Here is a 56,962-nt window from a genome sequence, read left to right on the forward strand (position 1 = left end):
GCCTTCGGCGCGCAGCTGGCCGCAGCGTTGCACGACGGCGGCGCTGCCGCAAGGCAGGCCGCATGATGCTGCCAGCGGCTCCTGCCTCCTTGCTCGACGCGAATGGCGTTCCATGCTTTGGCCGCTACACGGGCCAGCTGGACGCGTTTGACTGGGCCGCGCTGGCGCCGCCGTACGCGCGCGGCGCCCTCTGGCGCCTGTTCCACCACAAGCGCTGGCATTACGTGGCCCTGTCCACGCCCACCCTGTTCTGCGGCGTGGCCATCGTCGACCTGGGCTGGACCAGCACGGCGTTCGCGTATGCCTTCGACCGTCACAAGGGCAAGCTCGTGGCCAGCTTTTCGCAGGATGGCATCCCCGGCCTGTGCGCATCGGTGGCGCCGCACGCGGGCGCCAGCAGCCGTTTTCGCTTCCTCTCGCAAGTGATCTCCATCGAGGCCCTGCCGCAGCAGCGCTACCGTTTGCAGCTCGATTGCGGCCATTTCGGCATTGATGCGGAATGCGGCCCGCCCGTGGCGCCGACCCTGCTGGCGATCGGGCCGGTGGCCGAGGGCGGCAGCGTGCATGCCACGCAAAAGTCGGGCGGCTTGCCCTTGTGGGGCAGCGTGCGCTGCGGCGCCATGGGCTACAGCTTGGACGACGGCGTGGCCAGCTTCGATTACTCGAACGGTTTGCTGGCGCGCGAGACGGAATGGCGCTGGGCCTCGGCGCACAGCCTGGACCTGGGTTTCAACCTGCAGGCCGGCTATTTCGGCGCGCATGAAAATGCGCTGTGGCTCGATGGCCAGCTGTATGCGCTGGGCCGCGCGCATTTCGACTTCAATCCCGACAACCCGCTGGCGCCATGGCACGTATGGACGGACGACGATCTGCTGGACCTGCACTTCAAGCCGGAAGGGGCGCGGCGCGAAGATAAAAACCTGGGGATCGCCGCCAGCCGCTACATTCAGCCCATCGGCACTTTCAGCGGCTGGGTACGCACCAGCGCGCAATCTCCCAAGCGCATCGTGGCGCAGCTGGCGGGCGTGACGGAAAGCCACCGCTCGCGCTGGTAGGCGGGCGCAGTTTTTTTGCGAAACGCGCCACAAGGTCAAGTTTTTTTGACGGCGCATCCTATACACTGGCGCAGCCACTCCGGCAATCCCGCTCCGGCAATCCATGAGGCCAGAACATGAGTATCCGTAATCTCGACAAGTTGTTCAAGCCGGCCTCGGTGGCCCTGATCGGCGCCACGGCGCGCGACCACAAGCTGGGCGCCATCGCCCTGGCCAACCTGCTGGGGGGCGGCTATCAAGGAAGCATTTGGCCCGTCAATCCCAAGTACGACGAGCTGATGGGCCTGAAATGCTACCGCAAGCTGGCGCACTTGCCCAAGGCGCCGGACCTGGCCATCATCTGCACGCCGCCTGCCACCATCACGGCGCTGATCCGCGACCTGGGCGCGCTGGGCACGCGCGCGGCCATCGTCATGACGTCCGGCCTCGATCCCGTGCGCGAGCAGTCGCTGCGCCTGGCCATGCTGAAAGCGGCCAAGCCGCATCTGCTGCGCATCCTCGGTCCCAACAGCATGGGGCTGCTGGTGCCGAAACTGGGCTTGAACGCCAGCTTCGCCCACCTGGGCGCGACGAGCGGCAAGATCGCCTTCGTGTCGCAGTCGGGCGCGCTGGTGTCGGGCGTGCTCGATTGGGCCAATGCGCACGGCGTGGGTTTTTCCAAGTTCATTTCGCTCGGTGGCAGCTATGACATCGATTTCGGCGACCTGCTCGACTACCTGGCCGGCGACATCGACACGGCCGCCATCCTGCTGTACATGGAAGACATCCAGGCGGCGCGCAAATTCATGTCGGCGGCGCGCGCCGCTGCGCGCAGCAAGCCCGTCATCGTCCTGAAGGCGGGACGCGAGGCCGAAGGCGCCGCCGTGGCAGCCTGGCACACGGGCGCGCTGGCCGGTTCCGACGCCGTGTACGACGCGGCCATCCGCCGCGCCGGCATGCTGCGCGTGTATTCGGCCGAAGAACTGTTCGACGCGGTGGAAACGCTCACGCATATCCGCTCGCAGCGCGGCGAGCGCCTGGCGATTCTGTGCAACGGCGGCGGCCTGGGCGTGATGGCCACCGATGCGCTGGTGGGCAGCGGCGGCAAGCTGGCCGAACTCTCGCCCGATACCGTCATCGCGCTGGAAAAGGCGCTGCCACGGGGCTGGTCGCACGACAACCCCGTCGGCTTGCCCGGCGACGCGCCCGTGCAGCGCTATGTCGACGCCATCAAGCCGCTGCTCGACGAGCCGCAGGCGGACGCCTTGCTGCTGCTGCACGCGCCCACGGCCATGGTCTCGTCGATCGACATCGCCGAAGCCGTCACGCCGCTGATCAAGGCCACCTCGCGCACGGTGCTGTCGTGCCTGCTGGGCGGCACCACCGTGGCGCCCGCGCGCCAGGTCTTCAACCGGGCCGGCATTCCCACCTACGACACGCCGGAAAAAGCCGTGCATGGCTTCATGCAGATCGTGCAGTACCGGCGCAACCAGGAAACCCTGATGCAGGTGCCGGCGCAGCTTCCCATGTCGGCCACGCCGCGCCGCGCGCGCGTGCGCGAAATCGTCGCCGCCGCGCTGGCCGCCGGCCAGACGGTGCTCGGTGAGTGCCGCTCGAAAGAGATCCTGGCCGCCTACGGCATCCCGGTGGCCATCACGCGCATGGCGGCCGACGTGGAAGAGGCGCTGGCCGTGGCGGCGGACATCGGCTACCCGGTGGCGCTGAAAATCCATTCGCCCGACATCGCCCACAAATCCGACGTGGGCGGCGTCGCGCTCGACCTCGACACGCCCGACATCCTGCGCGCGGCCGCTGCCGCCATGCTCAAACGCGTGCGCCGCATGCGCCCAGATGCGCTGATCGACGGCTTTACGGTGCAGCAAATGGCGCGCCGGCCGCAATCGCATGAACTGATCGTCGGCGTCACCACGGACGCCGCCTTTGGTCCCGTCATCCTGGTGGGGCAGGGCGGCATCGCCGTGGAAGTGACGGCCGACCATTCCATCGGCCTGCCGCCGCTGAACATGGTGCTGGCGCGCGACATGCTGGCGCGCACGCGCGTGTCGAAACTGCTGGCCGGCTACCGCAACCAGCCGCCGGCCGACATCGACGCCATCTGCTACACCCTGATCCAGGTGGCTGAACTGGTGGCCGACATCGGCGAGCTGGCAGAACTCGACATCAACCCGCTGGTGGCCGACGCGGACGGCGTGATCGCGCTCGACGCGCGCATCCGTTTGCAACCGGGCCAGCAGCGCGACCGTCTGGCCATCCGCCCGTATCCGCAAGAACTGGAAGAGCGCGTGACGTGGATGGGGCAATCCATCTTGCTGCGCCCCATCCGGCCCGAGGACGCGCCGCAGCATATGGACCTGTTCCACGCGCTGGACCCGGACGACGTGCGCCTGCGCTTTTTCACGTCCATGCGCGAGCTGCCCGTGTCGCAGCTGGCGCGTCTGACGCAGATCGATTACGACCGCGCCATGGCCTTCATCGCCACGCACACGGGCCCGGACGGCAAGCCGGAAACCCTGGGCGTGGTGCGCGCCGTGGCCGACCCGGACAATATCCACGCCGATTTCGCCATCGCCGTGCGCTCGGCCCTGAAAGCCAAGGGCCTGGGCCACATCCTGTTTGAAAAACTGGTCGACTACTTCCGCAGCCGCGGCACGGAAGCGCTGGTGGGCGAGGCAATGGCGCGCAACAAGGGCATGCAGCGGCTGGTGAAAAGTTTTGGCGGCGAAGTCACGCCATCGGAAGAGCCGGGCGTCGTCAACCTGCATATCGGCCTGCGCGCGCCCTGAAAAAAGCGCAGGGGTCTTGCCTCGGGTTTGTGCCGGATCAAACTCACCACTGTCGGTAGTCTTTACACTCTCACTTCCAGAATCAGACATCCAGCGCATTTTCGGGAGTGAGTGCATGCTTACGGCAACATATATATTGGTTTCCCTGTCGGTAGAACAGGCAAGTATCCGCATGAGTTTGTTGGCATTTCAAAAATACATGCAGGTGCAACTGCGCCAGCAGAGCAGGCTGAGCCTGGCACAACTGCAGTACACGGGCGACTGGCTGAACCGGCTCTACCAGGGCGGCTACTGGCGCAAGGTGGAGCTGTATCTGGTGCCCGCCATCCGCCAGGCCACGCCGCATGCGGATGGCTTGCTCAATGAGCTCAATGGCTTGAACCATGCAGCGCTGGAAAGCATCAATGTGGTGCAGCAGCGCGCGGGCGCCGCCATCGACCATTCCGAATTACAGGCCGAGCAGCTGTGCGCGGCCATCGACGCTTTTTGCGCAGCCTTGCTGCAACGCCTGGAAAAAGAAGAGCGCGAACTGTTCGCGCTGGCGCGCAAGGTCATCGTGGGCGAAGCGTGGTTTGCCATCGCCTACCAGTTCCTCGCCCACGATGCGCGCGCGCAGGAAGCGCGCCGTGGCAAGGCGCAAGTGCTGCCCTTTGTTTTGCCCGTGCCTTTGCCAGCGCCGGGCACGCCTGCTGGCGCCGCTGACACGGCTGACACCGCCAGCATCGCCGGCACCGCGGCCGACGATGCCTTGCCTGCCATCCAGCAACCGTTGCGCGCGCAGGCTTGAGCGGGTAGCGAGCGCCCACCGCGTAGGCCCGTTTGTACCGGCTGCGCGCCCCTGATTTTGCGCTGGCGCCAGCAAGGAAGACATCTTGCGTTAGTCATTTGGTAACTTGTACAGACCTGTCCGATGCAATACCCCGGGCTTTGTTATGATGGTGGTTTTGATCCACGCGAAACCCGTCATGTTCGAATTTCTCTTCAAGCGTTCTGCCAGCAAGACTGCCGCCCCCGATCCTGTCGTGGCAGAACAGGCCGCCGCCTCGGCGCAGAGCGCATCGCGCCGCGCTGAACAGGTTGCGCGCGCCCATGCCGTGGCCGGCGACGAAGCCGCAGCTGCCGATTTCATCATGTCCAGCGAATTTGCCGATGCCCGTCTGATCGCGGCCGAACACGTCCATGCCTTGCCGCTGCTGGAAAAAGTCCACCACGCCATGCGCAACACGGACCGCCGCGTGGCCAAGCTGATGCAGGGCCGCATCGACCTGATCCGCCACCAGGCGGCCGAGACGCAACGCGCCCAGGCCAGCATCGACACGGCCCAGCGCCTGCTGAGCGATGAAAAACTGAGCCCGAACCAGGTAGCCGAGCTGGACCGCCAATGGCAAGTCATCAAGGCCACGCCGGAGCTGGCGACGGCCTTTGCCGCCGCGCGCGCCGCGCTGGCCGCGCGCCTGGAAGCGCAAGTGCTGCTGCAGCGCGCCGTGATCGACGCCGTCGCCGCCGCGCGCGCGCTGGCCAGCAATGGCCAGTCCGCCGATGAGCTGGCGCAGGCGCTGGCCCGCCTCGATGCGGACCATGCGCAGCATGCGCAATCGCCCGAGCGCGCTTCCTTGCCGAAACACCTGGAAAACGATTTCACGCAGGCGCGCGAGCAGGCGCAGTCCGCCTTGCAAGCGCTGCAGCAGCACCAGGCCGTGTTCGACGCGCGTCAGGCTGCGCTGACCGAATGGCAGGCGCAGGACGCCGCCACGCTCGACGCAGAGACCCTGAAGCGCGCATGGCAAGCCCTGCCGCGCTTGCCCGAATCCAGTTTGTCCGACAGCCTGCAGCAGCAATTTGCGGCCCTGCTGGCCAGCGCGCCGGCGCCCGTGCAGACGGCGGCGCCAGCCGCTGCCGCGCCTGGCGTGGTGGAATCCGCGCCGCGCAAGCCGCGCCAGGAGCACGCCCCGGTATCGAAGGAAGCGACGGAACAGTTCTTCAAGACGCTCGACGCCATGGAAGCGGCGCTGCAGGATGGCTTGCTGCATGTCGCTTCCGAGCACGACAAGACCTTGCGCGATAGCAAGCACGGCCGATTGACGCCGGCGCAAGCGGACCGCCTGGCCCATGTGCGGGCAGAATTCAAACGCCTGGCTGACTGGGCGCGCTGGGGCGGCAACGTGTCGCGCGAGGAACTGGTCAAGGCGGGCGAGGAATTGCCGGCGCAAGAACTCCCGATGGCCGAGCTGGCCAAGAAAGTGGGCAGCCTGCGCGAGCGCTGGAAGTCGCTCGATACCTTGTCCGGCCCGGCACCGAAATCGCTGTGGGAGCGTTTCGACGCGGCCTGCAGCGTGGCCTATGCGCCGGCGGCCCAGCATTTCAAGCAATTGGCAGAAGAGCGCCACGGCAACGCGGCCAAGGCCCAGGAACTGATCGCGGAAACGGCGGCCCTGGCCGCCGAAGAAAGCACCGACTGGAAACACGTCGCCTCCGCGTCGCAGCGCTTGCGCCAGGCGTGGACGCGCCTGGGCACCATCGACCGCAAGGAAAAGAAACGCCTGGATGCAGAGTTCGGCGCCGCGCTGGACGCCTTGTCGAAGCCGCTCGATACGCAGCGCCAGATCGAGACGGCGCGTCGCGAACAGCTGATCGTCGAAGTGGGCTTGCTCAAGCCATCGGAGCGCAACACGGTCGACATGCTCAAAGCCCTGCAAGATAAATGGCAGGAACTGGCGAAAGCCCTGCCGCTGGAGCGCCGCGCGGAACAGGCGCTGTGGCAGCGCTTCCGCGCCGCCTGCGATGATATTTTCTCCAGGCGCAAGGAAACGGCCCACGCGGCCGACCACGAACGCCGCGAACACCTGCATGCGCGCGAAGCGCTGTGCGCCGCGCTGGAAACGGCCGTCGTGCCCGAGGGCGACGACAAGGCGCGCAGCGCCTTCATCGACCACTTGCTGCGCGACACGCGCGCCGCCTGGAATGCCACCGGTCCCGTGCCGCGCGCCAGCGAAGCGAAGATCGAGCAGCGCTACCAGGCGGCCGTCGCCGGCGTGCAAGCGCAGGCGGACGCCATCGCCGAACGGGCCGGTGCGGCCCAGGCCAATGCTCTGCGCGACAAGCTGCGCCTGGTGCAATCGCTGGAAGTTGCACTGGCTGCTGGCGGCGCCGACGACGCGCAAGCGTGGAGCGAGCGCTGGAGTGCCTTGCCGCCGCTCGACACGCAGTACGAACGCAGCCTGCAGCAGCGCTTTGCCGCCGCCCAGGCCGCGCTGGGCGAAGGCAGCGCCGCCTACGTGCAGCAATTGCAATCGAACCAGGAGCGCTTGCTCGCTGAAGTCTTACGCCTGGAAATCGTCGCCGGCGTCGACAGCGGCGCCGAATTTGCCCGCGACCGCCTGAAAATGCAGGTGGAAGTGCTGCAATCGTCGCTCAAATCAGGCCAGAAGCCGCTCACGCAAGCGTCGCAGCTGATGCAGCTGTGCGCGATTGCCGCCGTCACCGATGCGCGCACGGCCAGCCGCATCGAAACCTTGCTGCGCCGTATCGGAGGCAACGTCAAATGAGTACCACCGTCCGTGTTCAGCACGCCGATTTTGACCTGAGTCAAGAAATCGCACAATTGCGTGCAGGCAACCCCAAGGTGGGCGCCGTCGTCGGCTTCGTCGGCACGGTGCGCGACATGAACGAGGGACTGGACGTGGCCGCCATGGAGCTTGAGCACTATCCGGGCATGACGGAAAAGTCCATCGAAGCGATCGTCGAGCAGGCGCGCGGTCGCTGGCCCCTGTCCGGCGCGCTGGTGATCCACCGCGTGGGGCCATTGCTGCCGCAGGAGCAGATCGTGCTGGTGGCCGTCTCGTCCGCCCACCGGGGCGAAGCGTTCGCCGCCTGCGAATTCATCATCGACTACCTGAAGACGGAAGCGCCGTTCTGGAAGAAGGAAGACACGCCGGAAGGGGCGCGCTGGGTCGATGCGCGCGACAGCGACGAGACGGCGCTGGACAAATGGACGGCAAAAGCAAGCGCCATTTGAATCGTACGGGCCCCACACCGTAGCTTTTGCCCAAATGCATCGGTTTTCTGCTTTGTGTATGCTTGAAAAGTACTTCCTCACCCCAATTTGGTTAACAACTAATTAACCGGGAGCGCTTTTCATGCGACAAGACAAACTCACTACCAAATTACAGGAAGCCCTGGCCGATGCGCAAAGCCTCGCCGTGGGCAACGACAACCCCTATATCGAACCAGTCCATCTGCTGACGGCCCTGTTGAACCAGGACGACGGCGGCGCCCGTTCGCTGCTGCAGCGGGCCGGCGTCAACGTGGGCGGCCTGTCCAAGGCTTTGGGCGCCTCGATCGAACGCTTGCCGAAGGTATCGGGCACGGGCGGCGACGTGCAGGTCAGCCGCGAATTCGTGGCCTTGCTGAACCTGGCCGACAAGGAGTCGCAAAAGGCGGGCGACCAGTTCGTGTCCAGCGAAATGGTCTTGCTGGCCATGACGGACGACAAGTCCGACTGCGGCAAGCTGGCGCGCGAAAACGGTCTGACCCGCAAGGCCCTGGAAGCGGCCATCGACGCCGTGCGCGGCGGTAACAAGGTCGACTCGCAGGAAGCCGAAGGCCAGCGCGAAGCCTTGAAAAAATACACCCTGGATCTGACGGAGCGGGCACGCAAGGGCAAGCTCGACCCTGTGATCGGCCGCGACGACGAAATCCGCCGCACCATCCAGATCCTGCAGCGCCGCAGCAAGAACAATCCCGTGCTGATCGGTGAACCGGGCGTGGGCAAGACGGCCATCGTCGAAGGCCTGGCGCAGCGCATCGTCAACGGCGAAGTGCCCGAGTCGCTGAAAGGCAAGCGCGTGCTGGCGCTGGACATGGCTGCCCTGGTTGCCGGTGCCAAGTTCCGCGGTGAATTCGAAGAGCGCCTGAAATCCGTGCTCAAGGAACTGGCCATGGATGAAGGGCAAACCATCGTCTTCATCGACGAGATGCACACCATGGTGGGCGCGGGCAAGGCCGACGGCGCGATGGATGCGGGCAATATGCTCAAACCGGCACTGGCGCGCGGCGAACTCCATTGCGTGGGCGCCACCACGCTCGACGAGTACCGCAAGTACATCGAGAAGGATGCCGCGCTGGAGCGCCGCTTCCAGAAAGTGCTCGTCGACGAGCCGACCGTGGAAGCGACGATCGCCATCCTGCGCGGCTTGCAGGACAAGTATGCGCTGCACCACAAGGTGGAAATCACGGACGCGGCCATCATCGCCGCCGCCGAGCTGTCGCATCGCTACATCACGGACCGTTTCTTGCCCGATAAGGCGATCGACCTGATCGATGAAGCGGCGGCGAAGATCAAGATCGAGATCGACTCGAAGCCGGAAGTGATGGACAAGCTGGAGCGCCGCTTGATCCAGCTGAAAATCGAGCGCGAAGCCGTCAAGAAGGAAAAAGACGAAGCATCGTTGCGCCGTCTGGGCCTGATCGAGGAAGAGATCGTCAAGCTGCAGCGCGAATACAATGACTTCGAGGAAATCCTGAAGGCGGAAAAAGCCGTGGTGCAAGGCAGCACGCACATCAAGGAAGAGATCGAGAACGTCAAGCTGCAGATGGAGCAGGCGACGCGCGAGAGCAACTGGCAGAAAGTGTCGGAGCTGCAGTATGGCAAGCTGCCGCAACTGGAAGCCCAGCTCAAGCAGGCTGACAGCGGCATCCCGAAGGTCGATCCCGACCAGCCGAAACTGCTGCGCACGGAAGTGGGCGCCGAGGAAATCGCCGAAGTGGTGTCGCGCGCGACGGGCATCCCCGTGTCGCGCATGATGCAGGGCGAGCGCGACAAGCTGCTGCACATCGAAGAGAAGCTGCATGAGCGCGTCGTGGGCCAGGATGAAGCGATCACGGCCGTGGCTGACGCCATCCGCCGCTCGCGCGCCGGCCTCTCCGATCCGAATCGCCCATATGGTTCCTTCATGTTCCTGGGACCGACGGGTGTCGGTAAAACCGAGCTGAGCAAGGCGCTGGCGACCTTCCTGTTCGATACGGAAGAATCGATGATCCGCATCGACATGAGCGAGTTCATGGAGAAGCATTCCGTGGCCCGCCTGATCGGCGCGCCACCGGGCTACGTGGGCTACGACGAGGGCGGCTACCTGACGGAAGCCGTGCGCCGCAAGCCCTACAGCGTGATCTTGCTCGACGAAGTGGAAAAGGCGCATGCCGACGTCTTCAACGTGCTGCTGCAAGTGCTCGACGACGGACGCATGACGGATGGCCAGGGCCGTACGGTGGACTTCAAGAATACCGTCATCATCATGACCTCGAACCTGGGTTCGCATAAGATCCAGGCCATGGAAAGCGATGATCCCGGTGTCGTGAAGCTGGCCGTGATGGCCGAGGTACGCTCGCACTTCCGTCCCGAGTTCGTCAACCGCATCGACGAAATCGTCGTGTTCCACGGCCTCGACGAGAAAAACATCGGCGCGATCGCGAAGATCCAGCTGAAAATTCTCGAAGAACGCCTGGCGCGCATGGACATGCAGCTGAGCCTGACCGACGCGGCCTTGCAGCAAATCGCCGAAGCGGGCTACGACCCGGTATATGGCGCCCGTCCGCTGAAGCGGGCGATCCAGCAGCAGATCGAAAATCCGCTGTCGAAGCTGATCCTGGAAGGCCGTTTTGGCCCGAAAGACGAGATCCGCATCGACGCCCAGAACGGCAACCTGGTGTTTACGGGCGCGCAGGTGGGGCTGGATAAGGTGTAATGTCGCAAAGGCTGGGGTCAGACCCCCGTCATTGTCAGCGCTGAATTTTGCGTTGGCGGTGTTGGGGGTCTGACCCCAGCGGTGAAAGCAGGGCGGTATCAGGCTGGACCTGATGCCGCCCTTCTTGCTATCATCGTCACTATTTTCTGACTAATTCCGGAGGCGGTACGATGGCAAACACATGGCAAGCAGGGCGGCGCATTGGAGTGGGACTGGCCCTGGCGGCGGCCGTACTGGCCTTGTCTGCGCACGCTCAGGCTCAGGAAGAGAAAGTCCTGAACATCTATAACTGGTCGGACTATATCGGCGACGATACGATCAAGAATTTTGAGAAGGAAACGGGCATCAAGGTACGCTACGATGTTTTCGACAATAACGAAATCCTCAATGCGAAACTGGTGGCGGGCAAGTCAGGCTACGACATCGTCGTGCCGACGGCCCAGTGGGCGCGCTTGCAGATCGATGCGGGCCTGCTGCGCAAACTCGACAAGAGCAAGCTGACGAACCTGGGCAACCTGGACCAGAACCTGCAGGCCAAGCTGTCGAAGATCGACCCGAACAACGATTACCTGGTCGACTGGCTGTGGGGCTACACGACGGTGGGCATCAACGTCAACAAGGTCAAGGCCGCGCTGGGCGGCATGGCCATGCCCGACAACGCCTGGGACCTGATCTTCGACCCGAAATACGCGGCCAAGCTGAAATCGTGCGGCGTGTCCTTCCTCGACTCGCCGTCGGAAGTGCTGCCGGCCGCGCTGCAATACCTGGGCAAGCCTGCGTACTCGAAAACGGCCGCCGACTACCAGGAAGCGGGCAAGGTGCTGCAAGCGATCCGCCCCTACGTAACCCTGTTCAGTTCCTCAGGCTACATCAACGACATGGCCAACGGTTCCGTCTGCGTGGCGCTGGGCTGGTCGGGCGACATCAATATCGCGCGCCAGCGCGCCATCGATGCGAAGAACGGCAATGTGATCCAGGTGCTGGTGCCGAAGACGGCCGCGCTGATGTTCGATACCATGGCCATTCCCGCCGACGCGCCCCATCCGACCAATGCGCACCTGTTCATCAACTACATTTTGCGTCCGCAAGTGCATGCCAGCCTGAGCAACAAAGTGTTTTACGCGAATCCAAATCCGGCCAGCATTAAATATGTACGCAAGGATATCGGCGAGAACAAGGCCATCTTCCTGTCGGATGCCGACAAGCAGCGCATGGCCGCGCCGGAAGCGACCACGGCCGATATCCGCCGCTTGATGACGCGCATCTATACGAAGTTCAAAACGGGAGTGTAAGACGGGAGTATAAAAACGAGGATGGCGCGAGGGACGGGCCTGTTTGGCCGTCGCTGGCGCCATGCGATAGTGCCGAGGTGAGCGCTACTCGTGATAGCGGTCAATCAGCTTATGGTGGCTGCCGCGCATTTCTTCGATCAGTTCAAAGGCGACGAAGCCGATGATGGCGGCGAAGATGGCGATGAAGAGAAAAACGAGGAAGGTTAACATGGTCTTTCAGCCGCCGTTGGACGGCTGTCCGCTGGGTTGCTCAATGTGCCGGAGCAGGACTCTTGCACGTAGTTGATGCAATTAAACTCTAGCAGATCGGCAGCGCTTTACAAGGCTGCTGAGTTGCGAACACTACGAGTATTTGTCCCAGCGCACTTTTTGCGCATTTCCCTTATTTCACAACCAGATCATGCGCCATCACGGCCTTCAAATAGACGCTGACGGGGTCGCCTAATTCTCGCTGCGAGAACCACCACGCGCTGGCCTTGCGCATCTCCCAATCCTGCTCCTCGCCCGTCAGCAGCAGGGCGGCCGCCTGGCCCAAGGTCGGCTGGTGGCCGACGATGAGCACGCTTTCCTTGCCGCCGGGCCAGTTGGCCGCCTTGAGAATGTCTTCCGCCTCGGCGCCGGGCGCCAGTTCCGGCATCAGCTTGAACTTGCGCCCCAGCGCTTCGGCCGTTTGCAAGGTGCGCAGGGCGGGGCTGACGAGGATGCGGCAGTTTTCCGGTAGTTGCGAGGCCAGCCATTCGCCCATGCGGCGCGCCTGTTTCTGGCCTTTGACGGTCAGGGCGCGTTCGAGGTCGGGCAAGCCCGGCTCGGCTTCTGCGTGTCGCCACAAGATGAGATCCATGCTGTGCTCCTGTGTGTAAAGTTGCCTATTCGCCGACCTCCGCGCCCGGCGTGCCCAGTGTGTGCATCAAATACTGCTGGGCGCTGAACGGCGTTTGCTTGCCGCGCGGCTTGCGGCGCGCGTAATGGCCCGTCGGCTCCAGTTCCCATGCATTCGTATTATCCTTCAAATACGGATTGAGGCCCTCGGCGATCACGCGCCGCTTCAGCGCCCGGTCCAGCACGGGGAAAGCCACTTCCACCCTGCGGAACAGATTGCGGCTCATCCAGTCGGCGCTGGCCAGGTAGACATCGTGCGCCAGATCGTTGCGGAAGTAATAGATGCGGCTGTGTTCAAGGAAACGGCCGATCACGGAACGCACCTTGATGTTTTCCGACAGGCCAGGCACGCCCGGCTTCAGGGTGCAGGCGCCGCGCACGATCAGGTCGATCTTCACGCCATCGGTCGAGGCCGCATACAGGGCGCGGATCACGGATTCGTCGACCAGCGCGTTGACTTTCACGATGATGCGTCCGCGCCGTCCCGAGCGGGCGATCTTCGCCTCGTTGCGGATGGCCTTGATGATCTCGCTTTGCAGGCCGAACGGCGCCAGCCACAAATGGTTCAGGTTGTGCGGCTTGGTCAGGCTGGTCAGGTGGATGAACACTTCATTGACTTCCACGGCCAGATCCTGGTTCGCCGTCAGCAAGCCGAAGTCCGTGTACAGCTTGGTGGTCGTGGGGTGGTAGTTGCCGGTGCCCAAGTGGGCGTAGAAGCGCAGCGCGCCTTCCTCGCGGCGGATGACGAGCGCCACCTTGGCATGGGTCTTCAGTCCCACGACGCCGTACACGACCTGTGCGCCCGCTTGTTCCAGCTTGTCGGCCCAGTTGATATTGGCTTCTTCGTCGAAGCGCGCCATCAATTCCACGATAACGGTCACTTCCTTGCCCATCTTCGCGGCCGTGATCAACGATTCCATCAGGTCCGAGTTCATGCCCGTGCGGTAGATCGTCTGCTTGATGGCGACGACGGACGGATCGTAGGCGGCGCTGCGGATGAAGTCGATCACCGTCTGGAACGACTGGTAGGGGTGGTGCAGCAGGATGTCGTGCTTGTTCAGCGCGGCAAAGATATCGTTGCCGATGGCTTTATGGGCGAGGCCGGGGAAGAAGGGCGGGAAGCGCAGCTCCGGCTGCTTCACGTGGTCGATCATTTCCGACAGGCGCACCAGATTGACGGGGCCGTTGACACGGTACAGCCGGCTTTGATCCAGGCTGAACTGGTCGAGCAGGAACTGCGACAGTTCCGGCGGACAATTGCGCGCCACTTCCAGGCGCACCGAGGTGCCGAACTGGCGCCCGACCAGCTCGCCTTTCAGGGCCTGGCGCAGGTTCTTGACTTCATCCTCGTCCACCCACAGGTCGCTGTCGCGCGTGACGCGAAATTGCGAATAGGCAATCACCTCGCGCCCGGCGAACAGGTCCGAGATGTGCGCATGGATGACGGAGGACAATAAACAGAAGGACACGCCGTCGCCGGAAATGTCGTCCGGCAGCTTGATGACGCGCGGCAAGACGCGGGGCGCCTTGACGATGGCGATGGCCGTGCCGCGCCCGAACGCATCCTTGCCGCTCAGCGACACGATGAAATTGAGGCTTTTATTGACCACTTGCGGGAACGGGTGGGCCGGGTCGAGGCCAATCGGTGTCAGCAGGGGGCGCACTTCGCGGTCAAAGTATTGCTTGACCCACGCGCGCTGCGCCTCGTTGCGGTCGCTGTCGCGCAGCAAATGCACGCCCGCTTCGCGCAGGGCCGGCAAGACGTCGCTATTTAATATCTCGTACTGGCGTTCCACCAGCGCATGGCATTCCTTGCCGATGCGCTCCAGGTTGGCCGCCAGGGCAGGGTGGCCCGCCAGCGTACCGCCGATGCTGCCGGCCGCCAGCAGGCTGGCCACGCGCACCTCGAAGAACTCATCCATGTTACTGCTGACGATGCACAAGTAGCGCAGGCGCTCGAGCAGCGGAATGTTCGGGTCTTCCGCCTGGGCCATCACGCGCCGGTTGAAAGTCAGTTGCGACAGTTCGCGGTCAAGCAGGATGCCCGATTTGGTCACTTCCATGTGCAGTTCAGGTTTCATATTCTTTTGTCTTTGCAGATAGTTAATTCTAGCCGTATTTCATCCGTATTTCATCGCATATGACGCGCTGTGAGTGTAATCATGAAATATGACGTAAGCGTGACATAAGCTGTCATAAAGCGTCGCCCGTCCTGTCATTTTTCATGCCAAAAAGGGCCATCCTCGGGGCGTAGCCAATTATTTCAGGATTTTTTACCCATGTCATAAAGCTGTCATATTCGCTTGCTAGACTGCGCAGCATTCAACCGGGACTTTGAGCCCTAACAACCCTGAGGACTTGATATGCAAATGAAGCAAATGTTCAAATTTATCGTCGTGGGTGCTTCGGCAGCGATGGCATTTTCTTCCGCTTCCGTCATGGCGGCAGATATGACAGGTGCTGGTGCTACCTTCCCGTACCCGATCTACGCGAAATGGGCCGAGACGTACAAAGCCAACACGGGCAACGGCCTGAACTACCAGTCCGTCGGTTCCGGCGCTGGCATCAAGCAAATCAAGGCCAAGACTGTTGAATTCGGTGCCTCGGACATGCCTTTGAAAGCGGAAGAGCTGGAAGAAGCGGGCCTGATGCAATTCCCGGCCATCATGGGCGGCGTGGTCACCATCGTCAACCTGGACGGCGTAACCCCAGGCCAGCTGAAAATGACCGGTAAAGTCGTTGGCGACATCTACCTGGGCAAGATCACCAAGTGGAGCGCGCCTGAAATCGCCGCCCTGAACAGTGGCGTCAAGCTGCCGGACACGGAAATCACCGTGGTGCACCGCGCCGACGGTTCGGGCACGTCCTTCCTGTTCACCGACTTCCTGTCGAAAACCAACCCGGAATTCAAATCGAAAATCGGCGCTGGCTCGGCTGTGAAATGGGCCGTGGGCGTGGGCGGCAAGGGTAACGAAGGCGTCGCCGCCAACGTGCAGCGTATCAAGGGTTCGATCGGCTACGTCGAGTGGGCTTACGCCAAGAAAAACAAGATGTCGCACACCCAGCTGCAAAACAAGGACGGCAACTTCCTGCAGCCTGACGACGAAAACTTCAAGGCAGCCGCCGCTTCGGCACCTTGGACGCAAACCCCAGGCTTCGGCGTGGTCCTGACCGACCAGGCTGGCAAGAACAGCTGGCCTATCACGGGCGTGTCGTTCATCCTGATGCACAAAGTCCAGGCTGACGCAGCCAAGGCTAAAGAAGTCCTGAAATTCTTCGACTGGGCCTACAAGAACGGCGGCGCCGCTGCTGTTGAACTGGATTACGTGCCGATGCCAGCATCGGTCGTGAAACTGGTGCAGGAATCGTGGAAAGCTAATCTGAAAGATGCTTCCGGCAAGTCGATCTACTAATAAACCTACTGCGCGGCGCTATTTGCGGCCTGCGATGCTCACTGTGCTAAAGCACAGCTCCGCTTCTCAGCCACAACTAGTTGCCGCTCGCTACGGTTTATTCAAGCAAGAATGTCCTTGTCCCCGCCAGCAGCACGGCGGGGCAGGGAGTTAGCCAGGACCGCCCGCAAGCCCTTGCAGACGGTCCTGGCTAAAAAAGCAAGATAAAACAAGAGTTCAAAACAGCAATACCGGCAGTACCACCCACATCTGGCACAATATGAGCGCACAATCTACCTCCTCCACGATCCCCATGCCAGGCGGCACCATGACCGATTCCATCAGTCACGCGCAAATGCTTTCCACCATGCGCAAGCAGCGCATCCAGGATTTTTTGTTCCACAAGGTGACGATGCTGTTCGCCCTGTCGGTGCTGATCGTCCTGGTGGGCATCATCATTTCGCTGATCATGGAATCGATACCGGCCTTCAAGACCTTCGGCCTGCATTTCATCGTGTCCGCGGAATGGGACCCCGTCAATGACCAGTACGGCGCCCTGATCCCCATCATCGGCACCCTGGTGACGTCCGTCATCGCTCTGCTGATCGCTTTTCCCGTCAGCTTCGGCATTGCCCTGTTCCTCACGGAAATCTGCCCGGCCTGGTTGCGCCGCCCGCTGGGCACGGCTGTCGAACTGCTGGCCGGCGTACCTTCGATCATCTACGGCATCTGGGGCCTGTTTGTCTTCGCGCCCCTGTTTGCCGACCACGTCCAGCCCATCTTGAAAGCCACCCTCGGCAACGTGCCCGTCATCGGCCAGTTGTTCAGCGGCCCCATGATGGGCATCGGCTTGCTGACGGCCGGCCTGGTACTGGCCATCATGATCATCCCTTTCATCGCTTCCGTGATGCGCGACGTGTTTGAAATCGTTCCTGCCGTGCTGAAAGAATCCGCATACGGCCTGGGCTGCACGCGCTGGGAAGTGGTGCGCAAGATCGTCTTGCCTTACACCAAGACCGGCGTCGTCGGTGGCGTCATGCTGGGCCTGGGCCGCGCGCTGGGCGAAACCATGGCCGTGACCTTTGTCATCGGTAACGCGAACAAGCTGTCGTGGTCGCTGTTTGCCGCCGGTAACAGCATCACCTCGCTGCTGGCCAATGAATTCGGCGAAGCGCAATCCGAGCTGCACGTCGCGTCGCTGTTCTCGCTGGCACTGATCCTGTTTGTCATCACCTTTATCGTCTTATCCGCCGCCAAGCTGATGCTGGCTGGCATGTCCCGCAAGGAAGGCACGAAATGAGCCAACTCAGCCAAGTTAGCACCCACGACGTTCCGGCCAAGCCGGCCATGAACCCTGTCTACCGCAAGCGTTTGCTGATGCACCGCATCGGCATCGCCCTGTCGGTGGCGGCCATGGCCCTGGGCCTGGCCGTGCTGGTGTGGATCTTGTTCACGCTGGTGATCAAGGGTTTCGGCGCACTGTCCATCGACCTGTTCACGCAAACCACGCCGGCTCCCGGCAGCGAAGGCGGCGGACTGATCAATGCCATCGTCGGCAGTGCCCTGATGGTGGGCCTGGCGACTGTCGTCAGCACCCCGATCGGTATCCTGGCCGGCATCTACCTGGCCGAATACGGCGAAGAAAACAAGTTTGCCCAAGTCACGCGCTTCGTCACCGACATCATGCTGTCGGCGCCATCGATCGTCATCGGCCTGTTCGTGTATGCGCTGTACGTGGCGCACGTGAAGCACTTTTCCGGTTACGCCGGCGCCATCGCGCTGTCGCTGATCGCCGTGCCGGTGGTGGTGCGCACGACGGACAATATGCTGCGCCTGGTACCGAACAGCCTGCTCGAAGCCGCGTTTGCCCTCGGTGCGCCGCGCTGGAAAGTCGCCACCCTGGTGCGCTTGCGCGCCGTCAAGGCTGGCGTCATCACCGGTGTGCTGCTGGCATTGGCCCGCATCGCCGGCGAAACGGCGCCGCTGCTGTTCACGGCCTTGAATAACCAGTTCCAGAGCTTCAACATGAATGCGCCGATGGCCAACTTGCCGTCCGTCATCGCCTCGTTTGCCATGAGCCCGTACGACAACTGGCGCTCGCTGGCCTGGGGCGGCGCACTGCTGATCACCTTCAGCGTGCTGGCCTTGAATATCCTGTCGCGCACCGTGTTCAGCCAAAAAGTCCCTAATTAAACAGATACCGAGCGAAGCGAACCCCTATGAATACGCAAATGAATCCAGCCCAAGACCTGGCACCAAAGAAAAAAACCATCGAGATTTCGGGCCTGAACTTTTTTTACGGCAAAACGCAAAGCCTGCATAACGTCAACCTCGACATCCACGAAAAGAAGGTCACGGCTTTCATCGGCCCGTCCGGTTGCGGCAAGTCGACTTTGCTGCGCACCCTGAACCGCATGTACGACCTGTATCCGGGCCAGCGCGCGGAAGGCTCCATCCTGTACCGCGGCCGCAACGTGCTCGACGCGGACCAGGACGTCAACATGCTGCGCGCCAAGGTCGGCATGGTGTTCCAGAAGCCGACGCCGTTCCCCATGTCCGTGTACGACAACATCGCCTTCGGCGTGCGCCTGTATGAAGACCTGTCGAAAGGCGAGATGGACGAGCGCGTCGAGTGGGCCCTGAAAAAGGCCGCGCTGTGGGGCGAAGTCAAGGATAAGCTCTCCAAGAGCGGCCTGTCGCTGTCGGGCGGCCAGCAGCAGCGTTTGTGCATCGCGCGCGGCGTGGCCGTCAAACCGGACGTCTTGCTGCTCGACGAGCCGACCTCGGCGCTGGATCCGATCTCGACGTCGAAAGTGGAAGAGCTGATCAGCGAACTGAAACAGGATTACACGATCGCCATCGTGACGCACAATATGCAGCAGGCGGCGCGCTGCTCCGACTACACTGCCTATATGTATTTGGGCGAACTGGTGGAATTCGGCGAAACGGACCAGATCTTCATGAATCCGGCCCGCAAGGAAACGCAGGATTACATCACGGGCCGCTTCGGCTGATCCGCCCAGAATAACGACATACAAGACAACTGAATACGGAGAGACAGCATGATAGGCGAACATTCATCCAAGCAATACGACAACGAACTCGAAGCGATCCGCTCGAAAGTGCTGCTGATGGGCGGCATCGTTGAAACCCAGTTCCTCGACGCGATGACCTGCTTCCGTATCGGCAATGCCGAGCGCGCCGACCGCGTGATGCGCGAAGACGACGTCGTCAACCAGCTCGAAGTGTCGCTCGACGACGCCTGCAGCCATCTGATCGTGCGCCGCCAGCCGGCCGCCAACGATTTGCGCACCATCATGGCCACCATCAAGGTGATTACCGACCTCGAACGCGTAGGCGACGAGGCGACCAAAATCGCCCGCGTGGCGAAGAATCTGCACAAGCGCGGCAACGGCGTCGTCAACCATTACGAGATGGTGCGCGGCATCGCCAACACGGCCACCGACATGCTGCACGATGCGCTCGACGCATTCGCGCGCAACGATGGCAAGCAGGCCTTACAATTAATTGCACAGGATGCCATCATCGACCATGAGTTTCGGTCTATCATGCGCAACCTGATTACCTTTATGATGGAAGACCCGCGCACGATTTCGGCGGCGCTCGATACCCTGTGGGTGGCCAAGGCCATCGAACGGATCGGCGACCATGCGAAAAACATCGCCGAATACGTGATTTACGTGGTTGAAGGCAAGGATATCCGCCACACCAAGGTGGCGGCTCCCGCCATTTCCGAGGAGCTCCCTGAGTAAGCTTTATGGCATCTGATAAAACCACGGTATTGATTGTTGAAGATGAGCCGGCCATCGTTGAACTGGTCACCTATTCGCTGCGCGAATCCGGCTGGAATTGCTGTTCCGTACAAAACGTTGCCGACGCCTGGGAATTCATCCAGCACCGCACGCCGCACCTGATCCTGCTCGACTGGATGCTGCCGGATCAGACGGGCTTGCGCCTGCTGTCGCGCATCCGCGCCGACCGCAATTTCGCCGCCATCCCCGTCATCATGCTCACCGCCAAGAGCATGGAAGAAGACAAGCTGGCCGGCCTGAACAGCGGGGCCGACGATTACGTCACCAAGCCGTTCTCGCCGCGCGAGCTGCTGGCGCGCGCCAAAGCGCTGTTGCGACGCAAGAGCCCGGAACACGCGCAGGAGCCCATGCGCGCCGGTAACGTGGCGCTGGACCCCGTCAGCTGCACGGTGATGATGGATGAACAAAAGATCGATATCGGCCATGCCGAATACAAGCTGCTGAAATTCCTGCTGGCCCATCCGGAGCGCGTGTTTTCGCGCAGCCAGCTGCTCGACAAGGTGTGGGGCGACCATGTGGTGATCGAGGAACGCACGGTCGATGTCCACGTATTGCGCTTGCGCAAAGCCTTGAAAGAGGCGGAAAGCCTGATCAAGACGGTGCGCAGCGTCGGCTACATGTTGTCTGAAAAATAAAGCTTGACTCTATGAATCCGAAATTGCTGTTCTGGGTACCGGCCGCCTTGCGCATGGTGCTGGCGCTGCTGGGCGTGGCCGTCGTCTGGTATCTGTTTGGCGCCACGTATGCGCTGGGCATCGCCTTCGTGCTGATGGCCATGATGGTGTTCGTGCAGCTGTCGTATCTGTTCCAGCTGAGTAACTGGCTGGACAATCCGCAAAGCGCCAAGCTGCCCGACGGCTGGGGCGCCTGGACCAGCATTTTCGCGCGCCTGTACCGCATGCGCCGCGACGACGAGAAAAACCAGGCCGAGCTGACGGAATGGCTGGCGCGTTTCCGCCAGGCCATGCATCTGCTGCCCGACGGCGTCGTCATCATGGACGACGTGCTGTTCCTCGAATGGTGCAACCCGGCCGCCGAGAAACACCTGGGCCTCACGCATGAGCGCGACAAGGGCATGCGCGTGACGAATTTGATCCGCAGTCCCGAGTTCATGGATTACATCATCCTGGGCCGCTACGACCAGCCGCTGACGATCACCTTCCGCAACCGCAAGCTGATCGTGCAGATCATTCCGTTCGAGAACCGCCGCCAGATCCTCGTCACGCACGATGTGACGGAGACGGAACGCATCGAAATGATGCGCCGCGACTTCATCGCCAACGCCTCGCACGAACTGCGCACGCCGCTCACCGTCATCGTCGGCTTCCTGGAAATCGCTTCCGCCGAGCTCGATCTCGACGCCACCACGCGCGCCTCCCACCTCAAGCTGATGACGGAGCAGGGCCACCGCATGCAGCATCTGATCGAGGACATGCTGACCCTGTCGCGCCTGGAATCGGTCGATTATCCGCTGCGGCCCGAGCCCGTGGACATCAAAAAGCTCATGCAGCAGGTCTTGCGCGATGCCAAGGGCTTGTCGGCAGGCAAGCATGAAGTGAAAATGGAATGCAACGGTCCCGACGTACTGGGCAGCTATGACGAGCTGTACAGCGCGTTTGGCAACCTGGCGTCAAACGCCGTGCGCTATACGCCGGCCGGCGGCAGCATCACCCTGCGCTGGCAGGATGGCCCGGCCGGACCGCAATTCATCGCGCAAGATACGGGCATCGGCATCAGCCAGGAACATATTTCGCGCCTGACGGAGCGTTTCTACCGCGTCGACAAGAGCCGTTCGCGCGAAACCCAGGGCACGGGCCTGGGCCTGGCCATCGTCAAGCACGTGCTGCTGCGCCACGGCGGCACCTTGGCCATCCAGTCCGTGGCCGACAAGGGCAGCAGCTTCATCGTCAGCATGCCGAAATCCGTCGTCACGCCGCTGCATGGCGAGTTGCTGGTCAAGTAGGAAACAAGGGGGGAATAGTTTGGCTATGTCACCGAAAGCGGTGGGAACGCGCCGCAGTTGCTGAGGTCTAACTGGATCAGGTATTTCCTTTCAAGGAGCCGATCATGGACGCCGCCCAGTGGCAGACCTTCGCCAGCCAATTCCCGCAACTGTCGCACCGCCAGCGTCTTGCCAGCAGCGAATTATTACGCACCAGCGCGCCACAGGCTGCGGCCGTCGTCCTGATCGAGCAAACAGCGCTGGCGCAACTGCATTGTCCCAGTTGCCGATCGACACATTTCCACCGTCACGGCCAGGCCCACGGTCTGCAGCGCTATCGCTGCGTGCCTTGCCGCAAAACCTTCAACGCCTTGAGCGGCACGCCGCTGGCGCATCTGCACCACAAGGAACGCTGGCTGGCCTATGCCGATTGCCTGCTCAACTCGCTTTCGGTACGCAAGGCGGCCAGCAAGGTGCATATCCATCGCAACACCAGCTTTCGCTGGCGCCACCGTTTCCTCGCGCTGGCCAGGACCGACCGGCCACGCTGCCTGCATGGCATTACCGAAGCCGACGAGATGTATGTGCTCGAGTCGCAGAAAGGTTCAAAACACATGACGCGTCCGGCGCGCAAGCGCGGAGGCCGCGCCAGCCAGCGTGGCATTTCCAACGAGCAGGTGTGCGTGCTGGTGGCGCGCGACCGCACCGGCCAAACCGTCGACTTCGTTGCCGGCATGGGCCAGCTGAGCAAGGCCAAACTGCACGCCTGCCTGCCAGCGGTGATCGACCGTGACATCTTGTTGGTGAGCGATGGCCATCCGGCCTATCCCGTGTTTGCCAGGGAGATCGGCATCGGGCATGCGGCCGTTAACTTGCGGGCCGGCGTTCGCGTGCGCGGCACGGTGCATGTGCAGAACGTCAATGCGTATCACAGCAGGTTGCGCGGCTGGCTGCAGGCGTTTCATGGCGTGGCCACGCGCTACCTGCCGAACTACCTGGGCTGGCGCTGGATACTCGACGCACGGAGAATATTGTCCCCCGAAAGCTTGCTCAGAGCCACTTTGGGGACATTCCCACATCTGACGGTGACATAGCCAATAGTTTCTCTCTTGTTTCCCTGGCGACTGGTGCAAGCTTGGCATAAGTCGTTACAATCAGGCCATGACTTTAATCAACGCCTCTTTTCGCCACGCCGGCGCGCAGCAACTGGCCCAATCGCTGCAGGCCGCACGCCAGGACACGCTTTCCCTGTTCGACTGTTACGTCAGTGCCGGGCTGGACGTGGTGGCGGGCCTGCCCCGCCATCCGCGTCTCAATCCACCGTTATGGCAGCTCGCGCATATCGCCTGGTTCGCCGAGTGGTTCATCCTGCGCGAAGCCGCGTCCAGCCATCCGGCCGACGCCATCTACAATTCCCTGCTGACGCGCGGCGACGATATGTTCGACGCCAACATGGTGGAGCACCGTGCGCGCTGGAAGCTGGAACTGCCCAGTCCGGGCGCCGTGAAAACGTATTGCCGCGAAGTGCTCGACCGGGTGCTCGATAAACTCTCGCGCGAAGCCAATGTCGACAGCGCCCTGGCGCCGTACCGGCTGGCCTTGGCGCATGAAGACTTGTGTGGCGAGGAAATGCTGGCCGGCTTGCAATGGCTGGGCCTGGAAGCCCCGGAATCGCTGGCGGCCAGCCCCGCCTTGCCGCCCGGTGCGGGCGAGATCGCGTTTCCTGGCGGCAGCATCGAACTGGGCTCGCCGCGCGGTGCCGGGTTTGCCTTCGACAATGAATCGCCGCCCCATGCCTGCTATGTGGCGCCGTTTTCCATTGATGCCTGCGCCGTATCGAATGCCCAGTTTGCCGATTTCGTCGCCGATGGCGGCTACCAGAACCGCCAGTTCTGGAGCGCGGCCGGCAGCGCCTGGCTGATGCGGCAGGAGCGCTCGTCGCCCCTGTACTGGCTGCGCGAAGCAACACAGTGGCGCACCATGCGTTTCGGCCAGCGCACGACCTTGCCGCCGAACGAAGCCGTGCGCCACATCAATCTGTATGAAGCGCAGGCGTACTGCGCCTGGGCGGGGCGCCGCCTGGCGACCGAGGCGGAATGGGAGTATGCTGCGCTGTCCGGCCATCCGCGCTTTCACTGGGGCCAGGTGTGGGAATGGACGGCGACGCCGTTCGAGCCATATCCGGGCTTTGCGGTCGATGCCTGGCGCGAATATTCCGCGCCGTATTTCATGCAGCACCAGGTGCTGCGCGGCGCCGCCTTCGCCACGCCGCCGCGCCTGCATTCGGCCCGCATGCGCGCCTTCCACGCGCCCGAACGGGGCGACATCTTTGCCGGCCTGCGCACTTGCGCCTGGTAACAGGTAACCATTTCAGGATTCTTTTTGAGTACAGATAACGCCCCGCAGTTCATTCCCAAACGCATCACGCCCACGCCGGAACAGGTGGCCATCCAGACGGCGCAAAAGAAAGTGGTCTTGATCGACGCCAATGCCGGCGCGGCCAAGACGACGACCCTGGCCCTGCGCCTGGCCGAAGCGCTGCACCGGGGCCGGGCGCCCGAGCGCATGCTGGCCCTCGTGTTCACGGAAGCGGCGCGCGTGGCCCTGCGCCAGCGCCTGCTGGAAGTGGGCGTGCCGCTCGGCGTCGTCAAGCGGCTGACCATCGACACCTTCGATGCGTTTGCCGCCAAGGTGCTGCTGCAGCTGGAAAACATGCAGGTGGCATTCATGCGCAGCGATGAAGAGCTGCGCCCCGTGGCGTGGGAAGCACTGGAAGTGGTCTCCGAGAAATACGCTCACCGCTATCCGCTGGAAATCAATACGACCAACGGGGCCATCGCCGAATTCCTGAAGTTGCAATTGCGCACCAAGGCGCGCCTGGATTTCCAGAATCCTGACTTCGAGAGCAATTCCCTCGATGACAACCTGGAGCTGCTGGGCATGTCGCGCACGCATTATCTGTGGCTGCGCGAATACGAAGGCTTGCGCGGCGCCGACACGGGCGACATCCAGTTCCGCGCGCCATTCGACGCCACCTACGACCTCGTGCGCATGCTCGATGGCGACGAGCCGCTGCGCCAGCAATTGCCGGCTTTCCAGATCATCGTGGCCGATGAATTGCACGACTTGAACGAAGCGTCGTTCCGCCTGCTGACCATGCTGATACGCCGCGGCAACGCCTTTTTCTGCGGCGCCGGCGACAAGGATCAAGTGATCTACACGTGGTCGGGCGCCGATCACCGCTTTTTGCGCCAGCGTTTCGAGCAGGAATTCCTCGCCTTGCAGCGCCTGCCGCTGACGGCATCCTACCGCTACGGACCGCAGCTGGCGCAGGCAGTCGGTGTGCTGAAAAACAAGGCCAGCGTGTCGGCCCTCACGCGCGCCACCCACATCGAGCTGCTCGAATATGACCATGCGCAGCCGCAGGCCTGCAGCGCCCAGCTGATCGCCGCGCTCGAACACGCGCATGCGGGCACGACGGCCATCTTGCTGCGCGACCGCGACCAGGCCATCCGCGTGGAAACGGCGCTGTTCCAGAGCGGCATCGCGTATGGCCTGGTGGACATGAACAGCTATCTGCTGAGCCTGGAAGTGCTGATGCTGCGCGGCATGGTCGCCATCGCCCGCAAGGACTTGCATGCGATCAAGAGCGGTCCGCGCCGCGGCGACATCCTCGAAGCCCTGGTGGCCTTCGCGGAAATCCCTTTTACGCGCGCGGAGTTGCAGCAAGCCAAGGCCGACGTGGCCAACTATCCCGACTTGCTGGAAGGATTTTTAACGAACCAGCTGGCCAAGTCGCAGAACCAGGACAAGGCGGCGCTGACCCTGGCTGCCGTCGATTACCTGCGCGCCTTGCCAGCGGACGCCCTGGCCGGTGACGCCCTGCAGCACATCTTTGGCCTGATGCAGCTGGAACAGACGGCGCGCCGCATCTATGTCGACCCGGCCCAGGCGCGGGTCGTCGCCCGCTCCCTGCACGGCTTTATTGCCGTGTGCCGCGAAGCGGGCGTGGCGCTGGGCGGCTTTGCCGGCTGGCTGGGCGAGATGGAAGACGCCGTGACGGTCTCGACCGGCAAGGCCAAACTGATGATCGCCTGCATCGACCAGATCAAGGGCCTGGAATACAACCATGTCATCTTGCCCTACCTGGCCGTCGATGAATTCCCACGCAGCAAGACCGACCCGCTGGAAGAGGAAAACCGTTTCTATGTGGCCGCCACGCGCGCGCGCGACAGGCTGACCTTGCTCACGCCGCAAGACCCCGCCTGGCAGAGCCGCTATATCGCTGCCCTGCAGCTGAAACAGAAGATTGTTGCGCCGAAATCATAGATCTTTTGCTGTACGGCTGCTTTTTGCGAAAGACGAAAGCGGGCATACTTTGTTGGTGTGATTGATTGCAATCTGAACCAACAAAGGAGCAAGACATGAAGGTATTTCTGACAGGCGCAGCGGGATTTATTGGCAGTTCCATCGCGGCGGGTCTCGTGCGTGCCGGCCACCAGGTGACGGGCCTCGTGCGCAAGCCGGAGCAGGTGGCCGAGCTGGCTGCTATTGGGGTACACGGTGTCGTCGGCACCTTGAACGACCGCACACTGCTCATCGAGCAGGCGAGGGCGGCGGATGCCGTCATCAATGCGGCCAGCAGCGACCACCGGGGCGCCGTCGAAGCCATCCTTGAAGCGCTGGCCGGCACCAACAAAGTGTTTTTGCACACCAGCGGCTCGTCCATCGTGGGCGACGCCTCGGGCGGCGAGGGCACGGAACAGCTCTATTATGAAGACAAGCTGCCGGCGCCCACGGCCGACAAGGCGGCCCGCGTGGCCATCGATGACCTGGTCCTGGCCAGCGCAAGCCAGGGCGTGCGCGCCAGCGTGCTGTGCAACACCCTGATCTACGGCCACGGCGCCTTGCCGCGCGACAGCGTGCAGCTGCCCCGTTTGCTGAAACAGGCGCGCAAGAGCGGCATCGTGCGCCACGTGGGGCCGGGCCGCAACATCTGGTCGAATGTGCATATCGACGATGTCGTCAGCCTGTATCTGCTGGCGCTGGAAAAGTCGCCGGCCGGCACGTTTTATTTCGTCGAGTCGGGCGAAGCGGCTTTCCGCGACATGACGGCCGCCATCGCCACCGCACTGGACCTGGGGTCCGCGCAGGACTGGCCGCTGCCCGAGGCGATTGCCGAATGGGGCTATGAGATGGCGTCGTATGGCCTCGGTTCGAACAGCCGCGTGCGCGGCGAGCGGGCGCGCACCCTGCTGGGCTGGCAGCCGCAGGGGCCGTCCGTGCTGGAGTGGATCAAGCACGACATGCTCCATCCGCAGCACGCCATCGCCGCTTGATGCAGCTCAGCAAACCGCCTCAGTGTGCGCTAGCGAACGGTGCTGTCTGGCGATCGGGAGTATGATGGCGTTGCTTGGTTGAGACGCACTGCCGTGAAGTTGGCGGCATGTTCGATCTTCCAGCAGGTCAGCCGGTCGCCTCAAGGATCGGCACCAGATTTCCGCCGGCGCGTTCGCGCCGTGTGCATTGCAACTCCAGGTCGCGGTAGGTACTGCGAACCCCTTCAAGGCCGGCGTCAGCCGGTCTTTTTTTCGCCTGTTGTTTCCTCCCTTGCGCCATTCACCGCCACCTGTCCGCCATTCGCCGAAACGCTGTTTTCGTGCGCGTGAAATCCGCGTATCTTGACGTTCAACCAACTTCAAGGGGCGACCGTGAAACCTGAACCCGCTTATTGCCGCCGTACCCAGCTGCTGTGGGGCGTGCTGCTGATCGCCATCGGCGCCGTCATCCTGCTGGACCGGCTCGATGTGATCTATCTCCATGATTACTATGCACTATGGCATTATTGGCCCCTGATACTGCTCGTCTTCGGCCTCAACAAGCTGCTCACGCCCGTGTCCGCCAAGCAGGTACTGAGCGGCCTGTGGCTGATCTTTTTCGCCGCGTGGTGGTATGTATCGTATGAAGAGCTGTGGAACTTGAATTTCTACAATAGCTGGCCAGCCTTGCTGATCGCCTGGGGCGTGGGCCTCGTGCTGGAACCACTGTTGAACAAACATTTTATTGCCTACCGGGAGTCCGAGCATGAAAAATAGACCGCCGCTGCACTCGCCATCGCAGATCGTGCTGGGCGTCATCGTCATCGGCCTGGGACTGTTGTTCCTGCTCGATAACCTGGGTTTCATCAATGTGCGCTACACCTTCCGCTTCTGGCCCACCATCCTCATCATTTTCGGCTTGCTGAAAATATCGCAAAGCCATAGCCGTTCCGGCTACATCCTTGGCGGCGTGATGGTCTTGCTGGGTCTGAGCTGGACCTTGAAAGCCATGGGCTTGTTCTATATCAACTGGAGCATGCTGTGGCCGCTGCTCATCATTGCCGCTGGCGTGGCCGTCGTGTCGAAATCCCTGCCGGGCGGGCAGCAGCGGCAGCGCCGCCGGCGCCAGGCTCACCTTGACGACGCCGACCATTTTGGCCAGGCCCGCAATGGCGCCGTATCGCTCGACAAGGATGCGGCCGATGCCACTGCAGCGCCCGGCACCGGCGGCCAGGCGGACGACGACAGTATCATCGAAGTGACGGCCATCCTCGGCGGCTATGTGCGGCGCGTATCGTCGCAGCGCTTCAAGGGCGGCGATATCAACGTCATCATGGCCGGCTGCGAAATCGACTTGCGCCAGGCGTCGATCGACGGCGAAGCCGTGCTCAACGTGTTCGCCCTGTGCGGCGGCGTCACCATCAAGATTCCGCCCGACTGGAGCGTCGTGCTGCAGGGCACGCCCATCCTTGGCGGCTTCGAAGAAAAGACCATCGTGCCGCCGAACCAGAACAAGCGTTTGTACGTGACGGGCTACGCCATCATGGGCGGCCTGGAAATCCGCAACTAGGCGCGCATGTCCGGACCCTTGTCGAAGCGGCGCGGCGCCGTGGTGGTGTTTCTGGTCTGCATCGCACTGGGCCTGGCGCTGGCCTTTGTCCTGGCCAGGGTGGCGCATGCGCCCTGGCTCAATGCGACCCTGCTGGTGGTGCCCGCCACGCTCGTGTATGCGATCGGCTCGGGCTTTTCCGCGTTTTACCTCTGCCGCGCCTACCCCTTGCACGCCCGCCATCCGCTCGCCATCGCCAGCGTGATGGGCGTGGCGGCCCTGTTCGCGGGCTTGCTGTGGGCAACCCTGCTGCAATTTTTGAACAGCGTCAGCCAGTTGCCGGACGTGCGCTGGCTGGGCGTGCACCTGACGCAGTCGATGCTGGCCCTGTTCTTCGGCCTGGGCGCGCTGCTGTATTGCCTGGCCGCCGCCGTGCACTACCTGTTGCTCGAATTCGTGCGCGCCAGGATGGCCGAACAGCGGGGGCTGGAAGCGCAATTGATGGCGCAGGAAGCGCAATTGCGCATGCTGCGCACGCAAATCGATCCGCATTTCCTGTTCAACAGCCTGAACTCCATCAGCGCCCTGACGTCCATCAATGCGGCGGGCGCACGCCAGATGACGGTGCAGCTGGCCAGTTTCTTTCGCCAGAGCCTGAGCCTGGAAGCGCACAAGCACATCACCGTGGAACAGGAACTGGTGCTGATCCGCCACTTTCTCGCCATCGAACAAGTGCGTTTCGGCGCGCGCCTGCAAGTGGCGGAAAGCGCCGACGCTGCCGCGCTGGCGTGTCTGTTGCCGCCCATGCTGATACAGCCGCTGGTGGAAAATGCCGTCAAGCATGGTATCTGCGGCTTGACGGAGGGCGGCCTGATCGCCATCGAGGTCAGGCGCGCAGGCAGCCTGTTGCAGATCGCCGTGTGCAACCCGGTCGATGCGGATCAAGGGCCAGCGCGCGGCAACGGCGTGGGCCTGGAAAATGTGCGCCAGCGCCTGGCCGGCGCGTATGGCCACGAGGCCAGCGTGCACTGGGGCCGGCGCGACGGCTATTTTGAAGTGATGATTTCCATGCCGGCACAGACCGGCGACACGGAGGAAGCATGATGCAGGCAAGAATGCGGGTGGCCATCGTCGATGACGAATTGCTGGCGCGCAGCGTGTTGCGCGAATACCTGGCGCGCCACGACGATATCGACATCGTGGCCGAGTGCGCCAACGGTTTTGACGCCGTCAAGGCCATCGCGGAACTGGAGCCGGAACTGGTGTTCCTCGACATCCAGATGCCGCGCCTGGACGGCTTCGAAGTGGCGGAATTGATCGGCGCGAAGACAAGGCTGATCTTTGTCACGGCCTACGACCAGTACGCCTTGAAAGCGTTCGAATGCCATGCCCTCGACTATCTGCTGAAACCATTCAGCGAACAGCGTTTCGACCAGGCGCTGGCCCATGCGCGCGCCCACCGCGGCCCGCCCGCCGCGTCCACTGCTGTGCAGACTCTGGCGCGCGAGGCGGCCACGCGCGCCGCGCCACTGGACCGTGTGCTGATCCGCGACGGCGCCAAGGTTCACGTGATCGCCAGCGCGCGCATCGACTACATCGAGGCGCAGGACGATTACATCAGCATCCGTTCCGAAGGCAAGTCCTACCTGAAAAGCCAGACGCTGGCGGAACTGGAAACCCAGCTCGACCCCGCCAAGTTCCTGCGCGTGCACAGGTCCTACCTGCTCAATATCGACGGCATTAGCCGCATCGAGGCGGCAACGAAAGACAGCCACGTGGCCATCTTGCGCGATGACACGCGGATCCCCGTGAGCAAGGCGGGGTATCAGAAGCTCAGATTATTGGTGGGTTAGCATTTTCGCTGGCGTAGATGCATAATCATCTACGCATGATATCATCTGGAGGTGATAGTGAATGCGTCGAGGACATGGCCGATCACGTTTCACGATGACTTCGATGCGGAATTCGATGCTCTGCCGATAGATGTTCAGGATGAATTGCTGGCGAGTGCCGATGCGCTGTCGAAGCTGGGCCCGGCTGCCGGGCGTCCTCACGTTGGGACGTTGAACAATCCCAAACACCCGAACATGAAAGAGCTGCGTTTCAAGGCCAATAACGGGGTAGAGGTGTGGCGCGCGGTCTTTGCTTTCGATACGAGGCGTGAGGCGGTCATTCTGGTTGCGGCGGCCAAGCAAGGTGTCAATGAGGACAAGTTTTACAGGGATTTGTTATTCAAGGCAAATGCTCGTTACGAGCAACATCTCAAAAACCTGGCTGCGGCGAAGGCGAGGCAGGACAAAGGCACTAGATGATTTCAGGAGCAGGAGTTTGTCATGGGAAGAAATTTGAACGACGTCATCCACAGTTTGCCGGCCGAGCGGCAGGCAAAAATTGCGGCTCTATCCCAGGAAAAGATGCAAGAAATGATAGCGCACGCCGCTACGCTGACGGATTTCCGCAAGGCAGTAGGCAAGACCCAGGCGGAAGTTGCGAGGGAACTGGGGATTCAACAGCATGCCGTTTCCCAACTGGAAAAGCGTACCGATACTTATGTCTCGACCTTGCGCCGGTTTTTGCAATCGCTGGGCATGACATTGGAGATGTCGGTCGTTGCGCAAAACGGCGTGCGTATCGAACTGCAAAATTTTCTGCGCAGCCAGGAAGTTGATGCCGATGTCCATGACAGTGCACTTGCTACGCCTGCGACGCCCGCAGGAAAGCGGAAAGCCGGCGTGTCGCGCAAGCGGGCTGGCACCGCCTGAAGCTGCTTTATCCAGTAGCTAGTTGCACATCCCACCAGGCGGGCAGCAGCTGGCGGATTTCCGGCCGTGAAAAACGGTCGTCGATCAGGTAGACGACGCCCTTGTCCGACTGCGTGCGGATCACGCGGCCGGCCGCCTGCACCACCTTTTGCATGCCTGGATATAAATACGTGTAGTCGTAGCCGGCGCCGAAGATGTCGCCCATGCGCTGGCGGATCTGCTCGTTGACGGGATTGATCTGCGGTAAACCGAGGGTGGCGATGAAGGCGCCGATCAGGCGCGCGCCGGGCAAGTCGATGCCTTCGCCAAACGCGCCACCGAGCACGGCAAAGCCGATGCCGCGCGTGTCCAGGCCGAAGCGCCCGAGGAACTGGCTGCGCGCAGCGTCATCCATGCGGCGCGGCTGCTGCCAGATCGGCACGTCCGGGTAATGCTGGGCGAACAGCGTGGCCGTCTTTTCCATGTAATCAAAGCTGCTGAAGAAAGCCAGATAATTGCCCGGCGTTTCTGCGTACTGGCGCGCCATCAGCTGGGCGATGGGCAGCAAGGAGGCGGCGCGGTGCTGGTAGCGCGTGGAAATGGTGTCGGCCACGCGCACGGACAATTGCTCCGCCTGGAAGGGCGATTCCACGTCGACCCAGGCCGTGTCGGCCGGCATGCCCAGGGTGTCGCTGTAGTAATTCCATGGGCTCAGCGTGGCGGAAAACAGCGCCGTGCTGTGGCTGGCCGCGAAGCGTTCCTTCAGGAAGGGCGCCGGTACGATGTTGCGGATGCAGACGGTGGAGCCCGTGTCCGTTTTACTGACGTCGAACAGCGAATGCGCGCCGAAACTCTCTGCCAGGCGGTTGATCAGCAGCACGTCGAAATAAAAGCGCTGCAAGTCTTCGTCGAGCGCCGCCGCGTGTTCGGCCACGTAGTCGCCGATGGCCGTCGCCACGCCTTGCAGGGCGCCAAAGAATTTGTCGGGCAAGGCGGGATGCACGTGGTAGTCGCCATCCTGCTCTTTCAGCAAAGCCGTCCACTGGCGCGAGAGGCGGTCCAGCGGCTTTTTCAGCGCCTCGGTCGCGAACTTGCGCAGCATTTTCAAATCGATCTGCGCCAGCTCGGCGGTATACATGCTGCGTGCGCGCGACACCATATTGTGCGCTTCGTCGACCAGCACATTGACTTTCCAGTCGTGGGCCAGGGTCATGCCGTACAGCATGGCGCTGAGGTCGAAGTAATAATTGTAGTCGCCGATGACGACGTCGCTCCAGCGCGCCAGCTCCATGCCCAGGTAATAGGGACAGATACCCTGCTGCAAGGCGATGGCGCGCACGGCTTCCTTATCCAAAATCAAACCGCTGGCCAGCGCCACTTCGCGTGCCAGCGGCAGGCGGTCGTAAAAACCCTTGGCCAGCGGACACGATTCTCCGTGACAGGCTTTGTCAGGATGCTCGCAGGCGCTGCTCTTGGCGCTCAGTTCCAGCACGCGCAACGGCAGCTGGGGCGTGCTGTCTTTCAGGATGGCGCAGGCGTCGAGCGCCATTTGCCGGCCCGGCACCTTGGCGGCCAGGAAAAACAGTTTATCGAGGCCATGCGCGGCTGTCGCTTTCAACATGGGGAACAGGCTGCCCACCGTCTTGCCGATGCCGGTCGGCGCCTGCGCCAGCAAGCCGCAGCCACGGCTGCTGGCCTTGTACATGGCTTCGGCCAATTGCCGCTGCCCCGGACGGAAGTCGGCATGGGGAAAGGCCATGCTGGTGAGTTGCGCGTCGCGGCTGGCGCGGTGCGCCATTTCCTGCTCGGCCCAGTCGAGAAACAGGGCGCAATGCTGTTCGAAGAAGGTGCGCAGCGCCTCGGCCGTGCATTCCTCGTGCATCACGGTTTCCTTCTGGCTCACGATATCGAAATACACGAGCGCCACGCGCAGCATGGGCAGGTTCAGCTGCCGGCACAGCAAATGGCCATAGATGCGCGCCTGCGCCCAGTGCAGCTGGCGGTGGTTGGCGGGCATGGCGGCCAAATCGCCCCGGTAGGTCTTGATTTCTTCCAGCTGGCGCCGCGCCGGGTCATAGCCATCGGCGCGCCCGCGCACGTGCAGGGGGCCGAAGTCGCCGCACAGGCTGATTTCGCGCTGGTAATCGTCATCGCGCCGGCCCGTGACGGTGGCGTGGCCGGCCATACCTTCCTGCGCCGTGGGCGAGGGCGTGAAGCGCAAGTCCAGGTCGCCCACCTTGGCCGTGAATTCGCACAGGGCGCGCACGGCGATCGTGTACTGCATGCCGCTCATGTGGCCGCCTGCCATTGCAGGTAGCACACGCTGACGGGCATGGCGTGCTCGGCGCAATACGCGATCCAGCGCAGCTGGTTGTCTTGCAGGCGGTCGCCCGGACCCTTGACTTCGATCATGCGGTAGCGTTGCTCTGCCGGCCAGAACTGGATCAGGTCGGGAAAGCCGCTGCGGTTGCTTTTGATATCGAGCAAGATGCGCTCGAACGCCTTTTTCAAGTGCGCGGCCGGGATGCAGGCCAGCGCCAGGTCCAGCAAGCCATCGCCCAGCACTTCCCAGCTCACAAACGGCGAGACGATGCCGTGCTTGGCGGCAAGCGTGGCGCGTATCGTCGCCTGATAGCTGCCGTCGTCCAGCTGCGCCAGGCAAGCGGCGAAGTCGCCGCTGCGGCGCTGATAAAAATCGGCGCTGTGCAAGTCGGCCGGGCCACGGTGGAATGGGTGGAAGAAGGCGCCCGGCATGGGTTTGAAGATGGCGGGCCAGCACAGCAGGCCGAACAGCGAGTTGATCAGGGTGTTTTCCACGTAATACACGGGGGCGTCTTCCTGCATCAGGTGCTGCTGCACCACGCCTTCCACGTAGCACGCCTGTTCAGGATAAGGCAGCAGCAGGTCAATGCGCTCCACGGCAGCCGCCACGCTGGCCGCCTGCTTCGCATGACCCAGCTTGCGCCGCAAACGGGGCGCCATGCGCAGCAGCAATTGCTGTTCCGCCTCGCTTTCCGGCGCCGCCAGGGCGATCGTCAGACGCTCGTAGGCCGCTTGCGGCTGCTCATCTTTCTCCAGCACGCGGATGGCGCGGCCACGCGCGCCCGGATAGCGGCAATCGGCGTAGGCGCGGTAGGCGGCCGGCCAGTCCTGACATTTTTCCAGGTGCTGGGCGATCTGGAAACGCAGCTTGTCGCGCCGGCTGGCCAGCCAGGTATTGTCCTCGGACAAGGGCAGCGCAGCCAGTTCCTGCAGCACCTCATCGGCCGGCGCGCTGTCGTTGTAGCGTTCGCGGCACTGGTGCAGCACTTCGTAGTGTTCGATATCCTGGCGCGTGCGAAAGCCGCGCGACTGCGGCGAGAATTCCACTTTTTCGTATTGGTACACGCCGAGGTCGGATAGCACGAATTCCGACCAGTCCTGGTGATAATTGCCAAAGTAAATCAGGCGCAATCGGTCGCACAGCGCTTGCAGGCCGATGCGGTACAGCACGTCACCGGAAGCCGGATGCCAGGCGGAAAACGGTTTAGTTTCCCCATGCTGCTCGCGCAAGGCGTCCAGTTGCTCGGCCTTGCGGGCCGCTTTCAGCGGTGCGTCGAGGTCGAAGGCCTGGGCGATTTCTGCTTTCAGCAGCAGGTCGAACAGTTCATCGAGTGAGATGGCAGGATCGGCCTCGACCCAGCTAGTTGCCAGCAAGGGCAGGGCGGCGGCGCGCGTATCGCCGATTTCCGGGTAATTGAGCTTGCTGGCGCGAAACAGACAGCCCTTGCGCATGACGAGGCGCACGAACAGGGCGCGCGATGGCTGCGGCAGTGCGCCAAAGGCGGTGATGAACTGCGTTTCTTCAGCGCTCAGCAGATCGGCGTAACGCGCGGCTATCCAGCTCAGCACGTCCTGGAAATTATCCAGATAGTACAGGGGATTTTCCAGGACTCTCAACATGGGGATGGCAATAGGGCAAGATGCAAGGTGATCGGTTTTACTGTGTTTATATACAGTTTAAACCTTCCGCCGCCGCTTGCCCAGCGAATTATGTTCAGCCAGCCGTGCTGTAGACAAAATAGCTGTCGAACTTTTCACAGGGAATCTGTTCCGCGCGCAGGCTGGCCAGTTCGATATCCGTCAGCAAGCCCCGGTGCGCTTCCGTGCGTCCTTTCGGCAGCGCCACCTCGTAATCGATGATGTCGCGGGCCAGCAATTCCTGCAGCACGTCGGCTTGCCGCGCCGTCAGGTAGTGCGCATGCGTGCCCAGGGTTTTCGTCAGTTGATCCTTGAATGCCTCGTCGCTGACGTCGTTGTAGGTATCCTGGTCGGCCATGCTGTTCAACAACATGTGAACCATGAAATCTTGCAGGTTTTTCGCCAGGTACTGGGCTTCATTCTCGTCGTGCCACAGCAGCACGATCGGCATCTCGCCGTCTTGCTCGCTGGAAGCGAAAAAACAGTAATGGTCGCCCGCGCCCGTTTGCGCGAACGGGATGAACTGGAAGGCCGGGTCGATCTGCCGGTAATCGTCCGCGTCGCGCAAGCTGTCCGCTGCTTCGGCAACGGCCTCGATGTTGAGCAATTCGAAATCGTCCGCATGCAGCAGCAGGGTGGGCCGCTCCGTCAAGGTGGGATAGACCAGCTTGTACCAGTCGGGGCCATATTCACCGACGTTGAGCATGCCGTCGCTCTCCAGCTGCCGATACAATGCGGGATAGGTGAAGCCGTGTTGCTGTTCAATTTCTGACAGTGCCATGTTTGCCCCGTTCAACGTGATTCGTGTGGGCATGATAGCCGAGACCGTGCCTGGCACGCTTCACCGCAGCAAGGAGGGGCACCATTAATAAACATTTACATTTGCTTATGTGGCATGGCCACGTATGCTTGCCAGACTAAGCCAGACTAACATTCGCCGAACCCGCATGAAAAACATCATCCTGATTTCCGCCGCCTGCCTGCTGGCGCTGCTGTCGACCATCGGCGCCTCGCTGCCCTATCCTATCTTGCCGCCCCTGTTCGCGGCAGAGGCGCCGAATGCCTTCAATAATTTTCTGGGCTTGCCGTCGAAATTGCTGTTCGGCCTGGCGCTGACCATCAACCCGCTGGGCTTGCTGATCGGCTCGGCCCTGCTGGGCCCCTTGTCTGACCGTTATGGCCGCCGTCCCTTGCTGATGCGCACTGCCGTGGGCGCCGCCATCGGCCATGCGATTACGGCTTGGGCGCTGGTGATCCAGTCCTACCCGCTGTTCATTGTCGCCCGTTTCATCACGGGTTTGCTTGAAGGGAATGGCGCCGTGGCGCGCGCCATGCTGGCCGACCAATTGACGGGGCCGCTGCGCCTGCGCGCCATGTCGTGGCTGAACGGTGCCTTTTACCTGGGCTGGCTGGTCGGGCCGATCCTGGCGGGCGCGACCCTGCATTGGGGCGTGACGGTGCCATTCTGGATCGCCGCCGCCGCCCTCATGCTCGTCGCCGTGCTGGTGGCCGTGGGCTTGCCGCGCGAAACGCCCTCGCTCTTGACGACGTCGTGGTGGCAAGTGGCCCGCGACCGCCATTCGCTCAATTTACTGCGCCATGAGGAGCTGCGCACGCTGTTCATCGTGCAGCTGGCGCTGACCTGCGGCGTGGCCAGCTTCTACGAGTTCTATCCGCTGTGGCTGGTCGAAACGGCCAATTACCATGCACAGGAGATTGCCTGGGTGAATGTGGGACTGTGCGGCACGATGACGGTCACGTCCTTGCTGGCGGGCGGTCCCAGCCGCCATGCGCCGCTGCTGCGGGCCAGCTGGTATGCGTGCGGCGTGGCGCTGGCCGTAGGAATCTTGGCATTGGGTAATATCTGGGTGGGCATCGCCGCCATCGTGCTGTTCGGCATTCCGAACGCACTGTACAACACGGTGATACAGGGCTGGTGCGCCGAGCGCTTCAGTGCGCACGGGCAGGGCGCCGTGATGGGTTTGCTGGCCACGACGTTTTGCATCGCCAACATCGTCGTCGCCTTGAGCGGCTCCGTGCTGACCCTGATCGATACGCGGCTGATCCTTGTCGCGGGTGCTTGCTCCGCCGCCTGGGCGGCGTGGCGCATGGCCGCCTGGCGGCGCCAGCTGGACGGCGCCGTCGAGGCGAAGGCATACCAGGATTTATGCAGCTAGGAGTTGGCTATCTTTCGGGGGTATGGGAGGGGGGGGAATACCGGTCCCTGCCGGTGGATTCATTGTAGGTCGGGTAGGTCGGATTAGCGCGCAAGCGCGTAATCCGACATCACCATAAGCGCCAACAATGCGTCGGATTACGCGCGGCCTTGCCGCGCTAATCCGACCTACGGCTTACTTTTTGGCAGCCTTCGGCTTGGCTGCCGGTGCCGCTTTTTCAGGTGCGGCCGTGGTTTTTTCCGTGGCCTGCGCTACTTGCGCGCTGGCCTTGGCAATCTGCTCTTCCACTGTTTTCACGGCTTGCCTGGTTGCCTTGGTGACTTGCTCGTAACCGAGGAAGGCGTTGTCGATGGCAGCCTTGACGATGGCGACGGCGTTTTCCGAGCCAGGCGGCACGTTTTTCGTGACGTCGTAGATCAGGGCGCTCAGATTGCTTTTCGCTTCGGCCACGTGGGCTTCGGCGGCCGTGGTGAATTCCGTGTGGATTTCCTTGATGATGTCATCGAGTTGCTGCTTGTACGCCTTGGCGCCGGCCACGCCCGGTTGCAGCTGGGCAGCGGCGGCGGCCATGGCGGCCTTCGGATCCTTGGCCTGGCTGATTTCCTTGCCGGCGGCAAGGCCGTCCTCGATGCCGGACTTGGCGGTGGCCATGTTCAGCGCCAGCACCTGTTCCACGCCTTGCACGGCCTTCGAGGTGAGGGTGTTGAAGGTCATCAGCTGGAATTCAAACAGGGCCTTGGTGGCCGATGCGAATTGTTCGGGATTTGTAAACATGTGGTCTCCTCGGTTTGAATAGATACGTTCTTATCGTTCCATACTCTTTCGACGCCGCAATGCCATCGCTTGATCTCAAGCCGGTGCCCCGTGTGGTCATGGCCCCATTATTTAACAAGCGCCGGTTTTTCGCAACGGCTATCTTTGTACGGCCCCGAGGCCAGTTCCCATCCAAATCCCAGGGTCGATTGGGCGCACGACAGGGTGCCGTCGATCTTGCTGCGCCACTGGTACCAAGGGGCGGGTCCGGCCATTGCGCAGGCGCAAGCGGCCAGCAGGGCCGTGGTGATCAGGTATTTCATAGGTGCTCCGAAAGAAAAGCTTGCGGGCATTGTAGCGCGCCTGCCATTCAGGGGGCGGGCGATTGCGGCGCGGCGGCGGGCAGCTGCAGGGTGAACGTGGTGCCGCTGCCGGCGCCAGTGCTGCTGATGGCGTCGATATGGCCGCCCAGCACGCCCGTGACGATGTTGTGTGCCACGTGCAGGCCCAAACCCGAGCCACCGGAGCCAAGCTTGGTCGTGAAGAAGGGGTCGTAGACATGCACGAGGTCGTCGGCGGCGATGCCCACGCCCGTGTCGGCAATGGACAGGGTGATCGTCTGTCCGTCCTCGCTGCCGCGCGCGGTGATGGCGATGTTGCCGCCGCTGCGGCCCTCGAAGGCATGGCGCAGGCAGTTTTCCAGCAGGTTGCTCAGCACCTGGCCCAGCGGACCGGGATAGCTGTCCATGGCCAGGCCGTCCGGCACGTCTTGCGTCAGGCTCAGGCCGGCGGCCTTGAGGGGCGTGGACATGGGCAGCATCAGTTCGGCAACGAACTGGCGCAGCAGGAAGTGGCGGCGCTGCGAGCTGGCGCGGTCGACGGCGATCTGCTTGAAGCTCGAAACCAGGTCGGCGGCGCGCTGCAGGTTGCGCAGCATGATGGCGTCGGCCTCGCTGGCCTGGGTCAGGTAGGCGCCCAGTTCGGAGCGCCGCAAGCCACCCTGGAAGCTGGCCTGGATTTCGCGCGTGCGCTCGGCCATCGTGGTGGCCACCACCAGGCCGTTGCCGATCGGTGTATTGAGTTCATGCGCGATGCCGGCCACCAGCGCGCCGAGCGCGGCCAGCTTGTCGCGGCGCACCAGTTCTTCTTGCGTGATGGACAGGTTTTCCAGTGCCGCGGCCAGTTCCAGGTTGGTTTGCTCTGAATGTTCCTTGGCTAGCGTCAGGGCTGCCGTGCGTTCGGCCACCAGCTCTTCCAGGTGGGCGCGGTGGCGCTGCAGCTCGCGTTCGTGGCGCATGCGGCCAATCGCGATGCCGGCCAGGTCGGTCGCCGTGTCGATCAGTTCCAGGTCGCGCGCATCGGGCTGGCGCACTTCGCGGTAGTACATGGCGAAGGAACCGAGGACGCTGCCATCCTGGCCGAAGATCGGTTGCGACCAGCATGCGCGCAAGCCGAATGGCGCGGCCAGCTCGCGGTAGGGCGTCCACAGCGGATCGCGCATGATGTCGCTGACGACCACCGGTTCGCGCAGGAACATGGCCGTGCCGCAAGAACCCACGCCGGCGCCGATGGCCACGCCTTCGAGCAGGGCCATGTACTCGGGCGGCAGGCTGGGGCCGACCGCGCTGTGCATGTGGACGCCGTCATCGTCGAGCAGCATGATGGAGCACAGCACGCCGCGCGACTGGCCTTCGATCAGCAGCAGCAGCTGGTTCAGGGTGGGGATCAGGGGCGCGCCCTTGGCGACCATTTCCAGCAAGGCGCTCTGGCCCGCGCGCATCGCTTCGGCGAGGTTGCGCTCGGTCAAATCGATGATGCGCGCATGCACCAGCTGGCGGCCCGGCACGGACAGGCGCATCAGCCGGATTTCGCAGGCGATCGGGTGGCTGTCGCGGTGGCAGCAGCTGGCGCGGAAGACGACGATCTTGCCTTGCAAGGTATCGCGGATCTTTTCTTCCAGCAGTTGCGGCGAGGCGCGGCCATCGCTTTGATGCTGGGGGAACAGCGGCTCCATGCCGCCTTGCAGCAGCCCGGCCAGCGGCATGCCGAACAGTTCTTCGGCCAGGTGGTTGGCGTCGATCAGCAAGCGGTTGTCGATATCGAACAGCAGCACGGCGTCGGGCGAACCGGCCAGGATGGAGTGGTAATTGACTTCCAGCGTTTGCGGATGCAGGGGGCGCGGCGGCGTGGAGGCACGCGGCGCGGGCGCCTCGGCCTTGTGCAGCGCCAGTTCCATGAGGATTTTTTCCGCCACGTCGCGCGCATTGAAGGGCATCTTGATGTAGTCGGAGGCGCCGGCGCCCACGCTGCGGCCCTGTTCTTCGGCGCTGGGGGTGGCCGACATCAGCAGCAGGGGCACGCCGTGGCGTCCGCCCGCATTGCGCAATCGCATGCAGGTGGCGCCGATATTCGTGCCCGCCAGGGCTGCATCGAGCAGGATCAGGTCCGTGCCGCCGGCGGCCAGTTCCACGCCTTCGTCGATATCGCCCGCCAGTCCCGTGCCCAGGTTGTGCCGGTCCAGCACATACAGCAGTTCGCGCACATCGTTCGGCGAATTGCTGACCAGTAGCACCTTGGCCCGGTCGGCGATGGAAGAAATCAACTGATTCATGGTGTCGCGTCCTTACGCGTATCGTGCGGCTAGTATTACATCAAGGCAAGGAGGAGTAAACGATAATTCTTGATGACCAAGAGCAAGGGCCACGGCACGCGTTCACGCGGCGTTTTGTGCGCTCTGCGGCGCCAGGTCGGCGCGCGCCCGTTCGATGCGCGGGTAATTATCTTCGATCCAGTCGACCAGCACGGCCAGGCGTTCGGCCGCCTCGCGTCCCAGCGGCGTGAGGCTGTATTCCACCTTGGGCGGTATCACCAGATACGCCTGGCGCAGCACGAAGCCGTCGCCGGCCAGCGCTTCCAGGGTTTGCGCCAGCATTTTTTCGCTGACCCCGCCCACTTCGCGGCGCAGTTCGCTGAAGCGCCGCGTGCCGCTCAGCAGCAATACCAGTACCAGCACGGCCCAGCGGCTGGTCAGGTGGCTGAGCACGGCGCGCGACGGGCAGGCGGCCGCCAGCAGGTGCGCGCCCTGGTTTTGCCGGGCGAGGGCGGCGCGCAGGCTGGCGCCGGGAGTATCTGTGGACATGACAGTTGGCCTTCAAGATGAGAGTGTGAATTCATACTTACCAAAAGGTACGTACTTACAATAAGTAAGTAATAGTCCTATTATAGGGTTTTACCACCGACACACCAAGGAGAAATCATGATCGTCATCACCGGCGCCACAGGCAATCTGGGCCAGCACGTCATCGCCAGCCTGCTCACATCCGTCCCTGCAGCCAACATCATCGCCGCCGTGCGCAATCCGGCCAAGGCCGCCAACCTGGCGGCACTGGGCGTGCAAGTGCGCCAGGCCGATTACAACGATGGGGCCAGCCTCGACGCGGCATTCAAGGGCGCGACGAAAATCCTGCTGATTTCGTCGAGCGAAGTGGGCCAGCGCGCGCAGCAGCACCAGAACGTCATCGATGCGGCCAAGCGGGCCGGCGTTGCCCTGCTGGCCTACACCAGCGTGTTGCGCGCCGATACGTCGCCGCTGGGTCTGGCCGCCGAGCACGTCATCACGGAAGCGGCCATCCGTGCATCGGGTTTGCCTTACAGTTTCCTGCGCAACGGCTGGTACCTGGAAAACCATACGGAACACCTGGCGCCCGTGCTCGAGCATGGCGTGGTGCTGGGGGCGGCGCAAGACGGGCGTTTCTCGTCGGCCGCGCGCGCCGACTACGCTGCCGCCGCGGCCGCCGTGCTGACGGCCGACCAGCCGCAAGCCATCTATGAACTGGCTGGCGACCAGGGCTTTACCCTGGCGGAATATGCGGCCGAAGTGGCGCGCCAGTCGGGCAAGGCGATTGTCTACAAGGATATGCCGCAGGCCGACTTCAAGGCGGCGCTGGTGGGCGTAGGCGTGCCGGAAGGCTTTGCCGATCTGCTGGCCGATTCCGATGCGGGCGCGGCCAAGGGCGGCTTGGAAGACCATGGCAAGCAATTGAGCGCGCTGATCAAACGTCCGACGACGAGCCTGCTTGACGCCGTGAAGGCCGCGCTGGCCAAATAAGGGGAGGGTGCCGCGGGTCGGGAAAGCCGCGCGGCATTCTGGAATGAAAAAAGCCGCAAACTCGTGAAAGTTTGCGGCTTTTTTGCGAATTAGGTAATGGTGCCCACGAAGGGACTCGAACCCCTACACCCGAAGGCACATGGACCTGAACCATGCGCGTCTACCAATTCCGCCACGTGGGCACTGATGCTGCTACTGCTTGCTACTTATATCTCACTACTGTACTGCGGACTACAACGAAAACGACTCGTTGCTGGTGGTGCCCACGAAGGGACTCGAACCCCTACACCCGAAGGCACATGGACCTGAACCATGCGCGTCTACCAATTCCGCCACGTGGGCATTGTGCTGCTAACTGCGATACTGCCTTGCTACTTTACTGCGGATCACAACAATCGACAACTTGTTGCTGGTGGTGCCCACGAAGGGACTCGAACCCCTACACCCGAAGGCACATGGACCTGAACCATGCGCGTCTACCAATTCCGCCACGTGGGCATTGTTACTGCTTGCTGCTTGTCGCTGCGTGTTCTGCAGCGAGGACAAAATCATAAGGGCTGGCGCGCATTCGGTCAATCAACATTTTGCACTTTTCTTCAAGAAACATGTTTTTTTGCCTGAAAAGGGCTGCTCCCTATGAAAAAAGGTTCAATCTGCCTCTTTTTTCAGCGTTTTCTTGCCGGTTTCTGTCTGTGGGGAAGTCGGGTGACTTGCTTGTCTGGAGGGGAGGGCTTTTCGCTGCGGAAATGAAAAAAGCCGCAAACTCGTGAAAGTTTGCGGCCTTTTTGCGAATTAGGTAATGGTGCCCACGAAGGGACTCGAACCCCTACACCCGAAGGCACATGGACCTGAACCATGCGCGTCTACCAATTCCGCCACGTGGGCACTGATGCTGCTGTATTACTTGTTGCAAAATAACTTCGCAACAATTCTGCTATTATAGCGGCTTGAAGAGTTTTGCGCCAGATGAGCTTTCGCTCCATACTGCACATCAACCCTGTACCGCTTTCCTGCAACTGCATTCCCGTGAGGGTTTGTCGCTGCAAGAGACCAGGATTATAGAGCAATATTTGCCGAAGTCAAATGCATTGCGCAGCTTTTCTCCTTTTTTTCATCGGCGGGCGTCTTGTACTGTTTCCGACACGCTGTCCGTTAGGCAAACCAAGGCGTCCTCCGGTACACTACCGCACATCACCGTGTCAATATTGACGGTGATGTCATCGGTCTTTGTCTTCCGTTTGATCACTGTCAATAACAACTATAGAAATACTTTTGAGCCAAAATACCCACACCATCCCCAGCCGGGAGGACATTCTCGGCATATTCCGCAGCGTCAACGCGCCTCTTGACCCGCAGTCTCTCGGGAAAACGCTGCAAGTGCATGCCGATTCCATGGATGTCCTGGTCCGTCGCCTGAAGGCGATGGAGCGCGACGGCCAGCTCAAGTCTGACGCCAGCGGCGTTTTCAGCCTGGCAGACCAGAGCGCGCTCGTCGCCGGTCGCGTCACCAGCCACCGCGATGGCTTCGGCTTCGTCATTCCCGACGATGCCAGCGCCGACCTGTTCCTGCCTGAGAAAGAAATGCAGAAAGTACTGCATGGCGACAAGGTCATGGCCCGCATCGTCGGCACGGACCGCCGCGGCCGCCCGGAAGGCACGATCGTTGAAGTCACTTACCGCGCCAATACCCACGTCATCGGCCGCCTGATTCAGGAAAACGGCACCTGGGTCGTGGCGCCGGAAGACCAGCGCATCGGCCAGGACATCCTCGTCACCGGTTCGGTCGGCAAGGCAAAAGCCGGCCAGATCGTCAGCGTCGAACTGACCGAGCAACCGATGCGCTTCAAGCAGCCGGTCGGCAAGATCGTCGAAGTGCTCGGTGCGCTCGATGATCCCGGCATGGAAATTGAAATTGCCGTGCGCAAATTCAACGTGCCGCACATCTTTTCCGCCGCCGCCCTCAAGCAAGCTGAAAAGCTGCCGTTCGAAGTGCGCGCCGCCGACCTGAAAGAGCGTGTCGACCTGCGCGACGTGCCATTGGTGACCATCGATGGCGAGGACGCGCGCGATTTCGACGATGCCGTGTATTGCGAACCCGTCAAGGTTGGCCGCGCCAACTGCTTCCGTCTGATCGTCGCGATTGCCGACGTCAGCCATTACGTGAAACCGAACGACGCGCTCGATGTCGATGCGCTGGAACGCAGCACGTCCGTCTACTTCCCGCGCCGCGTGATCCCGATGCTGCCGGAAAAACTGTCGAATGGCCTGTGCTCGCTGAACCCGGCCGTCGACCGTTTGACCCTCGTCTGCGACGCCGTCGTCAGCGACAAGGGCGAGCTGAAGGCGTACCAGTTCTATCCGGCCGTGATCCACTCTGCCGCGCGCCTCACGTATGACGAAGTCGCCGCCGTGCTGGGCAACACCAAGGGACCCGAGGCGGCACGCCGCGCGGACATCCTGCCGCACTTGCAAAACCTGGAAGCCGTCTACCGCGCCTTGCTGAAAGCGCGCACGGAGCGGGGCGCCATCGATTTCGAGACGACGGAAACGTATATCGTCTGCAACAGCGCCGGCAAGATCGAAAAGATCATTCCCCGCACGCGCAACGAAGCGCACAAGATCATCGAAGAGTGCATGCTGGCGGCCAACGTCTGCGCGGCCGACTTGTTGCTGCGCAATAAGCATCCAGGCACCTACCGCATCCACGCCAGCCCGACCAAGGAAAAGCTCACGCAAGTGCGCACCTTCCTCAAGCAAGTCGGCCTGAACCTGACGGGCGGCGACACGCCATCGGCCTCCGATTACCAGACCCTGATGCAGCAGATCAAGCAGCGTCCCGACGCGGCCCTGCTGCAAACGATGCTGCTGCGCTCGATGCAACAAGCCGTCTACAGCCCGGACAATATCGGCCACTTCGGCCTGGCGTACGAGGCGTATGCCCACTTCACCAGCCCGATCCGCCGCTATCCCGACTTGCTGACGCACCGCGCCATCAAGGCCATTTTGCAAGGCAAGAAATACGAGCCGAAGCTGTCCGATAAAGTCGTGTTGAACACCAACGTGTCGAACGCCACGCGCAAACAGCAGGCCAAGGACAAGGCCGACGGCAAGCCGAAAAAGACGGATCTGACGATCTGGGATGCGCTCGGCGTGCATTGCTCGGCCAACGAGCGCCGCGCCGACGAAGCGTCGCGCGACGTCGAAGCCTGGCTGAAGTGCTACTTCATGCAAGACAAGCTGGGTGAAGAATTCACCGGCACCATCACCGGCGTGACCACGTTTGGCGTCTTCGTGCAACTCGACACCCTGTTTGTCGAAGGCCTGGTGCACGTCACCGAGCTGGGCACCGACTACTTCCAGTACGACGATGCGCGCCATGAATTGCGCGGCGAACGCACGGGCAAGCGTTATCAATTGACGGACCGTCTGACGGTGCAAGTGGCAAGAGTCGACCTGGAAACGCGCAAGATCGACCTGCGCCTGGTGACCGATGCGGAACTGGCGGGCGAAGAAGCGCCAGCCAAGCAGGCTGGCGGCAAGCGCAAGGGCGAAAAGAAATCGATGCTCAAGCCCGGTCCCGCGACCGAGCAGCGCCACGAGATCAAAGCCAGCGTCAATGGCGGCAAGGGTTCCGGTGGCCGTTCCAACGGCGCCAAGGCGCAAGCCAAGCCTGCAGTCAAGGCAGCCCTGAAGGAAGTCCCTAAGGCGGCAGCTCCCAAGGCCGCCGCGCCGAAGCGCAGCAAGAAACCAGCCGCGGCACCCGCTGCGGCGGCACCACGTGCAGCAAAAACTGTATCAAAATCAAGCAAGAACAAGCGATAAAAGAAACGATAACAAATGAAGAATAAAATGATTTTCGGCTTCCACGCCGTCACCTCGCGTCTGCGTCATGAAGCGTCGTCCGTGGAAGAAATTTTCGTCGATGCCAGCCGCGTCGATGGCCGCATGAAGGACATGATCGCCGCCGCCAAGGCTGCCAACGTGCGCGTCATGCCCGTCGACTCGTCGCGTCTGGACAAGATCGTCGGCACGCGCCGCCACCAGGGCGTGATCGCGTTTGCGTCGCAGCTGTCGCTGGCGCGCAATCTCGATGAGCTGCTGGACGCCATCGATGGCCCGCCGCTGCTGTTGATACTCGACGGTATCACCGACCCGCACAACCTGGGCGCCTGCCTGCGCGTGGCCGACGGCGTCGGCGCACATGCCGTCATCGTGCCGAAGGACCGCGCCGTGGGCTTGAACGCCACGGCCGCCAAGGTCGCCAGCGGCGCCGCCGAAACCGTCCCGTACATCACCGTGACGAACCTGGCGCGCACCATGCGTGAACTGAAGGATCGCGGCATCTGGCTGATAGGCACCTCGGACGACGGCGAAAAAGGCTTGTACGAAGCCGATTTCACGGGTCCGACGGCTCTCGTCATGGGTTCCGAAGGCGAAGGCATGCGCCGTCTGACGCGCGACACCTGCGACATCCTCGTCAGCATCCCGATGTTCGGCTCCGTCGAGAGTCTGAACGTGTCGGTCGCCTCCGGCGTGTGTCTCTACGAAGCGCGCCGCCAGCGCATCGCTTTAGAAGCATAAGTTAGCGTCACTTGGGGTCAGACCCGTCGGGGTGATGCGTTCCAATGGAACGCATCACGATTCCGAAGGGACTGACCCCAGCTTGCCGTTGAGGGGCCTCTCGACGTCAGCCCCTCCAGCATTCCCCCTCCGAATACGCTACCATTTGCGTTCCACCTTATTCATTGTCATTATGTTCCACCACCTGCGCGAAGACATCAACAGCATCATCGAACGTGACCCCGCCGCCCGCAATGGCTGGGAGGTGCTGACCTGTTATCCTGGGCTGCACGCCATCGTCATGCATGGCTGGGCGCACTGGTGCTGGACGCGGCACATGAAGTGGGTAGGGCGCTTCATTTCCTATATCGCCCGCATCATCACGGGCATCGAGATCCATCCGGGTGCCGTCATCGGCCGGCGCGTCTTCATCGACCATGGCTTCGGCGTGGTGATCGGCGAGACGGCCATCGTCGGCGACGACTGCACCATCTACCAGGGTGTCACTTTGGGCGGCACCTCGCTGCACAGTGGCGCCAAGCGCCATCCGACCCTCGAGCGCGGCGTCATCGTCGGCGCCGGCGCGCAGGTGCTGGGCAGCTTCACGGTGGGCGAGTACGCCAAGGTGGGTTCGAACGCCGTGCTGTTGAAACCCGTGCCGTCCGGCGCGACGGCCGTCGGTAACCCCGCGCACATCGTGCAAAAGGATGTCAGCGCCCTGCGCGAGGGCAGCACGGCGCACCTGTTCGCCGCATATGGCGTCACGCCGAACGGCGACGATCCGCTGTCGAAAGCCCTGCAGGGCTTGATCACGCATGCCGTGGCGCAGGAGCAGCGCATCGAAACCATTCTCGCTACACTGAAGGCGGCCGGTATCTGCTGCCAGGCTGTGCCTGAGTGTGATAAATTCGATTCCGAGCAAATGAACAAGCTGGTTGATTAAGGATAGACGCATGAATACTGATGTGACGGCAGGCGAAAAAGGCACTGACAATTCCAATCTGCTCGACCCGTTCGAGATCCGCGTGCTGGCCGTGCTGGCCGAAAAGGAAGCGCTGACACCGGACAGCTATCCGCTCTCGCTCAACGCCCTGACGAATGGCTGCAACCAGCTGTCCAGCCGCGACCCCGTCATGGCCCTGTCCGAGGAAACCGTGTACGACGTGCTGCAGCGGCTGATGCAGCGCAAATTCGTCAACGGCATCACGCAGGCGGGCGCGCGCGTCGCCAAGTACGAACACCGCATGCGCATCAAGTGGTCGCTGGAGCAAGATAAACTGGCCATCCTGACGATATTGATGCTGCGCGGCTTGCAGACGGCCGGCGAAATCCGCAGCCGCAGCGGCAGGGTGCATGACTTCAAGTCCGTGGCGGAAGTGGAATCCGGCCTGCAATTTTTGATCGACAAATACCCGCCGCTGGTGGCCAGGCTGATGGTGGCGCCCGGTGCCAAGGAGCCGCGCTACGGCCACTTGCTCGGTGGTGAAGAAGCGCTGGCGCAGATCGAGACGGCGGCCGGTTTTGCGGGCGCCGTCAGCGCGCCGCAGCAGGGCAGCAGGGTGGCCCAGCTGGAACAGGAAGTGCTGCAATTGCGCAGCGACTTCGATGGCCTGGCGGCGCAGTTCGAGGCGTTCCGCAAGCAGTTCGAGTGATCCCGGATCAGCCGCTCCCTGTCGGTCCGGCCCCGTTTCCGGTATCATTCGGCATGAAAAATATTTCCTTCCAACCGTTTGTTATTGGTGTCGCTGGCGGCAGCGGCAGTGGCAAGTCCACCGTATCACAGCAGGTGCTGGCGTCGTTTGGCGCCGACATGGTCTCGGTCGTGATGCAGGACGACTACTATTGCGACCAAACCCATCTCTCCCCAGAAGTGCGGCGCCAGCAGAATTACGACCATCCGCAGGCGTTCGAGTGGCCCTTGCTGGTGCAGCACATCCAGGCCTTGCGCAATGGTGTAGCCATCGAGATGCCCGAGTACGACTTCACGCTGCACAACCGCTCCAGCCGGACCATTCCCGTCAAGCCGGCGCCGGTGATCGTCATCGAAGGCCTGTTTGCCTTGTATGACGAAGACTTGCGCAACATGATGTCGCTGAAGATCTTTGTCGATACGGCCTCCGACGTGCGCTTCATCCGCCGCATGCAACGCGATATCACGGAACGCGGCCGCTCGGTGGAAAGCGTCATCGAGCAGTATCTGGAAACCGTGCGCCCCATGCACAAGCAATTCATCGAACCGACCAAGCGCAATGCCGATGTAATTTTGCCGCATGGCGCGAATGGCCCCGCCGTCGACATGATCACCGCCAAGGTGGCCAGCGTGATCGGCCAGCTGACGCGGGCCTGATTCTCGCCGGCCAGCTGCGTCCACGCTGGCGGGGACTCAGCCTTCTTCGCGCCAGCCGCGCAGGCGGATGGCGGCGTAGAGCATGGCGGCGCCGGCCGCCGCGCCCAGCCAGGCCGCTGGCATGGCCAGGCTGGACCAGGAGTTGGCAAAGATGTCGATGCGCGCCATCTGCGAGCCTGCTGCCATGGTGTTGAGGTGCGGCAGCAGTCCCGGCTCGAAGAGGTACCAGCTGCCTGGAATCGTGCCCAGCAGGGCGCGCGCGATCACGTTCATTTGTATCCAGCTGATATCGGCTTCCGTCATGCTCAGCTTGCCGACCCAGACGGTCAGGACCAGCAGCAGCAGTGGCACGCCGAGGGCCCAGAACAAGACCTTCGAGCGTGCCCAGCTCGATACCATCAGCAACCAGCCCACGGTGGGCAAGGCCCACAGCGCATAGACGGGAATCAGACCGAACAGGCGCAGCGGGCCGAGATACAAGCCCGGCGCGGCCAGCAGTTCCGTCAAGACGTAGATGCCGTTGAGCGCCAGCACGCCGCTCAGTATCAGGATCAGCGCCACCGAGGTCAGGCAGGCCGCGGCGACCACGATCAGCGGCGTGACGACGATGGCGATGGCCAGCTTCGACAGCACCGTCTGGGCGTCGGAGACGGGCAGCGACTTCCAGAACAGCAAGCTGCGGTCGCGGCGGTCGTCATACAGGGCGCTCAGGCAATAGAAAAATACCAGGAAGCCCAGGGCCAGGAACAGCGGCGCGGCCACGTAGGTATAGTTGTTGGCGATGGTGTCGATGATTTCCGTCCGGCGCGGGCTCAGGGTCCGGGTGTTGAAGACGGCGCTCCAGGACATCTCTTCGCCGTTGATGATCAGCGCCGTGCGCATCTTGAGCTTGGCGACGGCGCCTGCCGTCATCAGGGCGGCCAGCGCCGTCATGACGATGCCGATGATGGCGGGCGTCCACAGCAGCATACCCTTGTGCTCCCACAATTCGCGCCGGATCAGCCATTTCATCTTGTTCACAGGGGTAATGCTCATGGGTACGATCCTTTCATGGTCGCGACAAACAGGTCAGCCAGGCTCGGCGTGTGCAATTCTCCCAGCGTGGCCAGCTGGCTGCGGGCGACGCCATCGAACAGCATCACGGACTTGCCAAATACGCTGCGTTCGCTGATCGGCTGCAGCGCGCGCGCCGGATTCACGTGCTGCGGTCCCACCATCACTTCAATGTAGCGTTCGCCCACTTCTTCCATCGACGAAGCCAGCACGATCTTGCCGTCGCGAATGAACATCAGGTCGCTGAGGATGTGCTCGACTTCTTCGATCTGGTGCGTGGTGATGATGATGGTCTTGTTTTCGTCGAAATAGTCTTCCAGCAGGTTCTGGTAAAACTGTTTGCGGTACAGGATGTCCAGGCCCAGGGTCGGTTCATCGAGCACCAGCAGCCTGGCGTCGATGGCCATCACCAGCGCCAGGTGCAATTGCACGATCATGCCTTTTGACATGCTTTTGACCCGCATCTTCGGCGCCAGCTTGGTGTGGGCCAGGTAGCGCTCGGCCTTGCTGCGGTCGAAGCGCGGATGCACGCCGGCGACAAAATCGATCGCGTCGCGCACGCGCAGCCAGCCCGGCAGGATGGCCACGTCGGCGATGAAACACACGTCCTCCATCAGCGCGTCGCGCTGCACGCGCGGGTCGCGTCCCAGCACGGACAGCTCGCCCTCGAAGCCGGTCAGGCCCAGGATGGCTTTCAGGGTGGTGGTCTTGCCGGAGCCGTTAGGTCCGATCAAGCCGACGATGCGCCCTGGCGCGATATCAAAGCTGATGCCATCGATGGCCACCTGCTTGCCATATTGCTTGCGCAAGCCGCGTGCGCTGATGACGCTATCGTTGTTCAATGCATTCATGCGCTCTCTCCGTGTGCGCCACTGTCGCGGCTCGCTTGCAGCAGTTGATTGAGGTCCAGGCCCAGTTGCGTGATGCGTTCCAGCATCGCCGGCCATTCTTCGCGCATGAAGCGCTCGCGTTCACTGGCCAGCAATTTATCGCGGGCGCCATCCAAGACATACATGCCAAGTCCTCTGCGTTTTTCCACCAGGGCATCGTCGACCAGTTCCTGATAGGCGCGCGAAACCGTGATGGGATTCAATTGATAATCGGCCGCCACCTGGCGCACCGACGGCAGGGCGTCGCCGGACTGCAGCACGCCATCGAGCATCATGCCCACCACCCGGGCCTTGAGCTGGCGGTAGATGGGGCTATTGTCGTTCCATGCCGCGCTCATGGGATGCGCTCCGACAAGGGTGGGGCGGTGCGGCGCGTGAAGAATGCTGCAGGCATCGTGGCTCCGTGATGTAGTTAATCGGTGTTGTAGTTAACTATAACACCAAGACTCAAAGATGCAACAGCTATTTTCAGCCTAGCCGAGCGTGCAGGTCCAGCGCATTGAACAGGGCGGCCCCGGCCGCCGTGTTGTCGAAGATGCACCAGCTGTCCGCATGCGCTGGTGTGCGCAATTCTCCGGCCAGCATCGCCAGGTAATCGGCAGGGTAGTCCGAGTAATAGATGGTCGGGCTGCCGTGCAGGCGGAGGTAGGCGATATCCGTGGTCGGCACATGCGGGCCCGGCTGGCCAGCGGGCGGATCGGCGCGCACGCGGGTGATGTGCTGCATCTTCAACAGCTCGGTCGCGTCCGCCGCGAACCAGCTGGCGTGGCGCGCTTCGCAAGCGAGCATGCCGTCGAAGCGCTGGCGCAGCGCATGGAAAAATGCGGCGGCCACGTCCCCATCAAAGCGCAGGCTGGGCGGCAGCTGCACCAGCACGCAGCCCAGTTTATTCCCCAATTGCATGACTTCTCCCGCAAAACGCGCCAGTTCGGCCGCACTGTCGCGCAAACGCCGTTCGTGCGTGATGCTGCGCGGCAATTTCACGCTGAAGCGGAAATGTTCGGGCACGCTGGCGGCCCAGCGCGCATACGTGGCGGGTTGGTGCGGACGGTAGAAGGAGCTGTTGATTTCCACGCAGTCCAGCACCTGGGCGTAGCGCTGCAGATGGCTGCCATCGACGGGGAAGTGGCTGGCGGCGGCGCTGGAAAGGCTCCAGCCGGCCGTGCCGATGTAGGGTGTGGAAAAGGGCGTGTGCATGGCGCCATTACAGCAAGGCCAGGCGGGCGCGGCTATCGGACAAACGCCCGTACCGCCGTCGGCGCAAGCCTAGTCGATGATGTCGCCGCTCAGGTCGTGGCGCGTGATATTGCCGCGTCCATCGATGGCGATCCAGCCGCCGCGTGCTTGTTCCGGCGGCGTCACGTCGCATTCCCAGTCGGGCAAGACATAGCGCAAGGTTTCGTCAACTTTATGCACGGCAGGGCGGTGCGTGTGGCCGTGGATCATGATGGTGCTCGCCTGTTCGGCAAACACTTGCGCGACAGCATCGGGGGTGACATCCATGATCTCCATGGATTTTTCGCCATTGTGTTCGCGGCTGCTCTGGCGCAAACCGTCGATGATGGCCTTGCGCTGCGCCAGCGGCATGGCCAGGAACTGTTTTTGCCAGGCGGGCTGGCGCACCATGGCGCGAAACTCCATGTATTGCACGTCTTTCGTGCATTCGGCGTCGCCATGCAGCAAGACGATGCGCCGGCCGGCTATCGTGGCCACATGCGGTTCGCTGAGCAGGGTGGCGCCGGCGGCGGCGGCAAAGCCGGAGCCGACAAGAAAGTCGCGGTTGCCGGCGATCCAGTAGACGTGCACGCCAGCATCGCTGACGGCGCGGAGGGCGGCCGTCATGCGCGCATTGAACGGGTCTTCCAGGTCATCGTCGCCGGCCCAGTATTCGAACAGGTCGCCTAATAGATACAGCGCTTGCGCATATTGTGCATGGTGTTCCAGGAACGAAAGAAACGCCGCGCTGGTGCGCGGGTGCGAGCTCTGCAGATGCAGGTCGGAAATAAAGAGTGCGGCAGGCATTGTCATCGTTCAACGCTCCCAAAAAGTGATGTGCATGGAGAGGCGAAAACGCTGCAATGCCTGTTATTCATGATGCCAAAGCCTGATTACGCGGCTTCGACCTTCTCGATGATGACGTCCGTCACTGGCACATCGGCGAACATGCCGGCGCGCGAGGTTTTCACGGCGCGGATGGCGTCGACGACTTCCTTGCCTTCGGTGACTTTACCGAACACGGCGTAGCCCCAGCCGTCCTGGCCTGGGTAGTCGAGGAAGCTGTTGTTCTTGATGTTGATGAAGAACTGGGCCGATGCCGAGTGCGGGTCCGACGTGCGGGCCATGGCCAGGGTGTAGGTATCGTTTTTCAAGCCGTTCTTGGCTTCGTTTTCCACGGTGGTGTCGGCTGGCTTTTGTTTCATGCCTGGCTCGAAACCGCCGCCCTGGATCATGAAGCCATCGATGACGCGGTGGAAAATCGTGTTGTCATAGTGACCGGCTTGCATGTAGGCCAGGAAATTGGCCACCGTTTTCGGTGCTTTTTCGGCGTCCAGTTCAGCGGTGATCTTGCCCAGATTGGTGGTGATGATGACGGAGGTCATGATGATCCTTAATAAATTAGATGAAGAATGATTCGACGGCCCCCATGGTTCAGGGCCGCAAAAACGCTATTTTACAGTTTTGCGGGCGCTGATTTGAGTAAAGTCGCCGATTCGATCACCACGGGGGTGACGGGCACGTTCTGGTGCGGGCCCTTGTCCGTCACGGGCACGGCCTTGATCTTGTCGACCACGTCCATGCCACTGACGACTTTGCCGAACACCGTGTAGCCGAAGCCGTCGCGGCCAGGGTAGTTGAGCGCGCCGTTATTGTTGACGTTGATGAAGAACTGCGACGTGGCCGAATGCGGGTCGCCCGTGCGCGCCATGGCGATGCTGTAGGTGGCGTTCTGCAAGCCGTTTTGCGCTTCATTTTTGATCGGCGCCTTGGTGGCTTTTTGCTTCATGTTCTTGTCGAAGCCGCCGCCCTGTATCATGAAGCCGTCGATGACGCGGTGAAAGACGGTGCCCTTGTAGTAACCGCTTTTGACATACTGCAAGAAATTGGCCACGCTTTGCGGCGCCTTTTCCTGGTCCAGTTCCAGCACGATCTCGCCCATGCTGGTTTTCAGGGCCACGTGCGGCGTGGGGTCGAGGGTAGCCGCAGCGGGTGCGGGGGCGGCTGCCACGACGGCGCTGCCCAGGGTGAGGCCGGCAAACAGGGTGCAAAAGCGGGCCAGGAAAGACAGGCGTTTCGATTTGATTTCTTGCATGAAGGTGTCCTTGATCGTTATTTTTCTCTAAACTTGCTTTAATTGTAAAGAACTGAAAATTTGCTTGAGCAGTGTAAAAACCTGATCCATATCGGGCCAGTATGGTTTTTATCAATGTTATACTTGACCGCTAACGCCCTAATTCTAACAAACAAGAACAACACTATAGTGGCTTGACCAGTCTTGGCGCACACGGCAGTTCAGTGGCGCGGCACCCCCGGTGTCCGCGCCTGTCTGTCGTTTTGCCAGGCTGGTGGCCGCTCCACTTGCAAAGTACGATGAGCAATCTAAAGATTTACAACACCCTGGCTCGCGAGAAGCAGGTATTCGTCCCGATGGAAGCTGGCAAGGTACGCATGTACGTCTGCGGCATGACCATCTACGATTATTGCCATATCGGCCATGCGCGCATGATGATGGCGTTCGACGTCATCTACCGCTGGCTGAAAGCGTCCGGTTTCGACGTCACCTACGTGCGCAACATTACGGACATCGACGACAAGATCATCCGCCGCGCCGTGGAAAACGGCGAGACGATTTCCCAGCTGACGACGCGTTTCACCCGCTACATGGATGAGGACACGGCCGCGCTGGGCATCTTGACGCCCGACCACACGCCGCGCGCCACGGAATACGTGCCGCAGATGCTGCGCCTGATCGAGCAGCTCGAAGCGAAGGACCTGGCTTACCAGGGTGCGGATGGCGATGTCAATTACGCCGTGCGCAACTTCCCCCACTATGGCAAGCTGTCGGGCAAGTCGCTCGACGACCTGCGCGCGGGCGAGCGCGTGGACGTGAACACGGGCAAGCGCGATCCGCTCGACTTCGTGCTGTGGAAATCGTCAAAAGAATCCGAACCGGAAGAAGTCAAATGGGATTCGAAGTGGGGCCGCGGCCGCCCGGGCTGGCATATCGAGTGCTCTGCCATGTCCTGCGCCTTGCTCGGTGAACAGTTCGACATCCATGGCGGCGGCGCGGACTTGCAGTTCCCGCACCACGAAAACGAGATCGCCCAATCCGAAGGCGCGTTCGGCCATGCCAGCGTGAATTACTGGATACATAATGGTTTCGTGCGTCTGGACAATGAAAAAATGTCCAAGTCGCTCGGTAACTTCTTCACCATCCGCGAAGTGCTGCAAAAGTTCGATGCCGAAGTGATCCGCTTCTTCATCCTGCGCGCGCACTACCGCAGCCCCTTGAATTACTCGGACGTGCACCTCGATGATGCGCGCCTGTCCCTGACCCGCTTGTACACGGCGCTGGCCGACGTGGCGGCGGAAGAGGGCGCCATCGACTGGAGCGAAGCGCATGCCGTGCGCGTGCGCGAAGCGATGGACGACGATTTCAACACGCCGCTGGCCGTGGCCGCCCTGTTCGACCTGGCAACGGAAGTGAACAAGAGCAAGTCGCCGGCCCTGGCGCGTCAATTGAAGGGCCTGGCGGGCGTATTCGGCTTGCTGGAACGCACGCCGCAGCAATTCCTGCAGGCGACCGTCGGCGCTGCCGCTGGTGGCCAGGATGAAGCGGCTGGCATCGAAGCGGCCATCGCGGCGCGCAGCGCGGCGAAAAAGGCGCGCGACTTTGCGCAGTCCGACAAGATTCGCGCCGAATTGTTGGCGGCGGGCATCATTCTCGAAGACAAGCCTGACGGCTCGACCAACTGGCGCCGCGCATGATGCCTACGTCCAGGGAAAACGGGGAAGCCCCCAAGGTGACGGACTTGGCGCAAGTGATCCAGGTGCCGCCCTACTGGGAAGAGGCGAAGATCGAGCTGATGAAGCGCGACCGCATCATGAAAAAGCTCATCCCGCAATTTGGCGACCTGCACCTGGTCGGCCATAGCGACCCGTTTACTACCCTGGCCCGTTCGCTGGTGGGGCAGCAGATCACGCCCAAGGCGGCCGATGCTGCCTGGAAAAAGCTGCTGCTCGCTTGCCCGAAATGCACGCCCTCGCAAGTGCTGAAGGCGGGCGCCGAGCAACTGTCCGCCTGCGGCTTGTCCAAACGCAAGACCGAATACATCCTCGACCTGGCCGATCATTTCAAGGCCAAGCGCGTGCACGCGAGCCAGTGGGACCAGATGGATGACGAAGCCGTCATCGCCGAACTGGTGCAGATCCGCGGCATCGGCCGCTGGACAGCCGAGATGTTTTTGATATTTAATCTGTTACGGCCGAATGTCTTGCCGCTCGACGACCCCGGTTTGATCCAGGGCATCAGCGTCAATTATTTCTCCGGTGAACCAGTTTCCCGCAGCGATGCGCGCGAAGTTTCCGC

The 56,962-nt window shown here is 62.2% G+C and carries 51 protein-coding genes and 4 tRNA genes (2 of these 55 running past the window's edge); 34 read left to right on the plus strand and 21 right to left on the minus strand.

Translation table 11 applies throughout. The features are described from left to right. The 8 genes from CLU91_RS25965 to CLU91_RS26000 form a co-directional block, all read left to right on the plus strand. Positions 1-66, plus strand: the final stretch of a protein-coding gene (locus CLU91_RS25965) for a winged helix-turn-helix domain-containing protein (protein ID WP_100876416.1). It extends 1,218 nt beyond the left edge of the window; 66 of the gene's 1,284 nt are visible here — the last part of the coding sequence; its start codon lies beyond the left edge, outside the window; the stop codon is at positions 64-66. Beyond that, positions 63-1,055, plus strand: a complete 993-nt coding sequence (locus tag CLU91_RS25970; protein WP_100876417.1) for a DUF2804 domain-containing protein — start codon at positions 63-65, stop codon at positions 1,053-1,055. Before CLU91_RS25965 ends, CLU91_RS25970 begins: the two co-directional genes overlap by 4 nt. 116 nt (positions 1,056-1,171) lie before the next feature. Next, entirely contained in the window at positions 1,172-3,838 is a 2,667-nt protein-coding gene (locus tag CLU91_RS25975) for a bifunctional acetate--CoA ligase family protein/GNAT family N-acetyltransferase (protein ID WP_198521411.1), read from the plus strand. Positions 3,839-4,010: 172 nt separating this feature from the next. Then, positions 4,011-4,625, plus strand: coding sequence for a hypothetical protein (locus CLU91_RS25980; protein ID WP_100876418.1), 615 nt, complete (start codon positions 4,011-4,013; stop codon positions 4,623-4,625). Positions 4,626-4,803: 178 nt separating this feature from the next. Continuing rightward, the gene (locus tag CLU91_RS25985; RefSeq protein ID WP_100876929.1) at positions 4,804-7,383 is read left to right on the plus strand and encodes a DUF349 domain-containing protein; all 2,580 of its coding nucleotides are present in this window, start codon (positions 4,804-4,806) and stop codon (positions 7,381-7,383) included. Then, on the plus strand, positions 7,380-7,853 hold the full coding sequence (moaE, locus tag CLU91_RS25990) for a molybdopterin synthase catalytic subunit MoaE (protein ID WP_100876419.1): 474 nt from the start codon (positions 7,380-7,382) through the stop codon (positions 7,851-7,853). Before CLU91_RS25985 ends, moaE begins: the two co-directional genes overlap by 4 nt. 121 nt (positions 7,854-7,974) lie before the next feature. Then, a complete protein-coding gene (gene clpB, locus CLU91_RS25995; RefSeq protein ID WP_100876420.1) occupies positions 7,975-10,581 on the plus strand; it encodes an ATP-dependent chaperone ClpB in 2,607 nt (868 codons plus the stop codon). A 170-nt stretch (positions 10,582-10,751) separates the two neighbouring features. Beyond that, positions 10,752-11,873 carry a polyamine ABC transporter substrate-binding protein gene (locus CLU91_RS26000; RefSeq protein ID WP_100876421.1) on the plus strand — a complete coding sequence of 374 codons (1,122 nt, stop codon included), beginning with the start codon at positions 10,752-10,754 and terminating at the stop codon, positions 11,871-11,873. An 84-nt stretch (positions 11,874-11,957) separates the two neighbouring features. On the opposite strand, the gene CLU91_RS28735 is transcribed toward CLU91_RS26000, so the two are convergent. The 3 genes from CLU91_RS28735 to ppk1 all read right to left on the minus strand — a co-directional run bounded on the left by CLU91_RS28735 (position 11,958) and on the right by ppk1 (position 14,833). Continuing rightward, on the minus strand, positions 11,958-12,083 hold the full coding sequence (locus tag CLU91_RS28735) for a hypothetical protein (RefSeq protein WP_269800646.1): 126 nt from the start codon (positions 12,081-12,083) through the stop codon (positions 11,958-11,960). A 172-nt stretch (positions 12,084-12,255) separates the two neighbouring features. After that, positions 12,256-12,714: a phosphohistidine phosphatase SixA gene (sixA, locus tag CLU91_RS26005; RefSeq protein WP_100876422.1), complete on the minus strand. Its 459-nt coding sequence runs from the start codon at positions 12,712-12,714 to the stop codon at positions 12,256-12,258. Between the two features lie 25 nt (positions 12,715-12,739). After that, entirely contained in the window at positions 12,740-14,833 is a 2,094-nt protein-coding gene (ppk1, locus tag CLU91_RS26010) for a polyphosphate kinase 1 (protein WP_100876423.1), read from the minus strand. Between the two features lie 297 nt (positions 14,834-15,130). Here ppk1 and pstS point away from each other — a divergent pair, with 297 nt between their 5' ends. From pstS to CLU91_RS26095, 17 genes are all read left to right on the plus strand, one after another. After that, positions 15,131-16,165: a phosphate ABC transporter substrate-binding protein PstS gene (pstS, locus tag CLU91_RS26015; protein WP_442906586.1), complete on the plus strand. Its 1,035-nt coding sequence runs from the start codon at positions 15,131-15,133 to the stop codon at positions 16,163-16,165. A gap of 307 nt (positions 16,166-16,472) precedes the next feature. Next, positions 16,473-17,444: a phosphate ABC transporter permease subunit PstC gene (gene pstC, locus CLU91_RS26020; RefSeq protein WP_232730888.1), complete on the plus strand. Its 972-nt coding sequence runs from the start codon at positions 16,473-16,475 to the stop codon at positions 17,442-17,444. Further along, the gene (gene pstA, locus CLU91_RS26025) at positions 17,441-18,337 is read left to right on the plus strand and encodes a phosphate ABC transporter permease PstA (protein ID WP_100876426.1); all 897 of its coding nucleotides are present in this window, start codon (positions 17,441-17,443) and stop codon (positions 18,335-18,337) included. Before pstC ends, pstA begins: the two co-directional genes overlap by 4 nt. A gap of 38 nt (positions 18,338-18,375) precedes the next feature. After that, a complete protein-coding gene (pstB, locus tag CLU91_RS26030) occupies positions 18,376-19,158 on the plus strand; it encodes a phosphate ABC transporter ATP-binding protein PstB (protein WP_010396817.1) in 783 nt (260 codons plus the stop codon). A gap of 48 nt (positions 19,159-19,206) precedes the next feature. Further along, the gene (phoU, locus tag CLU91_RS26035; RefSeq protein ID WP_034755071.1) at positions 19,207-19,917 is read left to right on the plus strand and encodes a phosphate signaling complex protein PhoU; all 711 of its coding nucleotides are present in this window, start codon (positions 19,207-19,209) and stop codon (positions 19,915-19,917) included. 5 nt (positions 19,918-19,922) lie between these two features. Continuing rightward, entirely contained in the window at positions 19,923-20,612 is a 690-nt protein-coding gene (locus CLU91_RS26040) for a response regulator (protein WP_100876427.1), read from the plus strand. A gap of 11 nt (positions 20,613-20,623) precedes the next feature. Further along, positions 20,624-21,940, plus strand: coding sequence for a phosphate regulon sensor histidine kinase PhoR (gene phoR, locus CLU91_RS26045; protein ID WP_100876428.1), 1,317 nt, complete (start codon positions 20,624-20,626; stop codon positions 21,938-21,940). Positions 21,941-22,044: 104 nt separating this feature from the next. Continuing rightward, complete coding sequence (locus CLU91_RS26050) at positions 22,045-23,013, plus strand: IS1595 family transposase (RefSeq protein ID WP_100876429.1); 969 nt, start codon at positions 22,045-22,047, stop codon at positions 23,011-23,013. A 67-nt stretch (positions 23,014-23,080) separates the two neighbouring features. After that, the gene (gene senA / locus CLU91_RS26055; RefSeq protein ID WP_232730889.1) at positions 23,081-24,277 is read left to right on the plus strand and encodes a selenoneine synthase SenA; all 1,197 of its coding nucleotides are present in this window, start codon (positions 23,081-23,083) and stop codon (positions 24,275-24,277) included. 24 nt (positions 24,278-24,301) lie between these two features. Further along, the gene (locus CLU91_RS26060; RefSeq protein WP_100876430.1) at positions 24,302-26,248 is read left to right on the plus strand and encodes a UvrD-helicase domain-containing protein; all 1,947 of its coding nucleotides are present in this window, start codon (positions 24,302-24,304) and stop codon (positions 26,246-26,248) included. Between the two features lie 95 nt (positions 26,249-26,343). Then, positions 26,344-27,258 (plus strand): NAD-dependent epimerase/dehydratase family protein, encoded by a 915-nt coding sequence (locus tag CLU91_RS26065; protein WP_100876431.1) that lies wholly within the window; start codon positions 26,344-26,346, stop codon positions 27,256-27,258. Positions 27,259-27,630: 372 nt separating this feature from the next. After that, positions 27,631-28,014 (plus strand): LiaF transmembrane domain-containing protein, encoded by a 384-nt coding sequence (locus CLU91_RS26070; RefSeq protein ID WP_100876432.1) that lies wholly within the window; start codon positions 27,631-27,633, stop codon positions 28,012-28,014. Further along, a complete protein-coding gene (locus CLU91_RS26075; protein ID WP_100876433.1) occupies positions 28,004-28,807 on the plus strand; it encodes a LiaI-LiaF-like domain-containing protein in 804 nt (267 codons plus the stop codon). Before CLU91_RS26070 ends, CLU91_RS26075 begins: the two co-directional genes overlap by 11 nt. A gap of 6 nt (positions 28,808-28,813) precedes the next feature. After that, positions 28,814-29,890 (plus strand): sensor histidine kinase, encoded by a 1,077-nt coding sequence (locus CLU91_RS26080; RefSeq protein ID WP_100876434.1) that lies wholly within the window; start codon positions 28,814-28,816, stop codon positions 29,888-29,890. An 11-nt stretch (positions 29,891-29,901) separates the two neighbouring features. Continuing rightward, complete coding sequence (locus tag CLU91_RS26085; RefSeq protein WP_100876435.1) at positions 29,902-30,639, plus strand: LytR/AlgR family response regulator transcription factor; 738 nt, start codon at positions 29,902-29,904, stop codon at positions 30,637-30,639. A 57-nt stretch (positions 30,640-30,696) separates the two neighbouring features. Next, entirely contained in the window at positions 30,697-31,098 is a 402-nt protein-coding gene (locus CLU91_RS26090; RefSeq protein ID WP_100876931.1) for a type II toxin-antitoxin system RelE/ParE family toxin, read from the plus strand. A 33-nt stretch (positions 31,099-31,131) separates the two neighbouring features. Further along, the gene (locus CLU91_RS26095) at positions 31,132-31,548 is read left to right on the plus strand and encodes an XRE family transcriptional regulator (RefSeq protein WP_157814818.1); all 417 of its coding nucleotides are present in this window, start codon (positions 31,132-31,134) and stop codon (positions 31,546-31,548) included. Between the two features lie 7 nt (positions 31,549-31,555). Here the strand turns inward: CLU91_RS26095 and CLU91_RS26100 are convergent, their stop codons facing one another. From CLU91_RS26100 to CLU91_RS26110, 3 genes are all read right to left on the minus strand, one after another. Beyond that, the gene (locus tag CLU91_RS26100) at positions 31,556-33,811 is read right to left on the minus strand and encodes an ATP-dependent DNA helicase (protein ID WP_100876932.1); all 2,256 of its coding nucleotides are present in this window, start codon (positions 33,809-33,811) and stop codon (positions 31,556-31,558) included. 5 nt (positions 33,812-33,816) lie between these two features. Next, positions 33,817-35,469 carry a VRR-NUC domain-containing protein gene (locus CLU91_RS26105; RefSeq protein WP_100876437.1) on the minus strand — a complete coding sequence of 551 codons (1,653 nt, stop codon included), beginning with the start codon at positions 35,467-35,469 and terminating at the stop codon, positions 33,817-33,819. A 94-nt stretch (positions 35,470-35,563) separates the two neighbouring features. Beyond that, complete coding sequence (locus tag CLU91_RS26110) at positions 35,564-36,268, minus strand: SMI1/KNR4 family protein (protein ID WP_100876438.1); 705 nt, start codon at positions 36,266-36,268, stop codon at positions 35,564-35,566. Between the two features lie 166 nt (positions 36,269-36,434). On the opposite strand from CLU91_RS26110, the gene CLU91_RS26115 reads away from it, so the two are divergent. Beyond that, positions 36,435-37,664, plus strand: coding sequence for an MFS transporter (locus tag CLU91_RS26115; RefSeq protein WP_100876439.1), 1,230 nt, complete (start codon positions 36,435-36,437; stop codon positions 37,662-37,664). Positions 37,665-37,838: 174 nt separating this feature from the next. Here the strand turns inward: CLU91_RS26115 and phaP are convergent, their stop codons facing one another. From phaP to CLU91_RS26135, 4 genes are all read right to left on the minus strand, one after another. After that, positions 37,839-38,438, minus strand: a complete 600-nt coding sequence (gene phaP / locus CLU91_RS26120) for a TIGR01841 family phasin (RefSeq protein WP_100876440.1) — start codon at positions 38,436-38,438, stop codon at positions 37,839-37,841. 107 nt (positions 38,439-38,545) lie between these two features. After that, entirely contained in the window at positions 38,546-38,740 is a 195-nt protein-coding gene (locus tag CLU91_RS26125; protein WP_100876441.1) for a hypothetical protein, read from the minus strand. A gap of 47 nt (positions 38,741-38,787) precedes the next feature. Continuing rightward, positions 38,788-41,028: an ATP-binding protein gene (locus tag CLU91_RS26130; RefSeq protein WP_100876442.1), complete on the minus strand. Its 2,241-nt coding sequence runs from the start codon at positions 41,026-41,028 to the stop codon at positions 38,788-38,790. Between the two features lie 102 nt (positions 41,029-41,130). After that, positions 41,131-41,556: a winged helix-turn-helix transcriptional regulator gene (locus CLU91_RS26135; RefSeq protein WP_100876443.1), complete on the minus strand. Its 426-nt coding sequence runs from the start codon at positions 41,554-41,556 to the stop codon at positions 41,131-41,133. A 117-nt stretch (positions 41,557-41,673) separates the two neighbouring features. On the opposite strand from CLU91_RS26135, the gene CLU91_RS26140 reads away from it, so the two are divergent. Continuing rightward, positions 41,674-42,525, plus strand: a complete 852-nt coding sequence (locus tag CLU91_RS26140) for an SDR family oxidoreductase (protein ID WP_100876444.1) — start codon at positions 41,674-41,676, stop codon at positions 42,523-42,525. A gap of 97 nt (positions 42,526-42,622) precedes the next feature. On the opposite strand, the gene CLU91_RS26145 is transcribed toward CLU91_RS26140, so the two are convergent. From CLU91_RS26145 to CLU91_RS26160, 4 genes are all read right to left on the minus strand, one after another. Next, positions 42,623-42,707: transfer RNA gene (locus CLU91_RS26145), tRNA-Leu, on the minus strand. Between the two features lie 75 nt (positions 42,708-42,782). Next, positions 42,783-42,867: transfer RNA gene (locus CLU91_RS26150), tRNA-Leu, on the minus strand. Positions 42,868-42,938: 71 nt separating this feature from the next. Next, positions 42,939-43,023: transfer RNA gene (locus CLU91_RS26155), tRNA-Leu, on the minus strand. Positions 43,024-43,325: 302 nt separating this feature from the next. Beyond that, positions 43,326-43,410, minus strand: a tRNA-Leu gene (locus tag CLU91_RS26160). Between the two features lie 387 nt (positions 43,411-43,797). Between CLU91_RS26160 and rnr the strand changes: the two genes are divergently transcribed. From rnr to udk, 5 genes are all read left to right on the plus strand, one after another. Further along, positions 43,798-46,347, plus strand: a complete 2,550-nt coding sequence (rnr, locus tag CLU91_RS26165; protein WP_100876445.1) for a ribonuclease R — start codon at positions 43,798-43,800, stop codon at positions 46,345-46,347. A gap of 15 nt (positions 46,348-46,362) precedes the next feature. Beyond that, positions 46,363-47,106, plus strand: a complete 744-nt coding sequence (gene rlmB, locus CLU91_RS26170) for a 23S rRNA (guanosine(2251)-2'-O)-methyltransferase RlmB (RefSeq protein WP_058048541.1) — start codon at positions 46,363-46,365, stop codon at positions 47,104-47,106. Positions 47,107-47,278: 172 nt separating this feature from the next. Continuing rightward, positions 47,279-48,028, plus strand: a complete 750-nt coding sequence (gene cysE, locus CLU91_RS26175; RefSeq protein WP_100876446.1) for a serine O-acetyltransferase — start codon at positions 47,279-47,281, stop codon at positions 48,026-48,028. A gap of 10 nt (positions 48,029-48,038) precedes the next feature. Then, positions 48,039-48,737 (plus strand): YceH family protein, encoded by a 699-nt coding sequence (locus tag CLU91_RS26180; RefSeq protein ID WP_100876447.1) that lies wholly within the window; start codon positions 48,039-48,041, stop codon positions 48,735-48,737. Positions 48,738-48,790: 53 nt separating this feature from the next. Continuing rightward, entirely contained in the window at positions 48,791-49,432 is a 642-nt protein-coding gene (gene udk / locus CLU91_RS26185; RefSeq protein ID WP_100876448.1) for a uridine kinase, read from the plus strand. 36 nt (positions 49,433-49,468) lie between these two features. Here udk and CLU91_RS26190 read toward each other — a convergent pair whose 3' ends face one another. The 7 genes from CLU91_RS26190 to CLU91_RS26220 form a co-directional block, all read right to left on the minus strand. Next, positions 49,469-50,467, minus strand: coding sequence for a hypothetical protein (locus CLU91_RS26190; protein WP_100876449.1), 999 nt, complete (start codon positions 50,465-50,467; stop codon positions 49,469-49,471). After that, on the minus strand, positions 50,464-51,336 hold the full coding sequence (locus CLU91_RS26195; RefSeq protein WP_099759827.1) for an ABC transporter ATP-binding protein: 873 nt from the start codon (positions 51,334-51,336) through the stop codon (positions 50,464-50,466). The genes CLU91_RS26190 and CLU91_RS26195 overlap by 4 nt, the downstream gene beginning before the upstream one ends. Then, positions 51,333-51,713, minus strand: coding sequence for a GntR family transcriptional regulator (locus CLU91_RS26200; protein WP_100876450.1), 381 nt, complete (start codon positions 51,711-51,713; stop codon positions 51,333-51,335). Before CLU91_RS26200 ends, CLU91_RS26195 begins: the two co-directional genes overlap by 4 nt. A 130-nt stretch (positions 51,714-51,843) precedes the next feature. Next, a complete protein-coding gene (locus CLU91_RS26205) occupies positions 51,844-52,572 on the minus strand; it encodes a DUF72 domain-containing protein (protein ID WP_100876451.1) in 729 nt (242 codons plus the stop codon). 69 nt (positions 52,573-52,641) lie between these two features. Further along, positions 52,642-53,397: a UDP-2,3-diacylglucosamine diphosphatase gene (locus tag CLU91_RS26210; protein ID WP_100876452.1), complete on the minus strand. Its 756-nt coding sequence runs from the start codon at positions 53,395-53,397 to the stop codon at positions 52,642-52,644. Between the two features lie 86 nt (positions 53,398-53,483). Continuing rightward, positions 53,484-53,975: a peptidylprolyl isomerase gene (locus CLU91_RS26215; RefSeq protein ID WP_035817428.1), complete on the minus strand. Its 492-nt coding sequence runs from the start codon at positions 53,973-53,975 to the stop codon at positions 53,484-53,486. A gap of 71 nt (positions 53,976-54,046) precedes the next feature. Then, complete coding sequence (locus CLU91_RS26220; protein ID WP_100876933.1) at positions 54,047-54,652, minus strand: peptidylprolyl isomerase; 606 nt, start codon at positions 54,650-54,652, stop codon at positions 54,047-54,049. Between the two features lie 311 nt (positions 54,653-54,963). Between CLU91_RS26220 and cysS the strand changes: the two genes are divergently transcribed. Both cysS and CLU91_RS26230 read left to right on the plus strand, forming a co-directional pair. Beyond that, positions 54,964-56,361, plus strand: a complete 1,398-nt coding sequence (gene cysS / locus CLU91_RS26225; RefSeq protein ID WP_100876453.1) for a cysteine--tRNA ligase — start codon at positions 54,964-54,966, stop codon at positions 56,359-56,361. Then, positions 56,361-56,962, plus strand: the 5' portion of a protein-coding gene (locus CLU91_RS26230; protein ID WP_232730959.1) for a DNA-3-methyladenine glycosylase family protein. The gene runs 118 nt beyond the window's last position; the window shows 602 of its 720 coding nt (coding positions 1-602); the start codon lies at positions 56,361-56,363; its stop codon lies off the right edge, out of view. The genes cysS and CLU91_RS26230 overlap by 1 nt, the downstream gene beginning before the upstream one ends.

The organism is Janthinobacterium sp. 64 (assembly GCF_002813325.1).
Lineage (GTDB): Bacteria > Pseudomonadota > Gammaproteobacteria > Burkholderiales > Burkholderiaceae_D > Janthinobacterium.

Excerpts from the sequence above, each read along its gene's own strand:
- CLU91_RS25970 (WP_100876417.1), top strand. The coding sequence starts at position 63 with ATGATGCTGCCAGCGGCTCCTGCCTCCTTGCTCGACGCGAATGGCGTT.
- CLU91_RS25975 (WP_198521411.1), top strand. The coding sequence starts at position 1,172 with ATGAGTATCCGTAATCTCGACAAGTTGTTCAAGCCGGCCTCGGTGGCC.
- CLU91_RS25980 (WP_100876418.1), top strand. The coding sequence starts at position 4,011 with ATGAGTTTGTTGGCATTTCAAAAATACATGCAGGTGCAACTGCGCCAG.
- CLU91_RS25985 (WP_100876929.1), top strand. The coding sequence starts at position 4,804 with ATGTTCGAATTTCTCTTCAAGCGTTCTGCCAGCAAGACTGCCGCCCCC.
- moaE (WP_100876419.1), top strand. The coding sequence starts at position 7,380 with ATGAGTACCACCGTCCGTGTTCAGCACGCCGATTTTGACCTGAGTCAA.
- clpB (WP_100876420.1), top strand. The coding sequence starts at position 7,975 with ATGCGACAAGACAAACTCACTACCAAATTACAGGAAGCCCTGGCCGAT.
- CLU91_RS26000 (WP_100876421.1), top strand. The coding sequence starts at position 10,752 with ATGGCAAACACATGGCAAGCAGGGCGGCGCATTGGAGTGGGACTGGCC.
- CLU91_RS28735 (WP_269800646.1), bottom strand. The coding sequence starts at position 12,083 with ATGTTAACCTTCCTCGTTTTTCTCTTCATCGCCATCTTCGCCGCCATC.
- sixA (WP_100876422.1), bottom strand. The coding sequence starts at position 12,714 with ATGGATCTCATCTTGTGGCGACACGCAGAAGCCGAGCCGGGCTTGCCC.
- ppk1 (WP_100876423.1), bottom strand. The coding sequence starts at position 14,833 with ATGAAACCTGAACTGCACATGGAAGTGACCAAATCGGGCATCCTGCTT.
- pstS (WP_442906586.1), top strand. The coding sequence starts at position 15,131 with ATGTTCAAATTTATCGTCGTGGGTGCTTCGGCAGCGATGGCATTTTCT.
- pstC (WP_232730888.1), top strand. The coding sequence starts at position 16,473 with ATGACCGATTCCATCAGTCACGCGCAAATGCTTTCCACCATGCGCAAG.
- pstA (WP_100876426.1), top strand. The coding sequence starts at position 17,441 with ATGAGCCAACTCAGCCAAGTTAGCACCCACGACGTTCCGGCCAAGCCG.
- pstB (WP_010396817.1), top strand. The coding sequence starts at position 18,376 with ATGAATCCAGCCCAAGACCTGGCACCAAAGAAAAAAACCATCGAGATT.
- phoU (WP_034755071.1), top strand. The coding sequence starts at position 19,207 with ATGATAGGCGAACATTCATCCAAGCAATACGACAACGAACTCGAAGCG.
- CLU91_RS26040 (WP_100876427.1), top strand. The coding sequence starts at position 19,923 with ATGGCATCTGATAAAACCACGGTATTGATTGTTGAAGATGAGCCGGCC.
- phoR (WP_100876428.1), top strand. The coding sequence starts at position 20,624 with ATGAATCCGAAATTGCTGTTCTGGGTACCGGCCGCCTTGCGCATGGTG.
- CLU91_RS26050 (WP_100876429.1), top strand. The coding sequence starts at position 22,045 with ATGGACGCCGCCCAGTGGCAGACCTTCGCCAGCCAATTCCCGCAACTG.
- senA (WP_232730889.1), top strand. The coding sequence starts at position 23,081 with ATGACTTTAATCAACGCCTCTTTTCGCCACGCCGGCGCGCAGCAACTG.
- CLU91_RS26065 (WP_100876431.1), top strand. The coding sequence starts at position 26,344 with ATGAAGGTATTTCTGACAGGCGCAGCGGGATTTATTGGCAGTTCCATC.
- CLU91_RS26075 (WP_100876433.1), top strand. The coding sequence starts at position 28,004 with ATGAAAAATAGACCGCCGCTGCACTCGCCATCGCAGATCGTGCTGGGC.
- CLU91_RS26080 (WP_100876434.1), top strand. The coding sequence starts at position 28,814 with ATGTCCGGACCCTTGTCGAAGCGGCGCGGCGCCGTGGTGGTGTTTCTG.
- CLU91_RS26085 (WP_100876435.1), top strand. The coding sequence starts at position 29,902 with ATGCGGGTGGCCATCGTCGATGACGAATTGCTGGCGCGCAGCGTGTTG.
- CLU91_RS26100 (WP_100876932.1), bottom strand. The coding sequence starts at position 33,811 with ATGCAGTACACGATCGCCGTGCGCGCCCTGTGCGAATTCACGGCCAAG.
- CLU91_RS26105 (WP_100876437.1), bottom strand. The coding sequence starts at position 35,469 with ATGTTGAGAGTCCTGGAAAATCCCCTGTACTATCTGGATAATTTCCAG.
- CLU91_RS26110 (WP_100876438.1), bottom strand. The coding sequence starts at position 36,268 with ATGGCACTGTCAGAAATTGAACAGCAACACGGCTTCACCTATCCCGCA.
- CLU91_RS26115 (WP_100876439.1), top strand. The coding sequence starts at position 36,435 with ATGAAAAACATCATCCTGATTTCCGCCGCCTGCCTGCTGGCGCTGCTG.
- phaP (WP_100876440.1), bottom strand. The coding sequence starts at position 38,438 with ATGTTTACAAATCCCGAACAATTCGCATCGGCCACCAAGGCCCTGTTT.
- CLU91_RS26125 (WP_100876441.1), bottom strand. The coding sequence starts at position 38,740 with ATGAAATACCTGATCACCACGGCCCTGCTGGCCGCTTGCGCCTGCGCA.
- CLU91_RS26130 (WP_100876442.1), bottom strand. The coding sequence starts at position 41,028 with ATGAATCAGTTGATTTCTTCCATCGCCGACCGGGCCAAGGTGCTACTG.
- CLU91_RS26135 (WP_100876443.1), bottom strand. The coding sequence starts at position 41,556 with ATGTCCACAGATACTCCCGGCGCCAGCCTGCGCGCCGCCCTCGCCCGG.
- CLU91_RS26140 (WP_100876444.1), top strand. The coding sequence starts at position 41,674 with ATGATCGTCATCACCGGCGCCACAGGCAATCTGGGCCAGCACGTCATC.
- rlmB (WP_058048541.1), top strand. The coding sequence starts at position 46,363 with ATGAAGAATAAAATGATTTTCGGCTTCCACGCCGTCACCTCGCGTCTG.
- cysE (WP_100876446.1), top strand. The coding sequence starts at position 47,279 with ATGTTCCACCACCTGCGCGAAGACATCAACAGCATCATCGAACGTGAC.
- CLU91_RS26180 (WP_100876447.1), top strand. The coding sequence starts at position 48,039 with ATGAATACTGATGTGACGGCAGGCGAAAAAGGCACTGACAATTCCAAT.
- udk (WP_100876448.1), top strand. The coding sequence starts at position 48,791 with ATGAAAAATATTTCCTTCCAACCGTTTGTTATTGGTGTCGCTGGCGGC.
- CLU91_RS26190 (WP_100876449.1), bottom strand. The coding sequence starts at position 50,467 with ATGAGCATTACCCCTGTGAACAAGATGAAATGGCTGATCCGGCGCGAA.
- CLU91_RS26195 (WP_099759827.1), bottom strand. The coding sequence starts at position 51,336 with ATGAATGCATTGAACAACGATAGCGTCATCAGCGCACGCGGCTTGCGC.
- CLU91_RS26200 (WP_100876450.1), bottom strand. The coding sequence starts at position 51,713 with ATGAGCGCGGCATGGAACGACAATAGCCCCATCTACCGCCAGCTCAAG.
- CLU91_RS26205 (WP_100876451.1), bottom strand. The coding sequence starts at position 52,572 with ATGCACACGCCCTTTTCCACACCCTACATCGGCACGGCCGGCTGGAGC.
- CLU91_RS26210 (WP_100876452.1), bottom strand. The coding sequence starts at position 53,397 with ATGCCTGCCGCACTCTTTATTTCCGACCTGCATCTGCAGAGCTCGCAC.
- CLU91_RS26215 (WP_035817428.1), bottom strand. The coding sequence starts at position 53,975 with ATGACCTCCGTCATCATCACCACCAATCTGGGCAAGATCACCGCTGAA.
- cysS (WP_100876453.1), top strand. The coding sequence starts at position 54,964 with ATGAGCAATCTAAAGATTTACAACACCCTGGCTCGCGAGAAGCAGGTA.